The sequence below is a fragment of the Arthrobacter sp. ISL-28 genome (assembly GCF_018613875.1).
Classification (GTDB): domain Bacteria; phylum Actinomycetota; class Actinomycetes; order Actinomycetales; family Micrococcaceae; genus Arthrobacter.
Genome location: NZ_JAGGPJ010000014.1, coordinates 1 through 56,955 on the forward strand (window position 1 = coordinate 1; position 56,955 = coordinate 56,955).

Here is a 56,955-nt window from a genome sequence, read left to right on the forward strand (position 1 = left end):
CCCCTTGGCCTGTCCCACGGCGATCCTCCCTCAGAACCCGGCCCGCAAACCCGGGATCCTCCCTCAGAACCCGCCCGTGAACCCCGGGATCCTCCCTCAGAACCCGGCCCGCAAACCCGGGACCCTCCCTCACAACCTGCCACTCATGGTGCCGTGCGCGCGGAAGCTGGCTGCCGTCGTCGGACGTTATTGTTGGCGACTCCGGCGCCGGCGGGATATTGAAGATCGTCCGCTACGGGCGGAATTCGAGGGAAAACCCGCGAAATTCCGGTGATTTTGGTCAAAAAGTCGCGGAAACACGCGGAATTTGTCCCCCTCACGGGCGCAAGCTGGTAAGTTTTCGAACAGTGGCCTGCACGCATGCCGCATGCAGGCTCCAGAAATCAAAAGCGTCCAGGAGGACATAAATGGCTAAGAACCGTAGTGAACTTGTTGCAGAGGTTGCAGGCAAGGCCGGCACCAGCCAGGCAGCCGTCAACTCCGTGCTCGATGCACTGTTCGAGGTTTTCGAATCTTCCGTCGCCTCCGGCGAAAAGATCACCATCCCGGGCTGGCTCGCAGTTGAGCGCACCGACCGTGCAGCCCGCACTGGCCGCAACCCGCAGACCGGCGAGACCATCCAGATTGCAGCCGGCCACAGCGTGAAGCTGACAGCTGGTTCCAAGTTGAAGGCCGCTGTCTCCAACAAGAAGTAGTCTTTCCACGCAGCTTTGGCGGGGCGGCAACCAAAGGGTTGTCGCCCCGCCCGCTTTTAAGGCCCCCCTTTTAGGGCCTGGCCCCGCCCACGTTGAAGGGCCGCAAGGGCCGATTCGCCGCGCAGGCGGCGTTAGCGGACAATGGATAGGTGCCCTCTGCATTAGAATCCCGTACTCCACAGCCTGCCCCCCGTCCGGGAGCGCAGGCCCAGGCTGATGCCGCGCTCGGCATTGCCCGGCCGTGGCAGATCGCGGGATTGGCTGCACTTTTCCTCGGTCTTACGGCAGCCTTGCTGTTTTCAGGTGCGGCCATGGCCCCGGAGGTATCAGATCCCGGCGTCATGGTCCGCTGGGGCCTTCCCGTCAGCAAGGCAGTGCATAACGTCTCGCTGGCCACTGTGATCGGCGGGCTCATCTTTGCCGCGGGCATACTGCCGAAGACCCTGGACCGGCGCCGGACCAAGCAGGAGGACGCCCCTGAGCACCCGGCGTTCTCGCGTGCCCTGGCTATTGCGGCGGTTGCAGGGGTGGCCTGGACGCTGGCTTCGGTTGCCGTCCTTGTCCTCACCTATGCCGACGTGGCAGGGCAGCGCATTTCCGGCGACGCTGAGTTCACCAGGGCACTCGTTTACTTCATGACGGACATCCCTACCGGACGGGCCTGGCTTGCCGTGACAATCATCGCGGCCGTAGTCACTACCGCGGTGTTCGGAGTGCGGTCCCTGACAGGCTTGGCGCTGACCCTGGTGCTGGCACTGATCGGACTGGTTCCCACCGCACTGATCGGCCACTCTGCCAGCTCGAATGACCATGAGGGAGCCATCAGCTCCCTGGGCCTGCACCTGGTGGGTGTCAGCGTCTGGGTGGGCGGCATCGTTGTGCTGGCCCTGCTCTCCGGCCTCCTGACCGGCTCCCGCAGTCCGGCCGGCGGTGCCGGCGCTTCGCGGCCCGGCGGTCCGTCGGACATCACTGAACCAACGCTGCGGCGGTTCTCCTCGCTCGCCGGATTCGCTTTCCTGCTGGTCTTTGCCTCGGGCGTGGTGAACTCCACCGTCCGGGTAACCAGCTGGGCCGACCTGTTCGGCTCACCCTACGGCCAGCTGATCCTGGCGAAATCGGCCGCCACCATCGTGCTCGGCGGGATCGGGTACATGCACCGGCAGTGGGTGATCCCGCAGCTGGGCCGTAAGGGTTCTGTCATGTCGTCGCGCCGCGTGCTGTGGCAGCTGATTCTCATGGAACTCCTCATCATGGGAGCCACCTCCGGAATCGCAGTGGCACTCGGCCGCTCCGCGCCGCCCGAACCCACCACCTACGCCCCCAACGCTTCCCCCGCATTCATCCTGTCCGGCTACGAGCTGCCCCCGGAACTGACGCCGGAACGCTGGCTCACTGAATGGCGTCTGGACTGGATCTGGGTGGGCGTAGCCCTCTTCGGGCTCGTGTCCTACTTCCTAGGCCTGGCCAAGGTCCGCGCCCGCGGGGACAAATGGCCGTGGTTCCGGTCCGTCAATTGGGTCATCGGCCTGGTCGTGCTGACGTACATCACCTCCGGCCCGCCCGCCGTCTATGGACGAGTGTTGTTTTCCGCGCACATGGTGGACCACATGGCCCTGACCATGGTCGCCCCGCTCTTCCTGGTCCTGGGCGCGCCCGTGACCCTCGCCCTGCGGGCCCTCCCGGCCCGGAGCGATGGCTCCCGCGGCCTTCGCGAGTGGCTGCTGCTCTTCGTGCACTCAAAGTTCTCCCAGCTGGTGACACACCCGCTCTTCGCCGCAGCCAACTTCGCCGGCTCGATCGTGCTGTTCTACTACTCCGACGCCTTTGGCTTCGCCATGCGGGAACACGTGGGCCACGAGCTGATGATCCTGCACTTCGCACTGACCGGGTACATCTTCGTGCTCAGCATGATCGGCACGGATCCGCTTCCGCGGCGGGCCCCCTTCCCGCTGCGGCTCGTGCTGCTCCTGGCCACCATGGGCTTCCACGCCTTCTTCGGAGTTGCCATCATGGGCGGCACCAACCTGCTGGCGGCCGACTACTTCGGCAACCTCGGCCGGGAATGGGGTCCCTCGGCGCTCGTGGACCAGCAACTGGGCGGAGCGGTGGCCTGGGGCATCGGCGAAGTGCCCACGCTGCTGGTGGCAATCGGCGTTGCCATCATGTGGTCCCGGTCCGACGAACGGGAGACCCGCCGCACCGACCGGGCAGCGGACAGGAATAACGACGCCGATCTCACCGCTTACAACGATATGTTTGCCAAATTGGCTGAACGCGATGCCAGGCTGGCTGAACGCAACTCAAAGCTGGAAGGACGCTGATGAGCGAAACCGTACGCACCCACCACCGGGTCCGCGCCTCCGAACTGGTGGGCCGCAACTGGCTCAACACCGGCGGCAAATCCCTGGACCTGGAAGCCCTGCGCGGAAAGATCGTGCTCCTGGACTTCTGGACGTTCTGCTGCATCAACTGCCTGCATGTCCTGGATGAGCTGCGTCCTCTCGAGGAAAAGTACTCCGATGTCCTTGTGACCGTGGGCGTACACTCCCCGAAGTTCGAACACGAGGCCGATCCCGTGGCCCTCGCCGCAGCTGTGGAACGGTACGAAATCCACCACCCCGTCCTCGACGACCCCGAGCTGGAAACCTGGAAGGCCTACACAGCGCGCGCCTGGCCCACGCTCGTGGTCATCGACCCCGAGGGCTACATCGTGGCCCACCTTTCCGGAGAAGGCCACGCTGACGGCCTCGGCGTGCTCATCCCTGAGCTGATCGCCGAGCACGAAGCCCGGGGAACCCTCCATCGCGGCAGCGGCCCCTATGTCGCGCCGGAGCCGACGTCGGGGACCCTCCGGTTCCCGGGCAAGGCCCTGTACCTCCCGGCCGGGCGGGGAACCTCCGTTGGCGCGTCCGCCGGAAAGTCCGACGCCGGTGCTCCCGCCGGCTCAGGCGCCGGCACCTGGCTGGTCACCGATACGGGCCACCACCGGCTGCTGGAGCTCGGCACCGACTTCCACACCGTGCTCGGAACGTTCGGCACCGGCATCAAGGGGCACGCCGACGGCCCGGGAACAGCCGTGGACTCCCGTGAGCCGGTGGCGGAATTCAACGAACCACAGGGTCTCGTCCTCTTGCCGGAAGACGTGGCAGCAAAGACGGGCTACGACGTCGTCATCGCCGATTCCGTCAATCACCGCCTAAGGGGACTCTCGCTCGCGGACGGAACCGTCACCACGCTTGTCGGAAGCGGCGTGCAGCGCCTGCTGGAGACCGGCCCGGCCCGCGTGGACGAGGACGCTGCGGGCTTCACCGGACGCCTTACCGAGCACCCGCTCGAGGTATCCCTCAGCTCGCCGTGGGATGTTGTGTGGTCAGCCAAGCTGAATGCCGTCGTCATCGCCATGGCCGGCGTGCACCAGATCTTCAGCTTCGAACCGCTGTCCGGGGCCGTGTCCATCATCGCTGGCACCGGACTGGAGGGGCTCTTCGACGGACCCGCCCACGAGGCCTGGTTCGCCCAGCCGTCCGGCTTGGCCGAAGACGCGGACGGCAACATCTGGGTTGCGGACTCGGAAACCTCCGCCCTCCGGAAGCTGGTGATCGACGACGACGGGACGGTCACCGTTGAATCTGCCGTGGGCATTGGGCTCTTCGACTTCGGGTTCCGCGACGGCGAAGCTTCCGGGGCACGCCTGCAGCACCCGCTCGGAGTCACCGTGCTCCCGGACGGTTCCGTCGCCATCGCCGACACGTACAACGGTGCGGTGCGCCGCTATGACCCCGCCACCAAGACCGTGTCCACCCTGGCCCGCGGTCTCCTGGAGCCCTCCGACGTGATCGTTGACCACACCCAGACGGCGGGCTCGGAACCGCTGCTCGTGGTGGTTGAAGCGAACAAGCACCAGCTCGTGTATGTGCCCATCCCCAAGGAGGCACAGCAGGTGGATGAAGGCGCCGTGCAGACCCACCGGCCCAAGAGCCCTGTGGCTCCAGGCTTCCTGGAGCTGACAGTCCGCTTCGAGGCGCCCACCGGCCAGAAGCTCGACGACCGCTGGGGCGACCCCACCCAGCTGAAGATCTCCTCCACCCCGCACGAGCTGCTCGTGGCCGGCGGCGGAACCTCGGTTGGCCTGCTCCGCACGCTGGAGCTGGCCACGGACGTGCCCGAGGGCGTACTGCACATCACCGCCCGCGCCGCGGCCTGCGACGGCCCGGAAACCGAGGACGGTGAGATCCCGGACCACGCTGCATGCCACCTGTACCAGCAGGACTGGGGCATCCCGGTGGTGCTGCAGCCGGACGGCGACACCGAGCTCGTGCTGGACCTCCGCGGCATGGATTAAGCCTGCTGCCGCACCTGCCTGCTGAACTGGCCCGGTTTTCGACCCGCAGGGGTTGGGAGCCGGGCCAGTTTTGTTGAGGCTGGGTTCAAAACTGGGCCGGTTGGGCGCCGGCGAAGCAGCCCGTTTATCCACATAGTCCAACTACAGCCTGCCTGCAGGCCTGGGGAGCGGACATTGTGGGCCTATGGACCCAGCGGACATCATCAAATCAGCCGGAGGCGTCCTGCTGACCCGGGACGTGCTGGCCAGGGGCGCCGCCGAATCCGGTATTCGGGCGGCGGTCCGGTCCGGCGACGTGATCCGGGTGGAGCGAGGGCTGCTGGCCGTCAGCGGCGCCGACCCGGAGCTGGTGGCTGCCGGACGCTCGCGGGGCCTCCTTACCTGTGTGTCCGCGGCTCCGAGATTCGGGCTCTGGCAACTGCGTCCGGCCGCTCAGCCCCACTACTGGCACAGCAACGGCCGGAATGCGGTCCGGTGCATCAGCCACCGTCTTGCACTGACCCAGCAGCAACATCATGCGACCATGGCTGCTCTTCCGGATGTGCTGCTCCATGCCTTGTTGTGCCTGCCGCCCCTGGAATCGCTGGTCATGGTGGAATGCGCCTACAACCGGGGAGACATCGACCCGGCCTTCCTCCGGCGGCACTTGGCGGGAAACCGCTGCGGAAAGGCCCGTGACGTCCTGGCGAGAGTGGAACGGGGTGCTGATTCCCTGCTTGAGACCTTGGCCCGGGTAGTCTTCCGGGAGGCAGGCATCGCCACCGAAACACAGGTGTGGCTGGACGGAATCGGCCGCGTGGACTTCCTGCTTGAGGGATTTCTGATTGTTGAACTGGATGGAATCGCGTTTCACCTGGAGTCGCGGCAGTTCAAGAAGGACCGGAGGCGGGACAATTCCGCAACAGTCCGCGGGCTTCCCGTGCTGCGCTTCTTCTATGACGACGTCGTACACGCGCCCGAAGCCATGTTGGCCCAGGTGCAGGACGTGCTGGCCAGGGGGTCGCTCCGCTGGCCGCAGCCGGACCAGCCCAGTTTTGGATCTTCCAGCCGCTGACGTGGCCCTGATGCCGTGGACGAGGGTTCAAAACTGGGCCAGTCCGGCAGACAGACTAGAAGCTCAGGACCTAGAAGCTCAGGACTGGGGTGACCTTGATGGTGTCGCCGTCAATGTCCAGGCGGGTGGTGAAGCTGAAGTCGTGTTCGACGTCCAGAGCCGAGGAGCCGCCACTGAAGAGATCAATCTGCTGGGCGGTGATCCTGGCCTTGCCGTCCAGGGGCGCCACCACCCACTTGCCGTCGAACGGCTCAATGCTGATCTTCGGGTACTCGGTGATGCTCCACTTGATGGTGCCGTCCACCACGCGGTTGCTGGTGGCGTGATAGAAGGGGCAGTCGGGCTGCAGGCGCTGCTGTTTGACGGCCTCTGCGGCACACTTGTCCAGGAATTCCTTGACCCGGGCCGCCACGGCCCGGTTCAGCTCGTCCGTGGCCTGGGTCAGGAGATTCAGCGGGGCAGCCGGGACATCCCGCCCGGAGACGGTGGCGCGCGTGGGCGGCGCCGAGAAGTAATGGCCGTTCAGGGAGGCCTCGTACTCGCCGGGGTAGAACACGGCAAACGTGTTGCGGCCGCCGGGCATGTTCACCGGCACGCCGTTGAGGGTGGCCTCGCTCGAGTTCACGACGGTGACGTCCACTGTGGGCAGGGTGGCCGGGACAAAAGCCCACTTGTTGAAGAAGAGCCACTCGGTGCCGGCGCTCTCCAGCAGGAACTCGGTGTGGAGGCGGCTGCCGTCGATCGTGTAGTCCATGGGCACCATCACGCGCTTGCCGCCGCGCGGTTCGGCATCACCGATCTTCACGTTCGCAATGCGGGCGGCCGACGTCTGCAGCGCCGTGCCGTCGAGCATGGCGGCATCTGCGTCGGGCACCGAAGCCTGGAGCAGTCCCAGCGCACGTTCGCCCTCGCCCTTCTGCAGGGCGTCCAAATATTCGCGCACCGGCTGCTGCGGGCTGGCCACGGAATGGTTCACCAGATTCACCGCAACAATGGCTCCGGCGACGGCAAGCATCAGGCCCAGCAACCATCCGGCCGCCGTCCTTACCAAGGCTTGACTCATCTGCACGCCCCTTACGTTACCTGCAAGTTATGTAAACGCAGGAGTAACAGAGGACACACGTGACGCTGGACGGCGTCAGGAAAACGTCCGACGGCGGGGCGTCGCCACCGCTGGCGGCGCCCGAGGAGCTAACGTCGCCGCCGGGATGAGGTGCCGAAAACGCCCCTCAGAAGTTCCCTCCCCAGTTGGGTTCCCATCGACCGGACCATGCTTTTCAGGCCGCCGCCGAGGGCGCCCGTGATGTCCTCCATCATGCCTCCGGCCTGGGGAGCCGAATGCGGGGCGGGCGCCCGCCTGGGCTCCCGCTCGGGCGCCCGCTCCGGCCCGGGGGCGGGTCGGCTGCTGGGGCGTCCGAGGATGTCCTCCTCAATGCGGCGGGCGTCCGCATCCACCGCGGCGGGATCCAGGCTGCCGGGGACAAACACCCCGGTGGACGGCACCGGCGGCTGCCCTGGCGCTGCCGGGCCGGTCGGAGCGGTGGCCTTCCCGGAGAGTTTCTCGTACGCCGAGACGCTGTCAACGGCGGTCCCGTACTTGGCCAGCAGTGCCGAACCGGCAACCGTGCTCTTGATGAGCTCGTCCGTGCTGGGGCCCATGACGGATTCCGGCGCGCGCAGGCGGGTCAAGGCCACGGGTGTGGGCGCGCCCTTCTCATTCATGACCGTGATGACGGCCTCCCCGATTCCGGCGGAAGTAAGGGTCTCCTCGAGGTCGTAGTCGCTCACCGGGAAGGTGGACACCGTCGCCTTGAGTGCTTTGGCATCCTCCGGCGTGAAGGCCCGGAGCGCATGCTGGACACGGTTGGCCAGCTGGCCGAGCACGTCCGCTGGAACGTCCTTGGGCGTCTGCGTTACAAAGAAGATGCCGACGCCCTTGGAACGGATCAGCCGGACGGTCGTGATGATGGCCTCAAGGAACGCCTTGGACGCGTCGTTGAACAGGAGGTGGGCCTCATCAAAGAAGAACACGAGCTTGGGCTTGTCCAGGTCCCCCGCCTCGGGCAGTTCCTCGAACAGGTCTGCCAGGAGCCACATCAGGAAGGTGGAGAACACCCTGGGCTTGGTCTGCAGGGTGGGCAGTTCGAGGCAGGTGATGACGCCTCGGCCGTCCGGTGACGTCCGGAGAAGCTCGGCCGTGTCGAACTCGGGCTCACCGAAGAAGCGCTCCATCCCCTGCGCCTCCAGTGTCACCAGCTCCCGGAGAATGACGCCGGCCGTCGCCTTGGACAGGCCGCCCAGTTCCTGCAGGGTGTCCTTGCCCTCGTCGGAGGTGAGGTACTGGATGACGGAACGGAGGTCCTTGAGGTCGACCAGTTCGAGGTTGTGCTTGTCCGCGAAGTGGAAGACAAGCTGGAGGCTGGACTCCTGCGTGTCGTTGAGTTCCATGATGCGCGACAGCAGGATGGGCCCGAAGGATGTGATGGTGGCCCGGACGGGGATCCCGTTGCCGTCTCCGCCGAGGGCAAGGAACTCCACCGGAAACGTCCTGCCAGCCCACTGCTGGCCGATGCTCTCGGTCCGTGCGGCCAGCTTTTCACTCCCCGTGGCAGCCGTGGCGAGGCCGGACAGGTCGCCCTTGAGGTCGGCCAGGAAAACGGGCACTCCAGCGGTGGACAGCTGCTCGGCCATCATGTGCAGCGTGACAGTCTTGCCGGTGCCGGTGGCGCCGGCCACAAGCCCGTGCCGGTTCATCATGGACAGGGGCAGCCGGACCGGAGCGTCTTTGTGGAGTTCGCCGTCGACGATGGCGGCCCCCAGCTCGATGGTGGCGCCCTCAAGCGCATAGCCCTTTTGGATCGTGGCGACTTTATCTGCTGTGGATTTGTTGGCCATGCCGCTAGCTTAGCCGCGGGTATCCGGATCTTTCCTGACGGCCAGGAATTTGATGGTTTCGGGACGGCGGCCGGGTCGAGCTGCAGCTATACCTAGGTCCGGAATGCGGTGTCCGGCGGGAAATGAACTGATTCAATTCACCCAGCCTCAGTGAGAAATCGAGTACTGCCTCGATAAAACAGGTAGGAAAATATGCAAAGTCGAGTGGAATCCACTGGTGTTTTTCTACGAAGGCGCAAATAGTATCGGGACCATAAATGCGGCCAAGGACGGTCGTATTTCCAATTTCGCACCCGGGGGTCCCCATGCAGCAAGAGTCAACCACGTCCGTTGTCGCCCGACGACTGGCTGCCGCCGTCGTCCTCCCCGGCATCCTGACCAGCACACTGGTACTGGTGCCGGCGGCCCAAGCGGCCGACAGTTCCACTGCCAGCATTTGCACCGGGGTGGTGAACCAGCTCGGGCACCGCGGCACAGTGCAGGAAAGCCTGCTCAAGGCGGCCGCCCGCAAGAACGCGGTCCTCATCAAATCCCTGGAGGAGGAACGTGCGACGCTGGAGACAACGGCGAACAAGCTGACGGTGGAGATTGCCGCTGCGGACAAAGCGATTGCCGACCTTGAGGCTGAGGAACGAAAGCTGACAACGGATTTGGGTTCGGCAACAACCGAAATGTCCGGGCTTTTCGCCGCCCAGACTACCGCGGCACAGTCTGTCGCGGACACAGAGAAGGCACTTGCCGGACTCCAGGCAGAGAAAACCAGCACCGAAGCGCAACTCGCACCCCTGCAAGAGGAACTCGCCATTGCCGAGGCCGCTGCTGGGCTGCTGAAAGAGCAGAAAGTGGACCTCGACGCCCAGATTGCAGCCAAGACTGGCCAGATCAGCGCAGCGGAGGATGACCTCGTGGCGCTCCGCGCTGCAGCCGGGGCCGCCGCGGACGCCCTCGCCGGAAAGAACGCCGAAATCCTGAAGGCACAGGGCGAGCTAACGAATCTCTCGGGGATCGCCGACGGTGCAGCGGCGGCCGCGGCTGAGGCTGCGCAGGTGGTCAGCGACGCCGAGGCTGAGCTCCAGCGGCTCGAGGGCCTCGGGGAAGCAGCGCAGACGGCACTGGCGGACCAGCAGACGAGGGTCGCGGAGGCAAAAGCCGCCCTCGCGAGCCTTCAATCGACGGCCGAAACGGCAGCGGGTGCTGTTGCCGCAAAGAATGCAGAGATCAGCGCCGCGCAGGTGGAACTCGCGGCACTGCAGGCTGCCGCCACCCAGGCTGCGGACGCCTTGGCTGCCAAGAACGCCGCGATCTCTCAGGCCCAGACGGAGCTGACTGCACTGCAGGCCAACGCCGCAACGGCCGCCTCGGCTCTCGCGGCCAACAGCAACCAGCTTGCGGCGGCCAACGCTGAGATCACGACCCTCCAGGACCAGATTGCGACGAAGAATGCCTTGATCACGGCCAAGCAGGCTGAACTCACCAAAGCACAGGGCGAGCTCAGCACGCTGCAGGCCACCAAGGCGGCCCTTGAGTCGGAGATCGCCACGCTTACGGCCCAGATCGACGCGATCAACGGCAACTCGAAAGCCAAGAAGGACCTGATAGCAGCGCGGGAGACCAAGCAGGGCCTGCTGAACAGTGTGAACACCCAGATCACCACAAAGAATGCCCAGATCTCCGGCTACCAAGGTGACCTGACAACACTCCAGAACTCGGTCAACTCCCTCAACACCCAGCTCCTCGCCAAGCAGCAGGAAAGCAGCGCACTGCAGCAGCAGGCAGCGCCGCTGCAGGCCACCCTGACCTCAGCGAACGCTGCCGTCGCCACCAAAGAAGGCGAGATCGCAACCTTGAAGGCGCAGATCCCGTCGCTCCAGGCCGCGGTGAATGACGCCGATGCTGCTGTTGCCGCCCAACAGGGTGAACTCAGCGTCCTGCAGGGGCAGCTCCCGGCGCTCCAAGGCGCCGCGGCCTCGGCCGCCGCGGACGTCTCCGCGCAGGAAAAGGTAGTGGCGGACCTGGAAGCTGCACTTCCGGGGCTGACCCTGGGTGTGGCCGACGCCGAGGCGGCTATAGCGGAACAGAGGACTGTGCTCGGCGGTCTGCAGGCGAAGCTGACGGAAGCCAACAACGCCGTTGCCGCCGCCAATGCCGCCGTCGAGGCCAAGAACACCGAGATCAGCGGTCTGCAGGGCGAGCTGCCGGCCCTTCAGTCCACCCTGGACGGCGCCAATGCGTCGGTCTCCATCAAACAGGGTGAGATACAGAAGCTGAACACCGAACTGGACAGTCTCGCCGGCCAGCTCTCGGTCCTCAATTCGCAGATCGCCGCCAAGGAAGCCGAGGTTCTAAGTCTGCAGAACCAAGTTGCTCCTCTTTTGGACCAGCTGAACAGGATCAACGGCGAGATCAGCGCCACGGAAACTCAGCTCAAGACCCTGCAGGCGCAGCTCGTGGCTCTGGACCAGCAGTTCACGACTGCCTCGAATGAGCTCAACGTCCTGCAGGCGAAGAAGGGTGTGAAACAGGCCGATGTCGCAGCCAAAAAGACAGTGCTTAAGTCCCTTCAGGACCAGCTCGCCGACGTCCAGAGCAAGATCGCGCTCATTGATGGACAGATCGTGCTGGGCGGCTGTGTAGTCAAATAGTGAGGGTGCTGAGCAGGAGGGGGTCACCGGAAACGGTGGCCCCCTTGCTCCGTGTCCGGCGCCACGGCGCAATCCAGAAATATCCCGACCGCCGTCGTCGTTGTTGCCAGTGCCTGTCCCGCTACCGGAACGGGCCGCCGCAACGCCCCGCTACGAAAGGCCGGCTCCACCTTGACTGTTCCCCTCTCCATCCTTGACCTGGCGACCATCGGCAAGGGACAGACGGCGGCGGAGAGCTTCGCCGGGAGCGTGGCCATGGCGCAGAGCGCCGAGAGACTCGGCTACCGGAGGGTCTGGTACGCCGAGCACCACAACATGTCCTCCATCGCGTCCTCTGCCACGAGTGTCCTCATCGCGCATGTGGCCGCCCACACCGAGACCATCCGGCTGGGGGCGGGCGGAGTCATGCTGCCCAACCACTCGCCGCTGACCATTGCCGAGCAGTTCGGCACCCTGGAAACGCTGCACCCGGGACGCATCGACCTGGGGCTCGGCCGCGCGCCCGGCAGTGACCAGAACACCATGCGGGCCCTGCGCCGCGACCCCCATTCGGCGGACACCTTCCCGCAGGATGTCCTGGAACTGCAGGGCTACCTGAGCGGCCCCAGCCGCATCGAGGGCGTCGAAGCGACACCGGGCAAGGGGACAGACGTGCCGCTGTACATCCTGGGATCGTCCCTGTTCGGGGCGCGGCTCGCCGCCCAGCTGGGCCTGCCCTACGCCTTCGCCTCCCACTTCGCGCCGAACGCGCTCCAGGACGCGGTAGCCGTCTACCGCCGGGAATTCAGGCCGTCCGGGCAGCTGGCGGCCCCGCATGTCATCGCCGGCGTCAACGTGATCGCCGCTGATTCCGCACCAGACGCGCAGGCAATCTTCCGGGACACCCTCCGGGCCAGGGTCTCGCTGTTTTTCGGCGGCGGGCGCGAGTTCACCGACGACGAAGCTGACATGATCCTGGACTCCCCGCAGGGCCAGCACGTCTCGCAGATGATGAAGTACTCGGCCATTGGGACACCGGACGTGGTGCTGGAGTACCTGGACGGATTTGCCAGGCACGCCGATGCGGACGAACTCATCGTCGCGCACCAGAGCACGGGGACCGCCACGAGGCTGCGTTCACTGGAGCTGCTGGCGGAAGCAGCCGGCCTCGCCCGGGTCTAAGGCGGCGGAACGGTCCGGTGCCGAACCAAGGCGCCGCCAAAATTACCACGGAGCCGAACTAAGACACCGCCGAACCAAGCCGCCGCCGAAGTTACACGGCGGCAATGACCGGGATATTCAGCGGAAACCGGCGCAGCGGAGACTGAGGACATCAGATACCGCTTGGGGATGATCCGAAGGATTTTCGCATGCCAACTCCGCTCAACCAGACGGTGGCCGATTCCGCACTGCTGACGAAATCCCTGCCGCTGGGCCTGCTGAGGTCCTTCGTTCAGTCGGACGCTGCCGACGACGGACTCACCCCGCAACTGCTCGGCGAACTGAAAATCCTGGCCCGCACTCCGGGGCTGCTGGTGGCCTGCAACTACGGCGGAACCCTCTGCGACGCGGAGGGCATTTCCACCGAAACACTGCCCCTCGGCGGCGCGGCGATTGCCCTCCGGGCCTTGGCCGCGCTGCCCAATACACATGCGGCCGTCATCTCCGGCCGGTCGCTCCGGGACCTCGCCGCCGTGTCGCGGCTTCCCGCCGAGGTGCACCTCGTGGGGTCCCACGGGGCCGAGTTCGACATGGGGTTCGCCCACGGGCTGTCCCTGGCCACTGAATCCGTCCTGCAGCAGGCCAACCAGGCGCTGCTCGAATCCATCGGCGCCTACAAGGGCGTCAGCATCGAGCGGAAGCCGGTGGCGGTCGCCGTGCACACCCGGCCCGCCGCTCCGGCCGTGGCGGCCAAGGCCAGCAAGAAGGCGGAGGAGATCGCCCGGGACCTCGGACTGTTCTTCATCGTGGACGGCTCGGTGCTGGACCTGTCGGTGGTGGAGCCCGCCAAGGCCGAGGCTCTGGAAAACCTGCGGGCCAGGCTTGCGGTGAGCGCGGCCCTGTATGCCGGCGACGCCATGAGCGATGAACTGGCCATGGCCACCCTCCGTGGCCCGGACATGGGGCTGTGGGTGGGGGATCTGCCGAGCCGTGCCAAACACAGACTGCGGGACCCGGAATCGTTCGCCCGGGTGCTGGCCATCCTCTTTGAGCTGCGGCGGGCCTGGCTGTTCGGTGAGGATGCTGTGGGCCTGGAACGGCATTCGATGATCGGCAACGGCTCCTCCACGGCACTGCTCACGCCGGACGCCAAGATCTGCTGGATGAGCCACCCCCTGCCGGACTCCGGTTCACTCTTTGCGCATATTCTGGGCGGGGATGCCGCTGGCCACTTCTCGGTCGAGCCGGTCAAGGCCTCGCAGGTGCTGGGCCAGCGCTACGTGGACAGCACCATGATTGTGGAAACCCGGTGGGCGGACGTCACGGTGACCGACTACCTCGAGCCGGCCCCGGAAGGAATCACCAGCCTGGTCCGGGTGCTGTCCGGAACCGGTGCGGCGCGGGTCGTCTTCGCGCCCCGGCCGGACTATGCCAACGCTCCGTTCAGCATGGAGGCACGCGGCGGCGAGCTGCACGTTGTCGGGACGTCCGACCCCATCGTCCTGCTGGCTCCCGGCGTCAGCTTTTCCATCACCTCTGACGGGCGACACGCCACCGCCACGGCCGAGATCAATCTGCAGCACGGGCCGGTGGTGCTGAACCTCCGCTGCGGTGACACCGAGGCGCAGCGTCCGGACGGGACCGACGAAACGGTCCGCCGCTCCGCGGTCGCGCATCATTCCCTCCGCTGGGTGCAGGACCTGAAGCTGCCGTCAGTGAAACCGTCGCTGGTGCGCCGCTCGGCGCTGGTGCTGCGGGCTCTGGTCCACGAGCCCACCGGTGCAGTGCTCGCCGCCCCCACGACCTCCCTGCCGGAAGGGATCGGCGGCACCCGGAACTGGGACTACCGCTACTGCTGGCTCCGTGACGGTTCCATGACCGTCAACGCGCTGGTGGACCTGGGATCGACGGCGGAGGCTGAGGGCTTCCTCACCTGGCTGGGCAGGATCCTGGCCAATGCCCCCGGCCCGGAATGGCTGCATCCGCTCTACTCGGTCACGGGCGCGCCGCTGTCCACGGAAGCCATCATCGAGAGCCTGCCTGGCTATGCCGGCTCGAGGCCGGTGCGGATCGGGAACGCCGCGGACCACCAGGTCCAGCTGGACGTGTTCGGGCCCATCGCGGAGCTCATCCATAGCCTCAGCGAGATACGGGGTTCGCTGGCCGATTCCCACTGGGAGCTGATGGTGCAGATGACCCGCGCCGTGCTGGCCCGGTGGCATGAGCCGGACCATGGCATCTGGGAAGCCCGCCGGGCGCCCCGGCACCACGTGTACACGAAGGTCATGTGCTGGGTGACGCTGGACCGGGCCCTCCGCACGGCAGCCCGCCACAGCCGCGAGCCTGAACCTTCGTGGGCTCCCATGGCCGCCACCATCCGCGACGAGGTCCTCCGCGAAGGCTGGGACACCACAGCGGCTTCCTACACGGTGGCATACGACAGCCCGGATCTTGACGCGGCCGTCCTGCACATCGGCCTGTCGGGCATGCTCGATGTCACCGACCAGCGCTTCCTGGACACTGTCACCGCCGTGGAGCGGGAGCTGCGCGTCGGTCCCACCGTTTTCCGGTACAGGTACGACGACGGCCTGCCGGGCCTGGAGGGCGGCTTCCACATCTGCACGACCTGGCTTATTGAGGCGTACGTGGCGGTGGGCCGCATTGCGGAGGCCTGGGACCTGTTCGACCAGCTGGTCACCCTGTTCGGCCCCACCGGCCTCCTGCCCGAGGAATACGATCCCGGTACCGAGAGGCATCTGGGCAACCACCCCCAGGCCTACTCCCACCTCGGTTTCATCCGCTGTGCCCGCCTCCTGGACCGGCACCAGCGGGGTTAGCCGGCGCGGGACGCGGAGAAGATGGCCGGCGCGGCACCTTCCCCGGTGACGGGGTCTGGGAGGTCCTGCGCACGACCGGCGTGAACTTGAAGCCGTGGCCCGCGAAACCCCGCACCGACCCACTACCGGGCCGATACGGTCCAGGATGAAGTTGTGGTCCGCGGCGGGCTGGAACGACCGATGGTCCGGGTCCACGACAGGCCCCACTCCGTGCCACCCGGCCTTGATGCCTTCGCCCGGCGCTCGCCGGCTTCCGCCGTCGGCAGGAACCCGGCCCGGAGCCCCGCACTGTTCAGGGCGGCATGCATGGCGCCCTGTTGCGGGTCCGGACCGTGGTTTACGACGCCGGTGCGCGCCAGCAGCTGCTCGCCGCTTTCGTCCTCCAGTTCACTCCAGAGCCGGAGTGTTTCCGCCAGCATCGCGACGTAGTCCGGCTCGGAGTAGGCGAGGCCGAGGTTCCGGGTCGTGCCGTGCGATGCCCCGATACCGTCCGGGCCCGAACTGTTCCAGCAGGGTCACGTCCCGGCCGCGCCGGGCCAGCGCCATGCAGCAGCGGAGCCCATGGCCCCGCCTCCGATGACAACAGTGTCCAAAGTGTTGTTGTTCATGAGTCCTTCAAAATTGGGCATAGAGCCGCTCACGTCAGCAGCAGGGCCACGCCGATCATGGCCGGCACGGCCACCACGGTGGTGATCAGCACCGTGTCCTTTGCGGTGGTGAGGCCGGTCTTGTAGCGGGTGGCCGCCACGAAAACGTTCTGGGCCGTGGGCAGGGCGGACGTCACCACGACGGCGAAGAGCGCCTGGCCCTCCATGCCCAAGGCGAAGCGGGCGAAAACGAAGGCGATCGAGGGGTGGACGATGAGTTTGAAAACGCTCGCCAGCAAGACGTCCGCGCGGCGGCCTGTGGTGGATTGAAGGGGCTTGGAGCCGTTGAGGCTCATTCCGAACGCCATCAACATGGCGGGAATGGCGGCGCCGCCAATCAGATGAATGGGTTCCATGACGAGGGAAGGTACCTGCCAGCCCGTTCCGGCCACGAGGAGGCCGAGGCCTGAGCCCACAATCATCGGGTTCTTCAGGATCAGGACCACAAACCGGAGCGGCGTGGTGCGGTGCGCGCTCGTGGTCGCATCGAGGGCCATCAGGAGAACCGGGGTGAAGAACGCGAGCTGGAAGATCAGCAGCGGCGCAACGTAACTCGCGTCCCCCAGGACATACACGGAAATGGGGATGCCCAGATTCGCGGAATTGGCCAGCGAAGCGCTCATGCAGGACACCAGCGATTCGGGCATGCTGCGTTTCAGCAGGAACCTGACGATGATGAAGAAAAGGGCGGCCGTGGCTATGGCGCCAACCCCCGCCACCAGCAGCGGCGCGGCGAAAATATCATGGAGGCGGGCTTTGCTCAGGGTTTCAAAGAGCAGCGCAGGGCTGGCCACGAAGAAGGTCAGCCCGCTGAGGACCTGGCGTGCGTTGTCCCCAAGAATGCCCCGCCTGCCCACGAACATGCCCACGAGAATGATGGACCAGACAACAAAAAAGCCCGCAAGAACGCCTAGCATCCGGCTGTCGCTGACGGCTCGGAAGTGCAGGGGGCGGGGTCCACGACCCCAGCCTAATCAGATTTATTCGGCAAAGGATGAGCTTGTGGCAGGGATCTCGTTATTCGGGCAGCCGCAGGCGCACGCCTAGCTGCACGTGGCGTTGTTCAGGGCGAACGGCGGCCGCATCAGTCCAGGGGTCAGCCCTTCGGCGGGGTCGTTGCCCAGCTGGATGATCCTGTTGCCCTTGTCCACGTGGACTACCTTGGGCTCATAGGCCCTGGCTTCCTCTGTGGTCATCTCGGCATAGGTGATCAGGATGACGATGTCGTTTTCCTGAACGAGGTGGGCGGCGGGGCCGTTGATCCCGATCACGCCTGAACCGCGCTCGCCGGCGATGGTGTAGGTCTCCAGGCGGGCGCCATTGGTGACGTCCACGATGGCAACGAGCTCGCCGGGCAGAATGTCGGCAGCGTCCAGCAGGTCCAGGTCTACGGTGACGGACCCGACGTAGTGCAGGTCCGCGTGCGTGACAGTGGCCCGGTGGATCTTGGACTTAAACATTGTTCGGTTCATAACCTGAACAGTCTAACGCCGGCTCAGCGATGTGGCTGTGAGCCAGGGAACACTACGGCGACACTTCCATCTCGTGGTCTTTGGCGGCCGCGATCGAGGCTGCGGTGGCGGCCAGGATTTCGCGGGCCGCGAGGATCGCCGGGCGCTGGGCACTTGAGCGGCGCACCGACGTGAAGACCGTCCTGCGCGGTTGCCCGGGCAGTTCCATCAGTTCGGCTGTGGTGCCGCGGCCGGTCCACACCAGGTCCGGCATCAAAGCCACGGCGTTTCCCGACTCGATCAGCCGGATCTGCGCCTGAAGGTCGGCCGTTTCGAAGCGGACATCGGGTTCGAACCCGGCGCTCCTGCACGCCTGCTCCGCCCAATGGCGAGAGGCTGCGCCCCGTGGTTCCATCACCCAGGGCAGCTCTGCCGTGTCGGCGAGGGACGTGACAGCCGGCCGGTCCTCCGACGCCGGAGGAACCGCGAGCCGGATGGCATCACCCGTCAGCCGGACACGGTCCAGCTCGGGATAGCGCGGTGCGGCGTGGCCCGGGTACTGCTCTGCGATCACCAGGTCGAAGTCCCTGGCCCAGGTTTCGTGGAGCGCTGTTTCGGGCTCCCGCTGGATCATTTCGATCCTGACGTCCGGGTAGGTTTTTGCCATGCGGGTCAGGGTGTCCGGCATAAGGGCCAGCGCCGCGGACTGGAAGACGGCAATCCGGACCGTACCCGAGACCGTCGTGAGCGACGCGGCCAGGTCAGCCTCCGCCTGTTCCAGCGTCTCGAGCAGCTGCGCGGTGTGTGCCACGAGGACTTCAGCCTGGGGCGTGAGCTGCACCCTCCGGCCGGTTTTCCGCAGCAGTTCCACGCCCACTTCCTTCTCAAGGAGGGCCAGTTGCTGGGACACTGAGGAAGGACTGTACTGCAGGGCTGCGGCCACCTCTGCAAGGGTGCCCCTGATCTTCAGCTCGCGGAGCAGCCGCAGCCGCCGGACATCGAGCACAGCTGTCCCTTCGGTTAAAATAACCAATAATGTTCAGAAGTATTCACTTTATCTAATGCAAGCCTCCTTGCATACTGTTTTGAGTTACCCCCATCACATCTGCGTTTTTTGATGGGGCCGCATCTACGCAGGAGTCCCTGATGACCATACAAGACCCCACCCAGTCGATCATGAGGCGCAAGCCGATTGACGACATCGAAGTAGAGAACAAACACAGCGGGCTATTCAAGTCCCTCGGGCTGTGGCAGCTCACCGCCATCGGCGTCGGCGGCATTATCGGCGTCGGCATCTTTTCCCTTGCGGGCCTGGTGGCCGCCGGAAATGAGGACACGCCGGGCGTCGGACCGGCCGTACTGATTTCCTTCCTGATCGCCGGCCTCGCATCGGCCGCAGCGGCACTCTCTTACGCGGAGTTCGCCGGCATGATCCCGCGCGCCGGCTCTGCCTACACCTATGGCTACGTCGCCCTGGGCGAGGTGATTGGCTGGTTCATCGGCTGGGACTTGCTGCTTGAGTACATTGCCATTGTGGCGGTCGTGGCCATCGGCATCTCCGGCTACTTCGACGCGTTCCTGTCCGGGATCGGGATTCACATGCCGGTCTGGATGACGTCGACGCCGGATGAAGGCAAGGGGGGCATCGTGAACATTCCGGCGATCCTGGTCTGCCTCCTGGTCACCTGGATCCTGAGCCGCGGCACCAAGACCTTCGGCCGGTTCGAGCTGGTGGCCGTTGCCATCAAGGTGGTCCTGATCCTGTTCATCATCGGACTCGGCGTCTTCTACATCAACACTGAAAACTTCAACCCCTTCATGCCGGCCGGCTTCGGGCCCGTGCTGGCTGGCTCCGCCACAGTGTTCTTCGCCGTCTTCGGCTACGACGCCATGAGCACTGCCGCCGAGGAAGCCACCGACGGCAAGAAGCACATGCCCAAGGCCATCATCCTCTCGCTGATCATCGCCATGCTCCTGTACGTTGCGGCCACCCTGGTGCTCACGGGCATGCAGAACTACAGGGACATCGATCCCGCAGCCGGCTTCGCCTCTGCCTTCACCAGCGTCGGACTTCCGGTGATCGCGACGATCATCTCCGTGTTTGCCGTGCTCTCCATCCTGACCGTGATGCTGACCTTCCTGCTGGGTGTCACCCGTGTCTGGTTCTCCATGAGCCGCGACGGACTGCTGCCGGGCTGGTTCTCCAAGACGGACCGCCACGGCACGCCCCAGCGGGTCACCTGGATCGGCGGCATCGCCTCCGCGCTCCTCGCGGGCGTGTTCCCCATCAAGGCCGTTGCCGACCTGACCAACATCGGCATTCTCGCTGCCTTCGTGGTGGTCTGCTTCTCCGTCATCATTTTCCGCTACAAGAGGCCCGATGCGCCGCGAACCTTCCGGCTGCCGTGGATGCCCGTCATTCCAGCGTTCGGCGTTCTAGCCTCGGCGCTCCTGATGTTCCAGCTGCACTGGGAAACCTGGCTGCGCTTCGTCGTGTGGCTCATCATCGGCCTGGCCATCTACTTCGGATACGGCCGCAAGCACTCCCTGATGAACCCCAACAGCCCGCGCCACGAGGAAGCGGTCGAAATGCACCGCCCCGTGGGGTAGCGGCAACCCGCGTTCCATCCGGCTTCGGCAGGCCAACCGTCCATGGTTGAGCCTGCCGAAGCCTTTTAACCCCCGATTCCCAGCGTCTTTTCGTCCTGCCGGACAGCCGCAGGAATCAACGGTTTTTCTAACCTGTATCCCTCAGGATTGATCGCTTTATCTTATGTGAAATGGGGATCATACTGATGAATAAGAGGTCCCCATCCACGGAAAGAACGAGTACAGCCATGACCCACACTGCAACGGATCACCGCGTGAACGCAGGCAAGGACGCCGCTGCAACCGGCGCCGTCGCCACACTTTCCACCGCGTCCAGCATCGAAGAGGCGACGGCCCTGGCTGCGGAAACCACGGCACTGGTGCGCCGCTGGCTGACCGAGGCCGCCAAGGTTCCCGTGGACGCCTCCGCGGAGCAGCTCGCCGGTGTCCTCAAAGACCCGAACGGCCTCGAATTCACTGTCGGCTTCGTGGACGGCGTCGTCCGCCCCGAAGACGTGCATGTCGCCGCCCGCAACCTCGCAGCGCTGGCACCGAAGGTCCCTGCCTTCCTGCCCTGGCACATGCGCAGCGCCGTCCGCCTCGGCGGCACCGTGGCACCGGTCCTGCCGCAGGTGGTCATCCCGATCGCCCGTCGCGTCCTCCGCGAAATGGTGGGGCACCTCATTGTCGATGCCACCGACGCCAAGCTGGGCCCGGCCATCGCCAAGATCCGCAAGGACGGCATTAAACTTAACGTGAACCTGCTCGGGGAGGCAGTCCTCGGAGAACACGAGGCGAACCGCCGGCTCGAAGGCACCCACACGCTGCTGGCCCGCCCGGATGTGGACTACGTCTCCATCAAGGTCTCCTCCACGGTGGCGCCGCACTCAGCCTGGGCCTTCGACGAAGCCGTGGAGCACGTTGTCGAGAAGCTCACCCCGCTTTTCGCCAAAGCCGCATCGTTCCCCAAGCCCAAGTTCATCAACCTGGACATGGAGGAATACAAGGACCTGGACATGACCATCGCGGTCTTCACCAGGCTCCTGGACAAGCCCGAGTTCAAGAACCTCGAAGCCGGCATCGTGCTGCAGGCCTACCTCCCGGACGCGCTATCCGCCATGATCCGTCTGCAGGACTGGGCCGCTGCCCGCCGCGCCGACGGCGGCGCCGGCATCAAGGTCCGCGTCGTCAAGGGCGCCAACCTGCCCATGGAACAGGTGGAGTCCTCCCTCCATGACTGGCCACTGGCCACGTGGGGCACCAAGCAGGATTCCGACACCAACTACAAGCGCGTCATCAACTACTCGCTGCACCCGGACCGTATCCGCAACGTCCGCATCGGCGTGGCCGGCCACAACCTGTTTGACATCGCCTTCTCGTGGTTGCTGGCCAAGAAGCGCGGTGTGGAAGCCGGCATCGAGTTCGAGATGCTCCTGGGCATGGCACAGGGCCAGGCCGAAGCCGTGAAGAAGGATGTCGGCTCCCTGCTGCTGTACACCCCGGTGGTGCACCCGGCCGAGTTCGACGTTGCCATCGCCTACCTGATCCGCCGCCTCGAAGAGGGCGCCAGCCAGGAAAACTTCATGTCCGCGGTCTTTGAGCTTAGCGAGAACGAGGCGCTGTTCGACCGCGAGGAGGACCGCTTCCTGCGTTCCCTGGAGATGCTCGACGGCGAGGTTCCGCCGCCGAACCGCCAGCAGAACCGCAATCTTCTGGCTGAGCCCATGCCGCACGACCACTTCGTGAACACCCCGGATACCGATCCGTCGCTGCCCGCGAACCGTGACTGGGGCCGGGCCATCCTGGACCGCGTTCCGGCCTCGACCCTGGGCAACGCCTCCGTCGAGGGCGCCACCATCACCGACGCGGACACCCTCAACAAGGTGATCGAAACCGCCGTCGAAAAGGGCAAGGCCTGGGGAGAGCTCTCCGGCAATGAGCGCGCCGAGATCCTGCACCGCGCCGGTGACGTCCTCGAGGCCCGCCGCGCCGACCTTCTTGAGGTCATGGCCAGCGAGACCGGCAAGACCATCGACCAGGGCGATCCCGAGGTCAGTGAAGCGGTTGACTTCGCGCACTACTACGCCGAAGCCGCCCGCAAGCTGGACGACGTCGACGGCGCCACCTTTGTCCCGGCGAAGCTCACCCTGGTGACACCGCCGTGGAACTTCCCGGTGGCCATCCCCGCCGGTTCCACCCTCGCGGCGCTCGCCGCCGGCTCCGCCGTCGTGATCAAGCCCGCCAAGCAGGCCCGGCGCAGCGGCGCCGTCATGATCGAGGCGCTGTGGGAGGCCGGCGTGCCCCGCGACGTGCTGACCATGGTGCAGCTGGGCGAGCGTGAGCTCGGCCAGCAGCTGATCTCCCACCCCGCCGTTGACCGCGTGATCCTCACCGGCGGCTACGAGACGGCCGAACTGTTCCGCTCCTTCCGCAAGGACCTGCCGCTCCTGGCGGAAACCAGCGGCAAGAACGCCATCATTGTCACCCCCAGCGCGGACCTCGACCTGGCAGCCAAGGACGTGGCCTACTCCGCCTTCGGCCATGCCGGACAGAAGTGCTCCGCAGCCTCACTGGTGATCCTGGTGGGCTCAGTGGCAAAGTCGAAGCGGTTCCACAACCAGCTGATCGACGCCGTTACCTCCTTGAAGGTGGGCTACCCCGAAGACCCCACAAGCCAGATGGGCCCCATCATCGAGCCCGCCAACGGCAAGCTCCTCAACGCCCTCACCACCCTGGGCGAAGGCGAGAACTGGGCAGTTGAGCCGCGGAAGCTCGACGGCACCGGCCGCTTGTGGAGCCCGGGCGTCCGCTATGGCGTCAAGCGCGGATCCTACTTCCACCTGACCGAATTCTTCGGCCCGGTCCTGGGGGTCATGACGGCCGAGACCCTCGAGGACGCCATCGCCATCCAGAACGAAGTGGACTACGGCCTCACCGCAGGCCTGCACTCCCTGAACACCGAAGAGCTGGGCCTATGGCTGGACTCCATCCAGGCCGGAAACCTGTACGTGAACCGCGGCATCACGGGCGCGATCGTGCAGCGCCAGCCGTTCGGCGGCTGGAAGAAGTCGGCCGTCGGCGCCGGCACCAAGGCCGGCGGACCCAACTACCTCGTAGGCCTCGGGGACTGGACCAGCAAGGAAAGCACGCAGGGTTCAGGCGCGCGCATCACGCACCCGGGCGTGCGCCGTCTCATCAACGCGGTCCAGGGCGAGCTTGATGCGGCAGAGCTGGCGTCGCTGGAGCGCGCGCTGGGTTCGGACGCCCTCGCCTGGGCAGACGAATTCGGCACCGCCAAGGACGTCTCCGGGTTGAGCGCCGAGCGCAACATCTTCCGGTACCGCACCCTTCCGGTCACCGTCCGGCTGTCCGACGACGAACCCCTCCGTGCGTTCGTCCGCACGGTAGCCGCCGGCGTACTGGCCGGTTCGCAGCTGACCGTCTCCACCGGCGTCGCGCTTCCGGCGCAGCTCCGCGCGGTGCTGACCGGACTGGATATCCCTGTCACGGTCGAGGACGACGCCGCATGGTTGGCTTCCGCCGGCCGGCTCGCCTCCGCGGGCAAACTGTCCGGTGCGCGCATCCGCCTGATCGGCGGCTCCGCGGCTGCACTGGCCGAAGCGACCGGCGGCCGCCCGGATGTTGCTGTCTACCCGCACGAGGTCACCGAGGCAGGCCGTGTCGAACTGCTGCCCTTCCTGCACGAGCAGGCCGTCAGCATCACGGCGCACCGGTTCGGAACACCCAACCACCTGTCCGATCCAATAATCTAGCCGGGCATACGAAAGGGCGGGCACCATTGGTGCCCGCCCTTTTGGCGTTGGTAGGTTCTTCAGGGCATATGCACTTGAGGCCATATGCTCTTCAGGGCATGGACGCTTCAGTCCCCGCGCGTTTCAGCCCAGCATGAGCTTGATGTCAGCCCAGGTACCAGCCCGGGGGCGCCCAGGATGTCGGAACGCTGTGGGCGGAAAACTCTTCGCACCGGGTGCAGGTGTAGGCAACTTCGCCCATCGTCCTGACGGTGCCATCATGGCGGAATTTGGGCGGAACGAAAGACTCAAGGTAGATGAACTCGTCTGTTCCGCACTTGTCGCAGTTGGGCTTGCCTACGTACTCGGTGTCCACTGTCATGGAGTGGTGGGGGAAGTGGCGGTTTGCGGCTGTGGTCACGGTCTGCCTATCCCGAAGCGTGCCCGCGGCGTTGCTGGACACGTTTCGTCATCGAAAATGTGCCGTCAGCCTCTGCATGACCTCCAACAGTCAACAGCATAGGCGAGCTGCGAACCGTTATCAATCATTTTTATGCCCGTACCCGGTGCAGGTACGGCTCAAACCTGCTTCTTCAGGGTCCTCCCCATGATGGCCTGGGTCAGTGCGTCGATGACCTCGGCGTTCGCCAGCGGGTTTCGGATCAGGGTGAAATCGACGTCGCCCACGGGCGGCAGCTCGAAGCGGCGGGTGATGATTTTCAGGTCCTCCGGCACCAGGGATGAGGGCATGACTGCCACGCCGATTCCTGCGCGGACGGCCGCGAGCACCGCGCTGATCTGCTTGGTGGTGCAGGTGATGCGCCAGGTCCGGCCCGTGGATTCAAGGGCGTCGATGGCGAGCTTGCGGCTCAGGCTCGGCGAAGGATACGCGATGAGGGGTACCGGATCACCCGGTTCCAGCGTGGTTTGCTCCAGGCCCACCCAGGAAAAGGAGTCGTGCTGGACCACGGTGCCGTCCTTCGCCCCGGCCACCCACTTCACGAACACGAGGTCCAGTTGCCCCGAGTTGAGCCGCTTGTAGAGCTGGTCGCTTTGGCCGACTGTGAGCTCCAGGTTGATCTGCGGATAGATCTGCCGGAACTCCCTGAGGATGCGCGGCAGCCCGGTGATGGCGAGGTCGTCGGCCGTGCCGAACCGGAGGCGCCCGCGCATCGCTGACCCCGAGAAGTAGCGTGCTGCGGCGTCATGGGCCGAGAGGATGCTCCGGGCGAACCCGGCCATGGCGTCTCCGTTGTCCGTCAGCCGGACGTCCCGGGTGTCCCGCGTGATCAGCACGCGCTTGGCGGCCGTCTCGAGCTTGCGGACGTGCTGGCTGACTGTCGGCTGGGCCAGTCCCAGGCGGTCCGCGGCCTTTGTGAAGCTCAGCGTTTCGGCCACGGCGAGGAACGATCGGAGCTGGGCCGGTTCGAACATGCGGACTCCGTCCTCATTGCGTTCCGCAATGCTAGTTATACGAGCAATACCCTTCCACAATCTTCAGGGACAACCATAGCGTTAGAGGCATCCCCGCCAGCCCGCTCTCCTGAGGACTTCCTGTGACACCCCCACCGCCGTCAACGGCCACCGTCACCCAGCCCATCGCCGTCGTCAATGAACGCCTCCCGTGGCGCCACACGTTCATCTCCCTCCGCGTTCCCAACTTCCGGATCTTCGCCATCGGTCACTTCGTGGCGGTCGTTGCACTGTGGATGCAGCGGATTGCCCAGGACTGGTTGGTGCTGCAGCTCTCCGGTTCCGTCACCGCCGTCGGCATCACCGTGGCGCTGCAGTTCACACCGTCACTGGTGCTGGGCCCCTGGGGCGGGATGATCGCCGACCGGTTTGCGAAGCGCAGGATCCTGATCGTGTGCCAGTCCCTGGCGGCGGTGCTGGCAGCGGCCCTCGCCGTGCTCGCGCTCAGCGGCAGAATCGAGGTCTGGCACGTGTATGTCCTTGCATTCGTGCTAGGCCTGGTGACAGTGCTGGACCAGCCCGCCCGGCAGGTGTTCGTCCATGAGCTCGTGGGGCCACAGCATTTGCGCAACGCCATCAGCGTGAACTCGACGACGTTCCAGCTGGGCGGTCTGATCGGGCCGGCCCTCGCGGGCGTGCTGCTCACCGCCGTCGGCGCGGGCTGGGCCTTTGCTGCCAACGCGCTAGCGTGCTGCTCCACCGTGACCATGCTGCTGCTCCTGCGCCGGGACGAGCTGTTTGTCAGCCCGCCCGCGCCAAAGAGCAAGGGCATGGTCCGCGAAGGGCTGCGGTATGCGCTCAGCAAGCCCACCATTTACTGGCCGTGGCTGATGGCGGGCTTCATTGCCGTATTCGCTATGAGCCTGCCTGTGCTGCTGGCCGCCTTCGCGGACCGGGTGTACGGCATCGGTGCCGGCGGCTACGGGATGCTGAACGCCCTGGTTGCTTTGGGTGCGCTGGCAGGGGCGGTCGCCTCCACCCGGCGTCGGCGGCTCCGGCTGCGGTCCGTGGTCCTGGGTGCCGGAATGTATGGGCTCATGCTGTGCCTGTCAGCCTTCGCGCCGTCGCTTGCGTGGTTCGGGGCCGCCATGGTGCTGTCCGGATTCTGGTGCCTGATGTTCCTCACCGCATCCAACCAGCTCGTCCAGATCAGCTCGAACATGGCGATCAGGGGCCGCGTGATGAGCCTGTACATCATGGTGCTGATCGGCGGCCAGGCCATCGGCGGACCAATGATCGGAAGCATCGCAGAACACCTTGATCCGCAAACCGCCCTGCTGGTGGCAGGCGGGGTGCCGGCGCTCGCGGCGGCGACAGTCGCCGTCGTGCTGGCCCGCCGGGGTGAGCTGAAGCTCAAGGTGGATTTCCGGGACCGGCGGCGCCTGCTGCGGGTGGTCCAGCGGCCGGCCGGGTAACGGTTGGCTTGGGCGTTGGAAAATGGAGCGGCTGACGGGAATCGAACCCGCGTATCGAGCTTGGGAAGCTAGCGCTCTACCATTGAGCTACAGCCGCATGCACCGGATTTCGCCGGGGCAGAACCTAGCTTAGCGCAGTTGCCGGGCGGGGTTGCCCACCGGATCTCCGTGTCCCCGCCCTAGGTGGCAAACATCCGGTGGCAAACGTCCGGTGGGGAACGTCCGCGGTGGCAGAATGTCGCCCGTCTGGCATCCCGTAACTCTTCGGTAAAGACCCAATCCGCCTTCTCCGGGCTGACCGCGGCCATGGCTATCCTGAAGTCCGTTGGCTGCGGACCTTTCCACAGGAAGAGGGGAACCGGCTCTACGGACAGGCCCGACGTCGGAATAGGATCCTATGGCATTTGCGGAACACGAGGTGTACGTTCAGCGCGACGCCATGACCGTCTACTCGTTCCTGCTGGACGTACTGAACATCCCGTCGTGGCAGCCGAATATCCGCAGCACCAGCCTCAACTCGGGCGTCGCCGGGCGGCCAGGAGCCAGATACCAAGTGACAATGGTTGGCCCGCGGGGCCGTCCGGTCGCGGGGGATTTCGAGATCACGGAGGCGCGGCCCGGCGCTGAAATCCAGTTCCAGGTGGTTGCCGGCCCGTCACTGCCGCACGGCGGTTTCTATCTCAGCACGGAAGGCAGCGGAACCAGGGTGCGCTTTGCACTGGAAACCCCGCTGAAGGGTCTCCGGAGTTTCACCCGCCCCGCCGTCCAACGGAGGCTGCAGCAAGCAGTTGCGCACCTTGAGCGGCTCCCGGAAGTCATGGAAGGGCGTCCGACGGCGGACTAAGGCTTCGCCGCCGACGCTGCGGTTCCGTGAGGCTATCGAGATTTCGGACCGTCCGACCTGGTTGGTGTTGTCGGTACATCAATGGAAGGGTGCGGTGGCAGCAATGATATTTTGGTAGGCGTGCTGATCTCTGACCGCGACATTCGTGCCGAAATTGATTCCGAACGGATCGTCCTGTACCCGTACGACTCCGCGATGGTCCAGCCGTCCTCGGTGGATGTTCGGATTGACCGCTTTTTCCGGCTGTTCGACAACCACAAATATGCGCACATCGACCCCGCGGAAGAGCAGCCCGAGCTGACCCGTCTGGTGGAGGTGGAGGAGGGCGAACCTTTCATCCTGCACCCGGGCGAATTTGTGCTGGGCTCCACGTACGAAACCGTCACGCTGCCTGACGACATCGCCGCCCGCCTGGAGGGCAAGTCCTCCCTCGGCCGGCTGGGCCTGCTGACGCACTCCACCGCAGGCTTCATCGACCCCGGATTCTCCGGTCACGTCACGCTGGAGCTGTCCAACATGGCCACGCTCCCCATCAAGTTGTGGCCCGGCATGAAGATCGGCCAGCTCTGCTTCTTCCGGCTGACTTCTGCCGCCGAATTCCCGTACGGTTCCGGCGAGTACGGCAACCGCTACCAGGGCCAGCGCGGGCCTACGGCCAGCCGCAGCCACCTGAACTTCCACCGCACGGATATCTAGCGCCCTCTGTTTTCGCGGCCGCCTGCGCACCTGCGCCGAGGGGTGAGGTCTCGGCACTTGGACTCCGCTTAAGCGCCGAGCATCGGACACACTCCGCTGCGTCACTACTCCTCCCCACTGTGGATGACCGGAACTGACCTTCCGGATGTGCCCACAATGGCCCATGAGGAAGCCGCGGCCACCTAGCTCCGGCTTCCCCTTGGGCGGCTCAGCCTGCCCGAGCCCGCACTGAGCTATGTGATCGTTGACTCCACCGGCTGGAACTGGCCTGCCCGGACCTGGCCTTCCCGAACTTCAAGGTTGCAGTTAACTACGATGGCCGGCATCACCTGGAGCCCCGCGCGGCGGACCTTAGGCGGGGATGGCGTCAGGAGTTGCCGGCCGGGTGAATTTCTGCAGCACGGGCTCCACGTACCGGGCAGCAAGCGGGCCAAGGATCGCCATGAGCAGGACATAGGCCGTTGCAAGGGCGGCAAGTTCGGTGGACGCGGCCCCGGACGCCACAGCCAGGCCCGCGATGACGATCGAGAACTCGCCGCGGGCAATGAGTGCAGCTCCTGCGCGGAACCGGCCGCGCCGTGCAATGCCTGCCCGCTTGCCCGCCCACACCCCGGTGATCATCTTCGTGGCGGCGGTGACTGCGGCCAGGACGAGCGCCCAGCCGAGTACTGGGGGGATGGATGCCGGGTCCGTGTTGAGTCCGAAGGCCACGAAGAAGATGGCAGCGAACAGGTCGCGCAGCGGCTCAAGGATCCGGGTTGCGCTGTCGGCCGTCGCGCCTGAAATGGCGATGCCGAGCAGGAAGGCACCAACCGCAGCCGACACCTGCAACGCCGACGCCAAACCTGCAACCAGAAGCGCGGCGCCCAGCAGGTTGAGGAGGAAGACCTCGGAATTTTCACTGTGCACTGCCTGGGAGACGCGATGGCCGTGCCGTAGCGCCACCGCCAGCACCACTGTGACCACGGCCAGTGAAATGCCGACGGTCACCAACCCTTCGAGGAAGCTGATCCCTGCCAGCGTTGCGGTGAGAATCGGCAGGTACATGGCCATCGCCAGGTCCTCGAACACCAGGATCGAGAGAATCACCGGCGTTTCCCTGTTACCGATGCGGCCAAGGTCAGTGATGACCTTGGCCGCAATGCCGGAGGAAGAGATATAGGTGATTCCGCCCATCACCATTGCGCCTACTGGGCCCCATCCCAGCATCACGGCAAGGGCTGCTCCGGGAAGGAAGTTCAAGACAAGGTCCAGGACGCCGCCCTGCCAGGAGCGCCGCATCCCGATGACCAGCTCTGACGCCGAATATTCCAGTCCGAGCATTAACAGCAGCAGGATCACACCGATCTCGCCGGAGAGATGCGCGAAACTCTGCATGCCTTCAAGCTTCATCAGCCCGCCGGCGCCGAAGAACAGGCCCCCCACCAGGTACAACGGGATGGGCGACATGCCGATCCGCCCCGCGAGCCGGGCCAGGAGACCGAGGCAGAACACGACGGCCCCCAGTTCAACGAGGGTCAGTGCCAGCTCATTCATCGGCGTCAGCCGTTGCGCAGGATATCGGCCGCTGTATCAAGCCCTTCTTGCGTACCGACGGCGACGAGCAAATCGCCTGTGTGAAGAACGACGTCGGGCCCCGGCGAGGGGACCACTTCACCTTCACGCATGATCGCCACAATTGAAACGCCGCACCGGGTCCGAATGCATGCCTTGCCCATGGGCTGGTTTTGGAACGGTGAGTCCGCGGTGATCGAGAACTGCCTCGTCACGATCCCCGGGACCTCTTTGTGGGCTTCGGTGAGCTGCATGGCCAGGTGCTGGCCGCCCAACAGGTTGCCGAGCGTGGCGGCTTCATCACCGGTCAGAGGAATCGATGCCTGGCAAGTGTCCGGATCGTCCCAGGTGGAAACGAACAGTTCTGTCTGCCCTTCGCGCAGCTCCACTACGCCGATCCTCCGGCCGGAGGCCGTCATGAAGTCCTTGCGCCTGCCGAGGCCGGGGAGGTCCGTCTCTTCCACGTTCATAACATCAGCGTAGTCCGCGAAGGGACAGTTAAGGCCTCATTTTCGCTCCGAAACGGGGCCACAATTGTCCCTTGGCGCCAGGGCGGAGCCGGGTGGGGCGCCTCAGCCGTCCGCTTGAGGCTAGGAGGCGGGGACGACGGCGATCCTGGTTTCGCCGGGCGGCTTCACCGGGAGGAGGACCAGCAGCCCCGCGAGGAGCACTACCATGATCCCCAGGATGCCCCAGCGCTGCGCCTCCCCTTCAGCCACCAGAGGCGTGGCCACGGCGATGCACAGCGTGAACAGCGCCGGGGCGAGAAAGCTGACGGCCCGGCCGGTGGTTGCGTATAGACCGAACAGCTCACCGGATTCGCCCTGCGGGGCCAGGCGGGCAAGATAGGCGCGGGAAGAAGACTGGGCCGGCCCGACGAACAGGCACAGGAAGAGCCCGAAGACCCAGAACGTGGTGCTGCCCGCCCATGCGGCGCCGAAAAACACATAATCGCCGTTGCCCAGCACCAGGATCACGGTGCCGGCGATCAGCAGACCGACAAGGGAACCGATAATCACCGCCTTGGGGCCAACCCTGTCGTCCAGGAAGCCGCCGATGATGGCGCCCACGGCCGCCACGATGTTGCCGAAGATGGCGAAGAAGATCACCTGCGAGAGTTCGAAGCCGAAGGTGCCGGCGGCAATGATTCCGCCGAACGTGAAGACTGCGGCAAGCCCGTCGCGGAAGATGGCACTGGCCATCAGGAAGTAGATGGTGTGCGGGCTGGTCCGGTAAATCGCCTTGATCCTGCGCACCAGCAGCCGGTAGGACGCAACGATGCCTAGGCTCGCAGCGCGCTTGGGCCGGGGTAGTTCCGGGACAGCGAACATCACGGGCAGCGCGAAAATGAAAAACCACAGGGCCGAGAACACTGCCACCAGCCGGATATTGAGACTGTCCTGCGTGGAGGCGCCGAGCCACTCGAAGCGGGGCTGGACGAAGAGCTGGAGCACGACGAGCAGGGCCACGATCCCGCCGAGATACCCCATGCCCCAACCGAAGCCGCTGACCTTGCCGATATTCAGGGGCGTGGAGATCTGCGCCAGCATGGCGTTGTAGTTGACTCCGGCGAACTCGAAGAAGACATTCGCCAGCGCAATCAGCGAAACCCCCAGCAGCAGGAACTCCGGGCGGGGGAACACAAAAAAGCAGAGCGCCGTCAGGAGCGCGACGGCGGCAGTGTTCACTCCCAGCCACAGCTTGCGCCTGCCGCCCGTATCCGAGCGCTGGCCGGTGACCGGCGCCAGCAGCGCGATCGCCACTCCCGCGATGGCCAGCGCTCCACCCAGCACCGCCGAAGCCCGGTCTTCGCCGCCGAACGCATTGGAGGTGAGGTAGACCGTGAAAACAAACGTGGTCATGACGGCGTTAAATGCGGCTGATCCCCAGTCCCAGGCCGCCCAGGCAATGATCCGCCCCTTGTGCGAGACCTTGTTCCCGGCCTCGAGTTCGGACGACGGGTGCATGGCCTCGGGCGCGGCGGCGGAGTTCATAAGCCGATGCTATCCGCCCGCGGCGAACACGGACCGGAAACTCTCCAGATAGTGCCGCGGAATCTCGCGCTGACTGGCCGCCCGGCGGGAAAAGTGTCAGTGGCCCCTTGATAAACTGTCGGGACCGAACCCAACGAATGCCCCGCCTGCTCCAACTTTGATAATCGAATTCCTGACGTTGCGGAGATAACAGTGATCACAGTCCTCGCCGTGCACTTTGCGGTTGCTGCTGTGGCGCCGTTTATGTTCCGGAAGTTCGGCCGGAGTTCGTTCTACGCGCTGGCTGCAGTCCCTGCCGCTTCATTCGTTTGGCTGCTGTTTCAGCACGACGCGGTCTACGGCACGGCAGGCCGGCAGGGAGCAGGAGTTCCGGGACAGGGCTCGGCCAGCGAGGTTATCCCGTGGATCCCGGATCTCGGCATCGAGTTCGCCTTCCGCCTGGATGCCCTCGCCTGGGTCATGTCCCTGCTGGTGCTCGGCGTGGGCGCCCTGGTGCTCGTGTACTGCGCCCGGTACTTCAAAAACAAGGACGATTACCTCGGCGGCTTCGGCGCCCAGCTGCTGGCGTTCGCCGGGGCCATGTTCGGCCTGGTTACTGCCGATGACCTGCTGCTGCTGTTCATTTTTTGGGAACTCACCACGGTCCTGTCCTACCTACTCATCGGCTACGCCCGCACCCGCCTCGCTGCCCGGCGCTCCGCCCTGCAGGCGCTCATGGTCACCACCGCCGGCGGCCTGGCGATGCTCGTTGGCCTGATCATGCTCGGTTCCAGCGCGGGGACCTACCGGATTTCAGCCATCCTGGAACACGCGCCCGGGCTCGTCGCCGGGCCGACGGCGGGAGCCGTGGGAACCGCCGTCGTACTGATCCTCATTGGCGCGGTGACCAAATCCGCGCTGGTCCCCTTCCACTTCTGGCTTCCGGGGGCCATGGCCGCCCCCACGCCCGTGAGCGCGTATCTGCATGCCGCGGCGATGGTGAAGGCCGGCGTCTACATCGTGGCACGCCTGGCCCCGGGCTTCACCGAGACGGCGTATTGGCTGCCCATGGTGCTCGGTCTGGGCCTCGCAACCATGCTCGTTGGCGGCTACCGGGCCCTGCGCCAGACCGACATCAAGCTCATCCTCGCCTACGGCACTGTCAGCCAACTCGGATTCCTCACCATGGTGGTGGGCCTCGGCAAGCCCGACGCGGCACTCGCGGGCCTCGCCATGCTGCTGGCGCACGGACTCTTCAAGGCCACGCTGTTCCTGGTCGTCGGAATCATCGACCACCAGGCCGGCACCCGCGACATCCGCAAACTCTCCGGCGTCTTCCGATCGTCCCGTGCCCTCGCCGTAGTGGCAGGGATCGGCGCAGCCTCCATGGCGGGGGTTCCGCTGCTGGGCGGCTTTGTCGCCAAGGAATCGGTACTCGAAGCCTTCGTCCACTTCGCGGGGGAGCCCGGCCACGGACCATGGGGCGCGGTGGTCCTCGCGGGCGTCGTCCTCGGTTCCGTGCTGACCTTCGCCTACAGCGCCCGGTTCCTTTGGGGCGCCTTTGCGGTGAAGCCGGGGGTCGAGCGCACGCCGTTCAAGCCGATCACGCCGTCGTTCCTGGCGGCGCCTGCAGTCCTGAGTCTCCTCACGATCGTTTACGGCCTCTGGCCGGTGCCGGTGGACGGGTGGATCCAGCCCTACGCGTCCCTCTTCGCCGTGGGGCCGTTGGGTGACGGAACGTCCGACGCCGGCACTGATGCAGGTGCCGCGGGGCACCTAGCGCTGTGGCACGGTTTCACCCCGGCGCTCGGGCTGACGGGCGTCACTTTCGCGCTCGGCCTGGCCATGTTCTATTTCCGCGGAGCCGTGGACCGGGCCCAGAGCCTGGTTCCCGCCTGGATTGATGGCGACCGCGGCTACCGGCTGACCATCGGCGCCCTTGATGATGTCGCGGTATGGCTGACGGGCCGCACGCAGCGCGGTTCGCTGTACTTCTACCTGGCCGTGATCCTGACGGTCGCCTTCGTGCTTCCCCTGACTGCGTTGGCCTCCGCGCGCAAGCCGCTGCCCGAGGGGCTGTATTTCATTGATCCCAATTCGCCGCTGCAGATCGTGGCGGGCGCAGGGATCGTGATTGGTGCACTGGCCGCGGTCCGGGCCAACAAGCGCTTCCTGGCGGTGCTCATGGTTTCCGTGACCGGCTATGGCATTGCCCTGATGTTCGCCCTGCAGGGTGCCCCGGATCTCGCGCTGACCCAGATGCTGGTGGAAACCATCATCCTGGTGGCCTTCGTGCTGGCCATGCGCAGTCTTCCGGCCGAACTTCGGGACCGGACCGGCGGCAAGTACCGGGTGGTCCGCGTGATCATCGGGCTGGCCTTCGGGGCCACCATGGTCTTCGCGGCAATCCACGCCATGGGCGCACGCGTGGCCACGCCGGTATCCCTGGAGTTTCCCCAACTTGCCTACGAGGGCGGCGGCGGGATGAACATCGTCAACGTCACGCTGGTGGACATCCGCGTCTGGGACACCTTCGGCGAGATCGCGGTGCTCGCGCTCGCGGCCACCGGTGTCGCCAGCCTGATCTTCATCCGGGGCCGCGGCGACGGCATCCGGAGGTCGTCCACGGTCGCCGAAGGCACGGTGGGCCGGAGCAGGGGAGTCGACAGGTCGTCGCGCGACGGGGCTGCCCTGGCCCTGACCCGCAAATTCGCCGCGGCCAGCCGCGATGCGTGGCTGGTGGCCGGCCGCACGCTGGCACCGGAGCGTCGCTCCATCATCTTCGAGGTGGTCACGCGGCTGCTGTTCCACTCGATGATCATCTTTTCCCTGTACCTGCTGCTGGCCGGGCACAATCTTCCCGGCGGCGGGTTCGCGGGGGGACTCATGGCGGGCCTCGCCCTCACCCTCCGATATCTGGCTGGCGGCCGCTACGAACTCCGTGAAGCCACCCCCATCAGCGCGGGCACGTTGCTGGGCATCGGCCTGGCAACGGCCGCTGCATCCGGTGTTGCCCCTCTCTTGCTCGGCGGGCAGGTGTTCCAGAGCGCCATCATCGAGCTGTGGCTGCCCGTCTTCGGGGACATCAAATTCGTCACATCCACCATCTTCGACACCGGCGTGTACATCGTGGTCGTGGGGCTCGTGCTCGATGTGCTGCGTACCCTGGGGGCCGAGATCGACGAGCACTTCGAGGAGCAGCCCGCGCAGCCGGCAGGTGACAGCCAGTCCGGGGCCGAGTGGCCCGAGGAACTCCACGCCGCCGAGGAGTGGGAACCCGCAGGAATCCCGGCCGAAACGACCGGGAGGGGACAGGCATGAGCGTCAACCTCACGCTGTTGACAGTCATGGGCGCGCTCTACGCGTGCGGCATCTACCTCATTCTCGAACGCAGCCTCACAAGAGTGCTGCTGGGCCTGATGCTCCTCGCCAACGCCACCAACCTGCTGATTCTGGCCACCGGCGGCTATGCGGGTCTGGCCCCGTTCTTCAGCAAGGACACGGACCCCGCCGCCTACAACGATCCCTTGCCCCAGGCGCTGATCCTGACGTCGATCGTGATTTCCTTCGCCGTCACGGCCTTCATGCTCGGCATCATCTACCGGACTTGGGTGCTGGCCCGGCAGGATGAGATCCAGGACGACCTGGAAGACCGCCGCGTCGCGGCGACACCCAGCTTCGATGCTGAGGACGACGCCGTCATCCCCGTGGAAACGTCCGAGTTTCCGCTCACCATGCTCGGCGCCGACGGGGCTGGGGTGTCCGATTCCCCTATATCCGATGCGCCCGTCCCCGAGGCTCCTGTGCCCGCGGGCGGCCGCACCATCTCCGGCGAAGCCGCTGTGCGGGAAGAGAAGCCCGGCTCCGCAAATGTCGAAATCAGCCCGGAAGGAGGCGGAAAGTGAGCCTCGCAAGCCTGGCCCCGCTCGCCGTCGTTCTTCCCATCCTGGGTGCAGCCCTGACATTCATGCTGATCCGGCATTCGCGCGCGCAGCGGGCGGTCAGCATCGCGCTGCTCTCCCTCACCCTGCTGCTCGAGTGCCTGCTGCTGGCTTCCGTCTGGGACGGCGGCACGGAGGCCGTGAACATCGGCGGCTGGTTGCCGCCCTGGGGGATCGTGCTGGTGGTGGACCAGTTCTCGTGCCTGATGCTGGTGGTGTCCTCCGCGGTGAGCCTCGCCGTCCTCGTCTATGCCACCGGGCAGGGCATGGCCGACGGCGACCAGGACGCGCCCTTGTCGGTCTTCCACCCCACGTACCTGATCCTCGTGGCAGGTGTGTCCAACGCGTTCCTGTCCGGCGACCTGTTCAACCTTTACGTCGGCTTCGAGATCCTGCTGACTGCCAGCTACGTGCTGATGACCCTTGGCGGGACAGGTCCGCGTATCCGTGCCGGCGTCACCTACGTGGTGGTCTCGGTGGTCTCCTCTGTGCTGTTCCTGATCGCCATCGCCATGGTCTACGGCGCCACCGGAACCATCAACATGGCGGACCTGGCCATCAAGCTTGCCGAGCTGGACCAGGGCACCAGGACCCTCCTGCACGTCATGCTTCTCGTGGCCTTCGGCATCAAGGCCGCTGTGTTCCCACTGTCATTCTGGCTGCCTGACTCCTATCCCACCGCCCCGGCCCCCGTGACCGCGGTCTTCGCCGGCCTGCTGACCAAGGTCGGCGTCTATGCGATGGTGCGGACCGAAACCCTCCTCTTCCCGGGGGACAGCCTGAATACGCCCCTGATGGTGGCCGCCCTGCTGACGATGGTCGTGGGGATCCTCGGCGCGCTGGCCCAGAGTGACATCAAGCGTCTCCTGTCCTTCACCCTGGTCAGCCACATCGGCTACATGGTGTTCGGACTGGCCATGTCCTCCGCGGCTGGGCTCGCCGCTGCCGTGTTCTACGTGGCCCACCACATCACTATCCAGACCAGCCTCTTCCTGGTCACGGGCCTGATCGAGCGGCGCGGCGGAAGTTCGTCCGTGGACCGGCTGGCGGGGCTGGCCAAGCTGTCCCCCCTCCTTGCCCTGCTGTTTTTCGTCCCCGCGATGAACCTGGCAGGCATCCCGCCCTTCTCCGGCTTCCTCGGCAAGCTCGGCCTGATGCAGGCCGGCGTCCAGCTCGGCACGCCCCTGGCATACACGCTGGTCATTGGCGGCATGTTGACGAGCCTCCTGACCTTGCTGGCGGTAGCCCGGGTATGGAACCGTGCGTTCTGGCGGAAGCCCGAGGACGCCGAGCACCCCGACCCCGTCCTGCTCGCCCACGCCAAGGATTCGGCCACCGGGCACCGGGCAGGCAAGCGCAACGTCATCCTCCTGCCCCGGACAATGGTGGGCTCCACCCTGGGCCTCGTGGTGCTGGGCGTGGCGCTCACGGTTTTCGCCGGCCCGCTCTTTCAGGTGGCGGGGCAGTCCGCTGAAGCGATGCTGGAAAGGTCCGCGTACATCCAGGCTGTGCTGGGAGAGCATGCGCCGGTACCGAGCCTTGCCGTCAAGGACAGCGCCCTGAACGGCAGCGCCCTGAACGGCGGCGCCTTGAACGGCAGCGCCCTGAACGGCGGCCAAAAATGAGCCGGAAGCGCATCTCCCTGCGGCAGGAACTGCCACTGCTCGTGTGGCTCGTGATCGTCTGGGGTGCCCTCTGGCAGGATTTCAGTCCGGGCAATCTGCTGTTTGGCGCCTTGCTTGCGGCCGTGGTGGCCCGCCTGTTCTACCTGCCGCCCGTGGAGCTCAGCGGCCGCTTCAACATTCTCCGGGCCTTCCCGTTCGCCCTGCAGTTCCTGGGCCGGGTGGTGGCAGCCAGCTGCCAGGTCTTCTACCTGGCCGTGGCGCAGGGCCCCAAAGTGACCAACGCCGTCGTCGCCGTGCCGCTGCGGAGCCACTCGGATCTCATGGTGACCGCCACCGGGCACGTGATCTCCCTGATTCCGGGATCGCTTGTGGTGGAGGTGGACAGGTCCACCTCCACGCTCTACATCCATGGCCTGAACGTCCGGAACGCCGACGACGTGCTGAAGCTCCGCAAGGACGTCCGGGACACCGAGGCTGGGCTGATCCGGGTCATGGGAACCAAAGAGGAACTTGCCGCCCTGAACCAGGAGGTGGGCACATGATGGAGCTCGTCCTGACCTTCACCGCCGTGGTGCTGTCCCTCGCCGCCGCGGGTGCGATCGTGCGCATCGCCCGGGGCCCGTCACTGCTGGACCGTGTGTTGGCAGCCGACGTGTTGCTCGCCATCCTCGGCGCGGCGCTGTGCATTGACATGGCGGTGAACAGGCACCTGAACAACTTGATGCTGCTGGTTGCCGTGTCCGTCATCGGATTCATTGGGTCGGTGACGGTGGCGCGCTTCGTGGCGGACCGGCGGGAGCAGCTCAATGAGTCCTGATCCCAGCGCCGTGGATGCCGTCATCGATGCGGTGTCCGCCGTCTTCATGATCGTGGGAGCCGTGATGTCCCTGGCGGCTGCCATTGGCCTGCTGCGGTTCCCGGACCTGATGAGTCGCATGCACGCAGCCACCAAACCGCAGGTGCTCGGGCTGTTCCTGCTGCTCGTCGCAGTGGGGCTTCAGCTGCGCACGTGGTGGGTGTGGCCGGTGCTGCTCGTGGCCTGGATCTTCCAGCTGCTCACGGTGCCGGTGTCCGCACACATGGTGGGCCGCGCCGGCTACCGCACCAAGCACCTCCACAAGGAGCTGCTCAGCACTGACGAACTGGAAGCAGTGGTGCTGAAGGCCGCCGAGGCGGCCAAGGAACGGGATTGAGCTGATTGGGGAGTTCACCGACGACGCCCGTACTCCCGCGCCACAGAAGATTCTTTGCTCTGACTGTAACTCCTTGCCAGGTCCCGGAAACCTAGCTATCGAGCGGGCCATTCAGCCCGCCGTCACAGATATTGGGGGTACAGAAAATGAAATCCAATCGCGCCGGATTCTTCACGGCCGTCACAATGGCAGGTTTTACCGCCAGCCTGGTACTTGTCGGATGTGGGTCACAGCCAGGAACTGATCCTGCCGCCACTTCGAACGTGGCCGTGGATGACACGACCGAACTCACGCCGGCGCTAGCCTTCGCACCAGCTTCCGCTGCAGCACCAGTGGCCCCCGCCACCAGTGCGGCACCAGCGGCAGTGGTGCATGCCTCATCGGCGAAGACTGCGGCTCCCGCGCTGAAGACCTTCACATTCCCGGACGGACACATCTCCTTCGCTTATCCGGCAACGTGGACGGTGCGAACCGTGCTTCCACCTGCCGGCGTCCCCGGCATTGAGGCGGTCGTCGCTGACGATGCCGGCAACGATCTGCTCTCCCTGGGCAATGGTTTCACTGCCGGTTGTGCTGGTGGTCCCGTGTCGCGTCGAGTGTTCGATCAAGTGGCGGTTCCGGGAATGACTGCACCGGACGGCAGGGAGCCCGCTTTCGGGTTCGTCGTGGAATCCTATGGGAATGGCGAAAGCGATGCCTACTTCATGGGGCTGAGCGATCCGCGATCCTTGGAGCAAGGCAAGAGCGTCGCATCATGGTGCAATCTCGTGCCAACGGGCAATGGCGGCCTCAGCACCCGTGTTCTTTTCAACGACCCCGCGTTCCCGAACAGGGGAGCAGCTAAAGCATGGATGGCAACCGACCAATACGCCCAACTCAAAGCGCTGCTCGTGAGCCTGACCTACGTCTGACCCTCGCACCAGGATGAGACGCAATTAGCCCGGCCGACGGCGGCGGGACGGTCCGTGAGGCGCATTGACCGCCCGCGCCGTCGCTGCGTCGCACAATTGCTGCCGTCGTCGGCCGGCTACAAACCGCGTTCGCTTTGGCATTCAGCGCTTCGGGTTTTCGCAGCGCTGAGCCTGGCGGCGTTCCAGACTCCTGCGGACCTTGCCCTTGCGTGAGGGCTTTCCGTGATGGAACAGGTGCTCCACGAAGGACAGCACGATCTCGATTAACAGGAGGACGAAGTCAACGATCACGCGAATCCCGTCTACCGCCAGTTGCGGCGGCAAGCAACCGATCAAAGCTGGCGGTGGCGTTTTCAGGAGGGATTACGGTAAAGGCCGCAAGCCATTTCTCGGGGGCATTTTTCTCCAGCGTTACGGCCCGTTCCACATGCAGATGCAGCCCGGGCACGCCGTTGACGAGGAGCGATAGCTGTTCACCGCTCTTGACCAGCTGCCGAAAACGCCTGACCGAGAGTTGGCCCTTACGGGTGCCTGTCACTTCGACGATTGTGTCATTTACCGTCCTGGTTAGCCCCTGCATGAAAGTCCTCTGGCTTGAGACCACGGGAACCGTGAGAATTGCCGGGAGGATGACCGTGAACAACGCAATGGCACCGAAATTTCTGAGGAAGGGCATGAAAATCATCGAAATCAGGCACAGGATCAGACCCAACATGCTGAACAGGACAAACTTGATTAAGGGGTCTTCGCCTGGCTTCTTCGACCAGCGAACCAGGGTGACGGTGTTCCTGTGTGGCTGACCCTGCACAACATTTTCCATGGCTAGTGCCCCTTCACTTCCAGCAGCGCTTCAGCCAAGAAGACTGCCTCGCGTGCTTCCTTGAGATCGTTACGCAGACCCAGATCGGGAATGAGTGCGGCGGAACCGGCGGAACCGGCAAGTTCAGAAAAGGCCCGGCTCAGGTTTGCGCGGTCTTGCGACAGCATTCGGGACGAATTCAGTTTGACTCTGCTGACCTCAAGCTCCAGGAGCGACTTGTCGATTGCCTCGCGCCGTCGCTGCATGACCGATATCGTTTCCGCCACGCGCAGCGTCCGGTCACGGAACAGTGATTCCATCTTCACCGCCATATCGTGGAGCTCGCTGAGAGCCTTGTACGTCTGTGGCGTCCCCGAGTGCCCGGCTAGCTGCTCGCCGACGTGGACACGCCGTCGTTCCCATTTCCGCACGGCCGATTGATATGGCCCCAAGAGCAACGAGACGGCGGCTAACGCGTTATCCAGCGCCCCGGCCCGTATGCTCAGGCTCGCCGTGGCGGCATCCAATCTCCCGAGAAACGCCGTATAGCTGTCGTGGAGCGGAATGTTCTTGTTCTTAGTACCCATGTGTCACTCGCAGCCTGTCCCGCCGCCGACATGAGTGCCGGTTGCCGGAAGTCGGGCATCGATCGTCCGACTCCAGGCACGGATGGCGCATCCACGTTCGCTTGCCAGGGCGGGAGGGAGGAAGGAGGAGGTGGCCTGTTGTCTTCATGCTCGGCCTCCATGTCAGATGCCGTTCAGAATCGCGGGACTCCAACCGAAATGCGACCCGAACGCTCATGGCAAGAGAATAGAGGCTCCGAGCGAGTTGTCATAGGTACATTCCAAAAGTAAGAACGATGCCGGAAAAAGCCGTTGGACCATCCGCGCTGGCATGATTCCTGCTCCGCGAGATGCGTCAACCGCCCCGCCACAAGAAGAAGGCAAGCCGCGCACTAAGGGCGTTACGTCGAGCCTGGTCGGTGCCCGTGGGGCAGGGTGCGGTGCCCGCGGCATCCGGCGCTGATCATGCAGTGTTCCGGGCCTTCGACCTCAAGGCGGAGATGCTCTCTACGGTGATCCGGCCCCGGGCTTGCCGGATGATGCCTTGAGCCGCAAAGTCGGCCAGGGTCTTGCTGGTGGCCTCTCGGGTGGCTCCCAGCAGCCCCGCGATTTGTTCGTGCGTGAGTCGGATTGGCCGGTTCTGTCCGAATCTGCCGGTGGGTGCGGTACCGGCGAGGCTCAGCAGGGTGGAAGCAACGCGAGCTGTCAGGGGACGTAGGGCCAGATCGGTGAGGCGTTCTTCAAGCCTGGCGACCTGTTCGCCGAGGAGCCGGGAAATTCGGATGGCAATCCGGGGGTCGGAGAGCAGGAATCGTTCGACATCCTCGGCGCTGAGGAGGCAGATCGCCGAGTCCTCGATGGCCTCTGCGTAGTTGTCATACATGCGCTGGCCCACTAGCAGCATCTCGCCGAAGACGGCCCCCGGTTCAAGGATGGCCATGGTCAGCGCCTTGCCGTCCTCGGCGACCCTGAAGACACGCACCCTGCCGGTCTTGAGGATGAACAGAGCCGTGACAGGCTGCGACTGACTGAAGACCAGTTCTCCGCGGCGAAACATCCGGGCCGGGGCCATTCGGTCCATGGCCCGCATCTCTTCAGGGTCCAGGTCGGCAAACAGGTCCACCTCGTCCAGGCAGGTGAACGGGTCCTCCGGCGCAGCCGCGAAAGGGTCGGGCTCCCGCTGCCTCGGCGCCCAGGGCTGGAGGCCGCTCGCGGCGGCCTCCAGGTCTCGGCCGACGTCATCACTCATGCCCGGCCTTTCAGGACGCGCACGGCGACGACGGCGAGGATGGCCCCGTAGGCAAGATGGCCCAGCAAGGACAATCCGGCCATCACGTCGACCGTCAACATCGGCATGCCCAGGATTGCGGGCATGATGACAAGCGGTCCCAGGATCCACCAGAACGCACCATATGCAAGGCCCACCAGCGCGCCTTTGCCATAGGAGCTTAGGAGCCCGGCGAAATGTACCGTCAGGCCGAGACCGATCAGGACCGAGATGACCATGTGGACGCCGAAGCCGGCTCCGGCGGAATTCAAGCCGACCAAGGATGCAACCATGGGAAGCATGCCCATCATGGCCATGAGCAGCCCAAACACCAGGCCTCCGGCGATCCCGCCGGTGACTCCGGCTGCGGCGCGCCGGCCCAGATGCAGAGCGGAAATATGCGGGTGGCGCGCCACCGGAGATGTGGCGGACATTTGCATGACTCCTTTCGTGGAACAGATGCTGCCTACCCTCGCAATCTAGGCCCTGACACCAAGCGATTCTGTGAACAGGATCACACAATGTGGGAATAGCCGCGTCTGCCGGGATTGCCGATCGGGTGGTGACGAGTTTCAGGCGGATCGGCCTTTATCCAAGGACATGCACTAATCCTGAATACAGAATTGTCTGAATACATTGTCAGCTGTACTGTGACGGCATGGAAACGCTCACTCAGGCTCCCGTGCTTGCCCGCTTCGGTTACGCGGTCTCGGACCCTACGCGGGCCAGGATCCTTCTGGCCCTCTCCACCGCCCCGTCCTATCCCTCGGATCTGGCCGACTTCCTGGGAGTTTCCCGGCAGAGCATGTCCAACCACCTGACGTGCCTGCGCGGCTGCGGCCTGGTCGTTGCTGTCCCGACCGGGAGGCGGAGCCGGTATGAACTCGCGGACGCGCGGCTCGGCCACGCGATCAAGGACCTGATCGGTGTTGTCCTGGCAGTCGATCCGTCCTGCTGCGCGCCGGACGGGGAGTGCCTCGCATGATGGCGCTGCTGCACGCACCAAGCCCAGGGCGCCGTGCCGTGCTGAACCGCCGGATCCGGCTGTTCGCGGCGGCGACCATCACCTACAACATCATCGAGGCCGTTGTGGCCCTCTGGGCCGGCGGGGTCGCTGACTCTTCCGCGCTGATTGGCTTCGGGCTGGACTCGGTCATAGAGGTGACCTCTGCCCTGGCACTGTCCTGGCAGTTCTCCGTAAAAGACCCGGAGCGGCGTGAGCACTTGACCCTGCGCATCATCGCCATCTCGTTCTTCGCCCTCGCGGCATTCGTGGCGGTGGACGCCGTCCGGGCCCTTGTTGGCGCGGAAGAGGCCCAGCATTCGACCCCGGGCATCGTAATCGCAGCCCTGAGCCTGGCGGTCATGCCCCTCCTGTCGTGGGCGCAGCGCCGGGCAGGGCGGGAACTCGGGTCCAGGACAGCGGTGGCCGATTCCAGGCAGACATTGCTGTGCACTTACCTTTCGGCCGTCCTGCTGGTCGGCTTGGTCCTGAACAGCATCCTGGGCTGGTGGTGGGCCGACTCCGGAGCGGCCCTGGTCATCGCCGGTATCGCCATCCGGGAAGGCTTAAACGCCTGGCGCGGCGAAGCCTGCTGCGCCATCCCGCACACCGGTGCCGGCCACCTTGGAGAAGACGATGGCTGCTGCGCCCCCGCCGGATCCGCCGAAGGACCGGCCCGGAACGGAACTACCTTGGTCATCATGGCGCATACGGATCAGGCCGGTTCCTGCTGTGCCGGGTGCGAATCAGATGCCAAGCCCGCCCCAGTCACCGCAACCCGGGGAACGGAGCCAGCCGATCAGTGAACGGCGGGGAACGGTACGCGCCCCTCTTCTGTTTTCATCAGCGGTTTCCCGTAGTCAGGAACCGGTTTGCGGCTGCGGCCCTTGACTCCGGAGGGCCGGGGCATCAGTGCTCCCCCAGTTCCGCGGGGGGTGGGCCACGAGAGGCCGGGATGGAACGTCCTTGCCCGCTCCTTTGCCGTGGTTGGCCTTCCGGCGCCCCCGCTACTGACCGCGACACAGTGTCGCGGGCGGATTCCGTGTGACGGTCAGCTGGGTTCGGCCAGAAGCGGGAGGCGTCTCGCCTATTTCTTGTGGACGATGTAGATTGCGCCCGTCGTGACATCCTCTTCGAGCGCTTCGAGGGTCCGTCCGCGTGTTTCGGGGACCTGGCTGTAGATGAAGATCAGCGCCAGGATGCCGACGCCGCCGAACAGGAAGAAGGTCCCGGTAATGCCAACCGCCGCCACCAGCGACGGGAAGAACAAGCCGAGGAAGGCATTCGCGATCCACAGGCAGAAGATGGAGACGCCGATCGCGAAGCCGCGGATGTGCAGCGGGAAGATCGGAGAGCATCACCCACATGGCGATGTTCAGGAACGTCTGCATGGATCCAACGAAGGCAACCACCAGGAAGAGGATCACGAACGGCCGTGCCGGGTCGCCGACGGGCAGGGCGATCGAGGCGATACCGATGAGGAAGTGGCAGATCGTGGTCAGGATAAAGCCGGTAATAAGGGTCGTGCGGCGGTTGATGCGCTGCATGAGGGAGAGCCCGATGACTCCGCCGACGACGGGAATGACGCCGGGGGCGATGTTCGCGATGAGCGCGGCGCCAGAGTCGAAGCCCGCCTCGATGAGCGCGGACTGGCCGTAGTAGCTTCCCCGGAAGCCCCCGTTGTAGACCACTGCAGCAGCCCCAGCCGGACAGGTTCATCTGCTCTTCCTCTTCGGTGAGGTGCTTGACGTCGGCCATTTCGGCGGCGGCGCGCTCGGGCGAACCCGCGCCTTATCGTCCGAAAGTCCGCTGCCCGGCTGTAACAGTCCCCTTCACGCGTCAGGCGAAGCCGAAGACAGGCGGGAAGACCACGATCACGACGGCCGCCCAGGCACCGTAAACCGGCAGATACCGTGTCTGCCAGCGCTCGAGTTGGGCGAAGGGGCGCCGCCCACGCAGGAACCCGACGCTGAGCCAGGCCGCCCAGACCAGGTGCACCAGCAGCAGGAGGTTCAGGCCGAGCGCGGCAATCTTGTTGGGGCTGAAGCCGAACTCTGCGATGCGGGTCAGCATCGCAGTGAGCATCACGGTGTTGACCGCGAGGGCCGCGACGACGAGGACCAGCTGCAGGGCGTCGGGCAGGCCAGGTGGCGCAAGCGAGTCGCGGGCGGAAATCGAGTAGAGCAGCAGGCACAGGACGAGCACAAGGATCGCGTCCATGAGGATGAGCAGGTCACGGTCGACGTCGACGAGGCCGCCGGCTGCCGTGAAAACTGCCAGGAGGGTCAGTAGCATGGCGATCGTCAGGGGGGTGAACACTCGTGTGAGGACGGGGGCGATGTTCTCGACGACGTTCTGCTTGGCCTCGACGAGCCACGCGGCAACGACAAGTGCCCCGGGCATGGCAAACGGCAGGATCCAGTCGGCCAGGATGGGTTCGAGGTCGGCGCCGACGACCTGGAGGGCCGCGAACGTGAGCCCGATCAGGACGGCGCCGCCCAGCGCCAGGAGCGTGTAGTAGATCGCGAGCTCACCGGTGAACCTGGCGAAGTCCATCCGCCGGCTGTCGGACCGCCACCTTCCTCCGGCGTACGCCACCCCCGCCAGCAGCCACAGAACGACCGGGGCGTGCAGGGTGGCGAGCACCTCGGTGGAACCGCCGGAGACGAACGGGTAGACGTTGACCACGATCGCCAGTGCGGCGAATGGGACGAGCAGCGTCGCCGCCACATACGGCGTGAGCCGGCGCTTCCAGGCGAAGTAGGCGGCCAGGAACGGGAAGACGAGGAAGCTGAGGTTGCGCGCCTGCACTGAGCCGTCGTCGAGCCAGGCAAGACCGGCCTTGACCGCAACGCCGGCCCCGACGGCTAGCGCGAGGACGACCGCCAGCTCGCGCCACGGTGGCGCGCCGGCCTCCTCGGTGTCCTCCGGGACAAGCATGAGCTGCTTCCACAGCCGGTCGGAGTGCTCGCGGGCAAACTCTCGCGAGACGGCGTCGAGGTTGCCCAGGCGCTTGATCGCGACGAGGAAGGCCTCCTCGTCGTCGAGCCCGGTCGCCTGGCGGTCGGCGATCTGCTCGCGCAGGTGGTCCTCGAGTTCGTCGACGTCGGCGGCGGAGATCGCCTGGCGGCGCTGGACATACCCGCGCCACCGGTCGATCTGGGCCTCAAGCTCCGCGTGCGGGTCCATCATGCCCACCCCGCTGTCGGGGCGGGCGGCTGCTGCGCTGCCTGCCACACTTGGCGCAGGGCCTCGGCCACGACGGCCCACTGCTCCTGCCGGTCGGCGAGGACATCCCGGCCTGCCGGCGTGATTGCATAGTGCTTGCGCCGGCGCCCGGCCTCGGAGGTGCCCCACGATGACGACACGTAGCCGAGCCGCTCGAGCCGGTGCAGCAGCGGATAGAGCATGCCGTCGGTCCACTGCATGCCCCCGCCTGACAGTTCGCTCACGCGCTTGAGGATCGCGTAGCCGTACAGATCGCCTTCCGACAGGATCCCCAGCACGAGCGGGGTTGCCGAAGCGGCGACCAGGTCCTTATCGATGCGCATGGCGCCCTCCTATACCTAGAACTGTAAGGCATTGGACCATAGTAGTTCTAGGTATAGCAAGCGGCTTTGTCGGGGCCTGGTGCCGGAGCCGTGTGAGGGAGGATCTGAGGTTAGGGCGGGCCGGCCAGAAGGACGCCCAGGCCAAGAAACACGCCGAAAGTGGTTACACCGGTTGCTGCCCCCACAAGGGCCTGAGCCGACGTGTGCTGCCCCAGTGACGTTCTGCTGAAGACCATCAGAGGTGGAAGCAGCAGCAACCATAGGAACCCAGGTCCGAACACGGGTATCCACCAAAGGACTCCGAACGTCAGGACCGATACGTGTGCAGAAGCGTTCAGCCACAGCCGGGCGATGCTTAGCAGAAGGTTTCCAAGGGTAAGACTGGCCAGTGTTGCGAATACGGGGTAGGGGACCTGCAGCAGAACGACGGCGGCCGTCCCGCTGACGAACAGCAGGGTCACGACCGCCGTCCTCGAGCTGGGAGGAATTCCCAGGCGTCCGGCTATCCGTGGAAAGTCTTTATAGATAAGCCCGGGAAGGAGGACGGTGCCTAATGCGAGAGCGGCAGTACCGTAAAGACCCAGACCCGCTTTAAACCCTGCAGCAACAACGATGGCAAGAAGGACGCCGGTAGGCGACAGCAGTCTGGAAAGGCTGGCTGCCAGTCGTGCTTTCGGGGACGGGAGAACATGTTGGTGCAATGTTCTCCGACCGCCGGGGCTAGACGATGTCCTGGGTCTTGGCGAAGCGGGTGATGGCGCGCTGCGTGCCGCGGTTGGTCAGGACCTGGATGGTGGCGCTCACCGAAGCGGAGATGAGGGCGAAGGTGAGGGCCGAGCGAAGCGTCGTGGGAACGTCGTCCTTGCCGCCCTTCGGGGGCTTGCGGCCGGTGGTCTTTTCCCAGATGGCGTCCACGGCCTTGGTGCCGGCGAATCCGGCAAGCAGGCTAATGCCCGTGCCAAGCAGCTTGATGAAAAAACTCATTCCGAGACTCCTTGAGACTTGAATACAGGACTTCCCCTAGCCTAGCCGCATGGACCCGCGGATTTCCCGCAAGGCCTGCACCACCAGATCATGGTCGGCCTTCTGCGGCAGCCCCGAGACCGTCACCGTGGCCACCGCGCCGACGCCGCCCACATAAACGGGGAAGGAACCGCCGTGGGCGGCATATCTCGACTGGTCGAACCAGGCGTTGTCCTCGATCCGGCCCCCGCCGACCCGGCCGCGCAACCCCACGAGCAGCGACGGCTCCTCGTAGCGGGCCGCGGTCCGCTGCTTGGCCCTGACCCAGTGTTCGTTGTCCGGCGTCGCACCCTCCAAGGCAGCATGGAACAGCACCTGCTCGCCCTTGGTGATGTCGATGGCGATGGGCATGTTGCCATCCTTGCCGAGCTCCACCAGCAGGAGGCCAAGGTTGAGGGCGTCGTCCCTGGTAAACCGTGGAAACTGCAGTTCGACGATCTCCGCCTCGATCTGGGCGATCAGGGCCTCCAGCGCCCCCGCCGGCTGTTCCGCGGAGGAATCGGGATCAAAAGCGGTGCCGGAATCCTGTTGAGTCATGGCCCCAATGTACTCCGGCAGCCCGGCGTCCGAAGTCCAAGCAGCCGGAGTCCCCGCCCTGTCCCAGGTCATTCCTTGCACGCAGCAGGTCCCTCCAGGATTGTGACTGTACGCCCGGTCTTCCTGCGCCTTACCGGTGTAAACTGAATCAGCCCACACGGGCAGATTTATTACGACAGGGGAGCGCCGCCGTCGGGCATCACTGGCATTGCCAGCGGAACCGCGGTGGGCGCTGAGAGTGCGGACAGCCGCAGACCCTCGAACCTGATCCGGCTAGTACCGGCGCAAGGGAGTCGAGTTTCTCAAAGTGTCCGGCAGCAGGAAGTCCAACCGCCCGCAGCCGGGGAGCGCTTTCCCCTCCTGTTCCTCAGGAGGAAGATTATGACAACTGCAGCAATCAAGAAGACCGGCTACACCTGGCGCGTGGCCGACATCGTGGTGGCGGCACTGATCGCCGTCGCCGGCGGCGTGATCTTCTGGGCCTGGTCCCAGGGCGCCAACGTCATCTCCGCCCCCATCAACGCGGTCTACCCGCCGCTGACCGGCCTGTACGCCGGCGGCTGGATGATCCCCGCGGTGCTGGGCATGCTGGTGATCCGCAAGCCGGGCGCAGCGCTGTTCTGCGAAGCCGTGGCGGCCACCGGCGAACTGATCATGGGTTCCCAGTACGGCACCACGGTGCTGATCTCGGGTCTCCTGCAGGGCCTGGGCGCGGAGCTCGTGTTCGCCGCCTTCATGTACAAGAAGTTCAACCTGACCGCATCGCTGCTGGCGGGTGCGGGTGCCGGGCTCTTCTGCGGCCTGAACGACTCCTTTGCCCCGTGGGGCTGGAACATCGCCTACGCGGCCGGAGACAAGATGGCCTACATCATCTTCACCGCCATCTCGGGCGCCATCATCGCTGGCGCGCTGTCCTGGATTGCGACCCGCGGCCTGGCCAAGACCGGCGTGCTGAGCTCGTTCGCTTCCCGCAAGGCCGCCACGGAGCCCGTCTTCTCCTGATGCCCGCCCATCATCACGGCGGCGTCCGCCCCGCCGCGGTCACCGCCCGCGGCTGGGGCTGGCGCCACGCCGGACGGTCCAAGCCCGCGGTCAACGCCCTGGACCTGGACATCCACCCGGGGGAGCGGGTGCTGCTGCTGGGGCCATCCGGCGCCGGCAAATCCACCCTTCTCCATGCCCTCGCGGGGGTGCTGGGCGACAGCACCGCGGGCGACGGCGGCCCTGCGGACAGCGACGACGCGGACGAGAGCGGCAGCCTCCTGATCGACGGCGAAGCGCCGCGTGACCGGCGCGGCCGTGCCGGCCTCATGCAGCAGGACCCCGAAACGCAGGTGGTCCTCTCCCGCCTCGGCGACGACGTCGCGTTCGGTGCCGAAAACCTTTCGGTGCCCCGCGACGAAATCTGGACCCGCGTGCACGAGGCGCTGGACGACGTCGGGCTTGCGCACCTTCCGCTGGACCACCCGACGTCGGCCCTCTCCGGGGGCCAGAAACAGCGCCTCGCGCTGGCCGGAATCCTGGCGATGCGTCCCGGGCTTATCCTGCTGGACGAACCCACCGCCAACCTTGACCCGGCCGGGGTGCTGGAGGTCCGCGACTCAGTGGGCCGCTGCCTCGACAAGACCGGCGCCACGCTGGTGGTGGTGGAGCACCGGGTGTCGGTCTGGAAAGACCTCGTGGACCGGATCATCGTGCTGCAGCCGGGATCGGGCACGCAGCCCGCGGTGCTGATCGACGGCGCCCCGGACCAGGTCCTGGAACAGGCGCGCGAGATGCTCATCGCCGCCGGGGTCTGGGTGCCGGGCTACGTTCCGGCCACCAGGCGGCGTTCCCTTTTTGGCGGCCCTGACATCGAAAATTTGCCGGTCCGGCAGGAGCTTGCGCCCGGCCAGCTTCTGCTCGCCGCCGAGGGCCTCGCGGTGTCCCGCGAGCGTCCCCGCCGGCGCGGCTTCAAGTCCATTCCGCCGCTGCCCATCCAGCCGGACATCACGGCACAGGTCCGCGCCGGTGAAGCGCTGACCATCACCGGGCCCAACGGCTCGGGCAAATCCACATTCGCCCTGACTCTCGCCGGGCTGATCCCGCCTGTTGGCGGCAAGGTGTCCGCCACCGTTGAGCTGAGCCGCGGGGCAGGCATCGACCCCTACAAATGGAAGGCCGAGCAGCTGATCGCGAGGATCGGCACGGTGTTCCAGGAGCCCGAGCACCAGTTCGTCACCGGCAGGGTGCTGGACGAGCTCCAGTTCGGGCCGCGGCATCTGGGCCACGGCGAAGAACGCGTGGACGAGCTGCTGGAGCGGCTCCGCCTGACGGGCCTCGTGGACGCCAACCCGTATACCCTCTCTGGCGGGGAGAAACGCCGGCTCTCGGTCGCCACCGTCCTGGCGGCCCATCCCCAGGTCCTGGTCCTGGACGAACCGACGTTCGGCCAGGACGCCAACACCTGGGCGGAACTGGCCTCTTTCCTTTCCGAACTCCTCGACGCCGGCACTGCCGTGGTGTCCGTGACGCATGACCAGGAGTTCACCCACGTGCTGGGCGGGACCGAGCTCAGGCTGGATGCCCAGGGACTCAGTGCGCCCGGCGTCGGTCCAGCCGGCGTCGGTCCGTCCGGCGTGGACGCCCCGGAAGCGGCGACGCCATGAGGGCTGCCCTGACGATCTCCGGAAACCACGCCGTGCTGACCCGGGCCAACCCGCTGGCCAAATTCGGCGGCGTCTTCCTCATCACGCTCGTCCTCGCCCTGTCCATTGACTGGATGTCCGCCTCCGTGGCGCTGGCCTGCGAACTGCTGCTCTTCCCGCTCGCCGGCCTGACCTTCACGCTGCTCTGGCAGCGCGGCTGGCCACTAATTATCGCGGCCGCCGTGGGCGGCTGGAGCACCTCCATCCTGGCGCCCGACAGCGGAAAGATACTTCTCGACGTCGGCCTCTGGTCCATGAGCGAAGGTTCCCTTGAGCTGGGCCTGGGTTTCCTTCTCCGCGGCCTTGCGATTGCGCTGCCGGCGGTGCTGCTGATGAGCTGCACCGACCCCACCGACCTCGCCGACGCGCTGGCGCAGAAGGCCCGCCTGCCGCACCGCTTCGTGCTGGGAACGCTGGCGGCCATGCGGCTCGTCGGCCTCATGGCCGAGGAATGGCAGACCATCGGCATGGCCCGGAGGGCGCGCGGCGTCGGGTCCCGCGGCACCCCCTGGCAGCGGATGCGCGCCACCCTGGGGCAAAGCTTCGGACTGCTGGTCCAGGCCATCCGCCGCGCCACGCGCCTCGCCGTCACCATGGAGGCCCGCGGCTTCGGCGGCGCCAGCCGGACCTGGGCCCGTGAATCCACCTACAGCCGCCTGGACATCTGGGTGCTGCTCGGGGGAGCCGCCATTGCGGCCGGCGCCGTGATTGCCGCAGTGTGGGCCGGAACGTGGAACATGGTGTGGCTGGAAAGGTCCTAGGAACGGCGGTAGAACGCCAGTCCATCCCTAGATGCAGGAGTAGCCGTAGTCGGTGCCGTTCGCCACGAACTGGGTGAGGGTGACTTTGCCGCCGCCGGTGAGGGGCGGCAGCGAGCAGTTGCTCTTCGCCCCGTTCTCCGTGCTGGCTCCCGCCAGCCAGCTTGGCAGGTGGTAGAGGCTGCTGCCTTCGCTGACCGTGCCGACGATCTGCCACCACTGGAAGCTGGCGGAGTAGATGCCCACGTCCGCTTCGATGCTGTGGAAGAAATCCGTCATGCCTTCGAGCGCGGCCCTGTTTGCTTCTATATCCCTGGACCAGCTGTTGCCCGTTTCCACATCCAGCCACCACAGGTAGTCATCGGGTTCTTTGATGCCGCGGAAAAAGGCATCGTCGTACGCCTTGGCCCAGCCGTACATGTAGGCGCATGCCTTATCTTCCCCGTGGCTGCACGTGCCGTGGGGGTTGTCCACGACAACGCCGGCCGGGTACTCGTTGCTGCTGGGCCACCATGATCCTGCATGCCCGGGGTTGGCCGTATTTACGTAGAGGGCCACCAGCGGCTGCCCGGTCCCGCCGAGTGCGTCATCCGCCCAGTCCAACTGTTGCGCCAGGCAGGGGTTGGTGGTGTTGGCCAGCCCGCTGTTGACGCCGACGATGGCGAAGGCCGGGTCTTTGGGAAGCGACGTGTTGCATTGTGGCCACGACACGTCATTGCCGAGAGGCGTGGCGTCGCCGTCCGGGGGCATGTCGGAAGGCTGAGCCTGTGTGGATGGAGCCGCTGTCTGGGCAGGCGCAGACGGGGTTGACGCAGACGGCGCAGGCGCGGACGGGGCCGCTTGGGCAGACATGGACGGCGCCGGGGTCGCCGGCGCCGAGGGGGCCGGCTGACTGATGGCCGGCGGCGGTGCTGCTGTCGTGCCGCCGTCTGCGCGGGGCCCGGTAATGAGACCCAGGACAGCGGGGATCAGAAGCGACAGCGCCCAGGAAGTCTGCTGCCTGGACGGACGTCTCTTACTCGACGTTGCGACGCTGAAGATCGACAAGGCGGCCTCCGTTCCTGCTTAAATTGGCCGCGACCGGTAGCGTTAGCTTCCTCCTGCCCCTTGTCCCGGTCAAGGCTTTCCATTCGCTGGCGGGGCTGTTACGCACACCGGACCGTTACTGAAGACGCCGATTTAGGCCGCCAGTCGATGCTGTCAGGCATCGGCGTCAGGCGTGTCTTTTATCGCACGAGGCGGGTAAATCTGTCCCATATTCGGTCGCAGTTGGGGATACCCTTACCCCAATACCTCATTTGTGATATTTTTTATGTATGACTCAAGAGACTGTTGAACAGGTTGGCATGATGCTCCGCGACGCCCGCGGGCAGAAGGGCTGGACCCAGGAACAGCTCGCCGCCGAACTCGGAACCAGCCAAAGTGCGGTGGCCAGGATGGAGCAGGGCAAGCAGAATCTGAGCCTCAAAATGATCCAGCGTCTGGAGGCGATCTTCGGCCAGAGCATCGTCCAGCTCGGCAAGTCCCAGATGACCCACCTGAGGGTCGAAGGTGGCCGGACGCTCTCCGGATCCGTTGACGTGAACACCAGCAAGAATGCGGGCGTCGCGCTGCTGTGCGCCAGTCTTATCAACCGCGGCACTACCACCTTGCGCCGTCTGGCCCGCATCGAGGAGGTCAACCGGATCGTCGAGGTGCTCACGAGCATCGGCGTCGACTGCACGTGGCTCAATGACAACGATCTCCAGATCCGCCGCCCTGCCTCGCTGGACCTGGGGTCCATGGACGTCGAAGCCGCCCGCCGTACCCGCAGCGTGATCATGCTCCTCGGCCCGCTGCTGGACGAGGTCGCGGAATACCGGCTGCCATACGCAGGTGGCTGTGACCTTGGAACCCGCACTGTGGAGCCGCACATGCAGGCGCTGCGCCAGTTCGGGCTCTCGGTGGAGGCCACTGCGGGCTTCTACACGGTGCAGGCGCCGGCGTTGGACAGCTACGACCGTTCGTTCGTGCTCACCGAGCGTGGCGACACGGTCACTGAAAACGCCATCATGGCCGCCGCCCACCGGGGCGGCACCACGATCATCCGCAATGCCAGCCCCAACTACATGGTGCAGGACCTCTGCTTCTATCTGCAGCGGCTGGGAGTGGAGATCGACGGCGTCGGCACCACCACGCTGAAGATCACCGGCAAACCGTCCATCGACGTCGACATCGAGTACTTCCCCTCTGAGGACCCCATCGAGGCGATGAGCCTCATCACTGCCGGCATCGTGACCAACTCCGAGGTGACGATTCGCCGCGTGCCCATGGAGTTCATGGAAATCGAGCTGGCCATGCTGGAGCAGATGGGCCAGCGGCTCGAGGTCTCCGGAGAGTACATGGCCCGCAACGGCCGCACCCGGCTGGCCGACGTGACCACCAAGCCGTCTGAACTGCACGCGCCTGCGGACAAGATCCACCCGATGCCGTTCCCGGGCCTGAACATTGACAACCTGCCGTTCTTCGCCGTCATTGCGGGGAACGCCGAAGGCCAGACAATGATCCACGACTGGGTCTACGAAAACCGGGCCATCTACCTCACCGAACTGAACAAGCTCGGGGCTCACGTGCAGCTTTTGGATCCGCACCGGATCTACGTCAATGGCCCCACCCGCTGGCGCGCCGCGGAGATTGGCTGCCCGCCGGCCCTGCGCCCGGCCGCGTGCCTGCTGCTTGCCATGCTCGCGGCGCGGGGCGTGTCCGAACTGCGCAACATTTACGTTATCGAGCGAGGCTACGAGGACCTGGCTGAGCGGCTCAACACCATCGGCGCCAGGATCGAGTATTTCCAGGACTAAACAAAGCGCGAACGGGCACTTAAGCCCCGCCGTCGAGCGCGAACGTGCAGCTAATGCCCCCAAAGTCCTCATTTGAGGGCATTAGCTGCACGTTCGCGCTTCGTCATTTCCGGGACGTTTTCGCTGGTCTGACGGACAATGAAGGCATGCGGACGTTTGGGGTCGAAGAAGAACTGCTGATCGTGGACCCGAAGACCGGGGAGCCACTGGCGCTCGCCGATGCCCTGCTCGCTGGCCGGAAGCTCGCCGCCGATGACGCGCCGGCCAAGCCGCGCCTGCTTGAACCCCATGGCGAAACAGGGTTCGACGACGACGGGATGGGCCTGAGCTTCGAGCTCAAGCTCGAGCAGATCGAGACTCAGACCCGCCCGTGCCTGGATTACGACGAACTGCTTCGGCAGATCCGCGCCGGCCGGGCCATGGCCGATGCGGCGGCCCAGAAGCAGGGCGCCCGGGTGGCGGCGCTTGCCACGTCCCCGCTCGCCCTAGCCAGCCACACCACGCCGGATCCCCGCTACGCCCGCATGCTTGAGCGCTTTGGCCTGACGGCACAGGAGCAGCTGACCTGCGGCTTCCACGTCCACACATATATCGAATCCCAGGAGGAGGGCGTGGCGATCCTGGACCGCATCCGGGACAAGCTGGCAGTGCTGACGGCCATCAGCGCCAACTCGCCGTTCTGGAACGGGCTTGAAACCGGCTTTGAAAGCTATCGGACCCAGGCTTGGAACCGGTGGCCGACGGCGGGCCCCTCGGGCATCTTTGGCAGCCTCCCTGCCTACCGGCGTGTGGTGACCCGCCTGCTGGAGACCGGCGTGACCCTCGACGAGGGCATGATCTATTTCGACGCCCGGCTGTCCCGCAACCATCCCACCGTGGAAGTCAGGGTCGCCGACGTCTGCCTCCGCGCCGAGGACGCAGCGCTGCTCGCGGTCCTGGTCAGGGCCTTGGTGGAATCAGCCAGCAGGGAAGCGCTTGAGGGGGTCGAACCCGCGCCGGTCCCCAGCGTGCTGCTCAGGATGGCTTCATGGCAGGCGAGCAATTTCGGCCTGTGCGGGGAGCTGCTCGATTTCGGCAGCTTCCGCCCGGCGCCGGCCGCCGACGTCGTGGACTCCCTCGTGGATTACCTCGAGCCTGTGTTAGCGGAGCAGGGCGAACTGGAACTTGTGCGGTCGGGGATCGCGGCGATTTTCGAGCGCGGAACCGGGGCGCGGGAGCAGCGCAGCGTGCGGCAGACGGTCCTGGAGAAAGGCGCGCCCAACGACGGCGGGCTGGCTGCCGTCGTCGCGCACGCCGTGCGGGCCACACTCCGGGGGACGGTCGGCTATGCCGACGGCGACGCCGAGCACGTGCCGGAATTGTTGCGCGTCCGCCAGTCCTGACGCCCCCGTTCCGCACCGCGGATGGACCGCGGGAAGGCGTGGCGTGCATGTTTCCGATGGTCATTTCCCGGTAAACCGCAGGAAATATTGCTTCGTTAGGGTGGGACCACAGGATCCACTCGGGGAAGGCATGAACTATGCGTGTAGGTGTCATCCGGGCGTTGACGACGTCAGACCGGCGTCTGCTCAACTCCCACGGAAAACTGCTGCAGGAATCCTTCGGCTTCGAGGTGACGTCGCGGTGCATCCCCGGCCAGCCATCGGGCGTCTACAACCAGGAGTCCCTCCGGCTCGCGGTTCCGAAGGTTGTGGAATTGGCGCTGGAAATGGCCGGGGACCTTGACGCCCTGATTGTCAGCTGCGCAGCCGATCCCGGACTGGCCGAAGTGCGTGCGGTGGTGAATATTCCGGTGGTCGGCGCCGGCTCCGCGGCTGCGGCCGCTGCACTCACGTTCGGGGGCAGGGTGGGTGTGCTGGGGCTGAAGGACTCGGTGCCCGGGCCGATCTCCGACGCCCTCGGCGACCGGATGCTGCTGATCGACGGGCCCGAGAGTGTGGACACCCCCGAGGGATTCCTCATGCCTACAGGTATTTTCGACTCCCTCGCAGCGGCCCATATGCTGGTGGACGCGGGGGCAGACGTCATCGTTGAGGCAAGCACCGGGCTGACAAGCATCGGCATGGCGGACGTTTTGCGCCGTCGCCTGGGGATACCGGTCATCGACCCCGTCATGGCAGCCGGTTCCATGCTCACCTGTGCGGTGTCGGCCCGGGAGCTCCAGACAGTCTGAGGCTGTGCCACGAATCCGGCACGGCGCCCTTCGCCGCGGCTGGGCGGGCCTTGCCGCGGCGGACCCCGGCTAACCTAAGTAA

General features: G+C 65.7%; 49 protein-coding genes, 1 tRNA gene, 1 pseudogene and 1 riboswitch. Of the genes and pseudogenes, 27 read left to right on the forward strand and 24 right to left on the reverse strand.

Features of this window, described 5'->3' with window-relative positions; translation table 11 throughout:
* Positions 1-407: 407 nt before the first annotated feature.
* From J7E80_RS10765 to J7E80_RS10780, 4 genes are all read left to right on the forward strand, one after another.
* On the forward strand, positions 408-695 hold the full coding sequence (locus tag J7E80_RS10765; RefSeq protein ID WP_056625601.1) for an HU family DNA-binding protein: 288 nt from the start codon (positions 408-410) through the stop codon (positions 693-695).
* A 149-nt stretch (positions 696-844) separates the two neighbouring features.
* Positions 845-3,016 carry a cytochrome c oxidase assembly protein gene (locus J7E80_RS10770; protein ID WP_215051450.1) on the forward strand — a complete coding sequence of 724 codons (2,172 nt, stop codon included), beginning with the start codon at positions 845-847 and terminating at the stop codon, positions 3,014-3,016.
* Positions 3,016-5,037: an NHL domain-containing thioredoxin family protein gene (locus J7E80_RS10775; RefSeq protein ID WP_215051451.1), complete on the forward strand. Its 2,022-nt coding sequence runs from the start codon at positions 3,016-3,018 to the stop codon at positions 5,035-5,037. The genes J7E80_RS10770 and J7E80_RS10775 overlap by 1 nt, the downstream gene beginning before the upstream one ends.
* A gap of 184 nt (positions 5,038-5,221) precedes the next feature.
* The gene (locus J7E80_RS10780) at positions 5,222-6,091 is read left to right on the forward strand and encodes a type IV toxin-antitoxin system AbiEi family antitoxin domain-containing protein (protein WP_215051452.1); all 870 of its coding nucleotides are present in this window, start codon (positions 5,222-5,224) and stop codon (positions 6,089-6,091) included.
* 70 nt (positions 6,092-6,161) lie between these two features.
* Here the strand turns inward: J7E80_RS10780 and J7E80_RS10785 are convergent, their stop codons facing one another.
* Positions 6,162-7,154, reverse strand: a complete 993-nt coding sequence (locus J7E80_RS10785; protein ID WP_215051453.1) for a hypothetical protein — start codon at positions 7,152-7,154, stop codon at positions 6,162-6,164.
* Positions 7,155-7,282: 128 nt separating this feature from the next.
* The gene (locus J7E80_RS10790; protein ID WP_215051454.1) at positions 7,283-8,986 is read right to left on the reverse strand and encodes a helicase HerA-like domain-containing protein; all 1,704 of its coding nucleotides are present in this window, start codon (positions 8,984-8,986) and stop codon (positions 7,283-7,285) included.
* Positions 8,987-9,291: 305 nt separating this feature from the next.
* Here J7E80_RS10790 and J7E80_RS10795 point away from each other — a divergent pair, with 305 nt between their 5' ends.
* The 3 genes from J7E80_RS10795 to J7E80_RS10805 all read left to right on the forward strand — a co-directional run bounded on the left by J7E80_RS10795 (position 9,292) and on the right by J7E80_RS10805 (position 15,605).
* Positions 9,292-11,628 (forward strand): chromosome segregation ATPase, encoded by a 2,337-nt coding sequence (locus tag J7E80_RS10795; RefSeq protein WP_215051455.1) that lies wholly within the window; start codon positions 9,292-9,294, stop codon positions 11,626-11,628.
* 171 nt (positions 11,629-11,799) lie between these two features.
* Complete coding sequence (locus tag J7E80_RS10800) at positions 11,800-12,789, forward strand: LLM class flavin-dependent oxidoreductase (protein WP_215051456.1); 990 nt, start codon at positions 11,800-11,802, stop codon at positions 12,787-12,789.
* A gap of 188 nt (positions 12,790-12,977) precedes the next feature.
* Entirely contained in the window at positions 12,978-15,605 is a 2,628-nt protein-coding gene (locus J7E80_RS10805; RefSeq protein ID WP_215051457.1) for a trehalase-like domain-containing protein, read from the forward strand.
* A gap of 122 nt (positions 15,606-15,727) precedes the next feature.
* Here the strand turns inward: J7E80_RS10805 and J7E80_RS23795 are convergent, their stop codons facing one another.
* From J7E80_RS23795 to J7E80_RS10825, 4 genes are all read right to left on the reverse strand, one after another.
* A complete protein-coding gene (locus J7E80_RS23795; RefSeq protein WP_251036735.1) occupies positions 15,728-16,024 on the reverse strand; it encodes a hypothetical protein in 297 nt (98 codons plus the stop codon).
* Between the two features lie 218 nt (positions 16,025-16,242).
* Complete coding sequence (locus tag J7E80_RS10815; protein ID WP_215051458.1) at positions 16,243-17,169, reverse strand: AEC family transporter; 927 nt, start codon at positions 17,167-17,169, stop codon at positions 16,243-16,245.
* A 126-nt stretch (positions 17,170-17,295) separates the two neighbouring features.
* A complete protein-coding gene (gene panD / locus J7E80_RS10820) occupies positions 17,296-17,724 on the reverse strand; it encodes an aspartate 1-decarboxylase (protein WP_215051459.1) in 429 nt (142 codons plus the stop codon).
* A gap of 52 nt (positions 17,725-17,776) precedes the next feature.
* On the reverse strand, positions 17,777-18,709 hold the full coding sequence (locus J7E80_RS10825) for a LysR substrate-binding domain-containing protein (protein ID WP_215051664.1): 933 nt from the start codon (positions 18,707-18,709) through the stop codon (positions 17,777-17,779).
* A 140-nt stretch (positions 18,710-18,849) separates the two neighbouring features.
* Here J7E80_RS10825 and J7E80_RS10830 point away from each other — a divergent pair, with 140 nt between their 5' ends.
* Entirely contained in the window at positions 18,850-20,313 is a 1,464-nt protein-coding gene (locus J7E80_RS10830; protein WP_215051460.1) for an amino acid permease, read from the forward strand.
* Positions 20,314-20,540: 227 nt separating this feature from the next.
* The gene (locus J7E80_RS10835) at positions 20,541-24,065 is read left to right on the forward strand and encodes a bifunctional proline dehydrogenase/L-glutamate gamma-semialdehyde dehydrogenase (protein ID WP_215051461.1); all 3,525 of its coding nucleotides are present in this window, start codon (positions 20,541-20,543) and stop codon (positions 24,063-24,065) included.
* A 145-nt stretch (positions 24,066-24,210) separates the two neighbouring features.
* On the opposite strand, the gene J7E80_RS10840 is transcribed toward J7E80_RS10835, so the two are convergent.
* Both J7E80_RS10840 and J7E80_RS10845 read right to left on the reverse strand, forming a co-directional pair.
* Positions 24,211-24,465, reverse strand: coding sequence for a hypothetical protein (locus J7E80_RS10840; protein WP_311380802.1), 255 nt, complete (start codon positions 24,463-24,465; stop codon positions 24,211-24,213).
* 158 nt (positions 24,466-24,623) lie between these two features.
* Complete coding sequence (locus J7E80_RS10845) at positions 24,624-25,478, reverse strand: LysR family transcriptional regulator (protein ID WP_215051462.1); 855 nt, start codon at positions 25,476-25,478, stop codon at positions 24,624-24,626.
* A 122-nt stretch (positions 25,479-25,600) separates the two neighbouring features.
* Between J7E80_RS10845 and J7E80_RS10850 the strand changes: the two genes are divergently transcribed.
* Positions 25,601-26,932, forward strand: coding sequence for an MFS transporter (locus J7E80_RS10850; protein WP_215051463.1), 1,332 nt, complete (start codon positions 25,601-25,603; stop codon positions 26,930-26,932).
* A 23-nt stretch (positions 26,933-26,955) separates the two neighbouring features.
* Here J7E80_RS10850 and J7E80_RS10855 read toward each other — a convergent pair.
* Positions 26,956-27,029: transfer RNA gene (locus tag J7E80_RS10855), tRNA-Gly, on the reverse strand.
* 300 nt (positions 27,030-27,329) lie between these two features.
* Between J7E80_RS10855 and J7E80_RS10860 the strand changes: the two genes are divergently transcribed.
* Together J7E80_RS10860 and dcd are read left to right on the forward strand one after the other, a co-directional pair.
* Positions 27,330-27,776, forward strand: a complete 447-nt coding sequence (locus tag J7E80_RS10860) for an SRPBCC family protein (protein WP_215051464.1) — start codon at positions 27,330-27,332, stop codon at positions 27,774-27,776.
* A 120-nt stretch (positions 27,777-27,896) separates the two neighbouring features.
* Positions 27,897-28,472: a dCTP deaminase gene (gene dcd, locus J7E80_RS10865; protein WP_215051465.1), complete on the forward strand. Its 576-nt coding sequence runs from the start codon at positions 27,897-27,899 to the stop codon at positions 28,470-28,472.
* 351 nt (positions 28,473-28,823) lie between these two features.
* Here dcd and J7E80_RS10870 read toward each other — a convergent pair whose 3' ends face one another.
* The 3 genes from J7E80_RS10870 to J7E80_RS10880 form a co-directional block, all read right to left on the reverse strand.
* The gene (locus J7E80_RS10870) at positions 28,824-30,008 is read right to left on the reverse strand and encodes a cation:proton antiporter (protein ID WP_215051466.1); all 1,185 of its coding nucleotides are present in this window, start codon (positions 30,006-30,008) and stop codon (positions 28,824-28,826) included.
* 5 nt (positions 30,009-30,013) lie between these two features.
* Entirely contained in the window at positions 30,014-30,496 is a 483-nt protein-coding gene (locus tag J7E80_RS10875; RefSeq protein WP_215051467.1) for a cation:proton antiporter regulatory subunit, read from the reverse strand.
* 120 nt (positions 30,497-30,616) lie between these two features.
* Complete coding sequence (locus J7E80_RS10880) at positions 30,617-32,020, reverse strand: MFS transporter (protein ID WP_215051468.1); 1,404 nt, start codon at positions 32,018-32,020, stop codon at positions 30,617-30,619.
* A 192-nt stretch (positions 32,021-32,212) separates the two neighbouring features.
* Between J7E80_RS10880 and J7E80_RS10885 the strand changes: the two genes are divergently transcribed.
* From J7E80_RS10885 to J7E80_RS10915, 7 genes are all read left to right on the forward strand, one after another.
* The gene (locus J7E80_RS10885; protein ID WP_215051469.1) at positions 32,213-35,320 is read left to right on the forward strand and encodes a Na+/H+ antiporter subunit A; all 3,108 of its coding nucleotides are present in this window, start codon (positions 32,213-32,215) and stop codon (positions 35,318-35,320) included.
* Positions 35,317-35,904, forward strand: a complete 588-nt coding sequence (locus J7E80_RS10890) for a Na(+)/H(+) antiporter subunit C (RefSeq protein WP_215051470.1) — start codon at positions 35,317-35,319, stop codon at positions 35,902-35,904. The genes J7E80_RS10885 and J7E80_RS10890 overlap by 4 nt, the downstream gene beginning before the upstream one ends.
* Positions 35,901-37,565 (forward strand): Na+/H+ antiporter subunit D, encoded by a 1,665-nt coding sequence (locus J7E80_RS10895; protein WP_311380803.1) that lies wholly within the window; start codon positions 35,901-35,903, stop codon positions 37,563-37,565. The genes J7E80_RS10890 and J7E80_RS10895 overlap by 4 nt, the downstream gene beginning before the upstream one ends.
* A complete protein-coding gene (locus J7E80_RS10900; protein ID WP_215051471.1) occupies positions 37,562-38,107 on the forward strand; it encodes a Na+/H+ antiporter subunit E in 546 nt (181 codons plus the stop codon). The genes J7E80_RS10895 and J7E80_RS10900 overlap by 4 nt, the downstream gene beginning before the upstream one ends.
* Positions 38,104-38,382: a monovalent cation/H+ antiporter complex subunit F gene (locus J7E80_RS10905; RefSeq protein ID WP_215051472.1), complete on the forward strand. Its 279-nt coding sequence runs from the start codon at positions 38,104-38,106 to the stop codon at positions 38,380-38,382. Before J7E80_RS10900 ends, J7E80_RS10905 begins: the two co-directional genes overlap by 4 nt.
* Positions 38,372-38,758 (forward strand): monovalent cation/H(+) antiporter subunit G, encoded by a 387-nt coding sequence (gene mnhG, locus J7E80_RS10910; RefSeq protein ID WP_215051473.1) that lies wholly within the window; start codon positions 38,372-38,374, stop codon positions 38,756-38,758. Before J7E80_RS10905 ends, mnhG begins: the two co-directional genes overlap by 11 nt.
* A 146-nt stretch (positions 38,759-38,904) precedes the next feature.
* Positions 38,905-39,669 (forward strand): hypothetical protein, encoded by a 765-nt coding sequence (locus J7E80_RS10915; RefSeq protein WP_215051474.1) that lies wholly within the window; start codon positions 38,905-38,907, stop codon positions 39,667-39,669.
* 141 nt (positions 39,670-39,810) lie between these two features.
* On the opposite strand, the gene J7E80_RS10920 is transcribed toward J7E80_RS10915, so the two are convergent.
* The 5 genes from J7E80_RS10920 to J7E80_RS10940 all read right to left on the reverse strand — a co-directional run bounded on the left by J7E80_RS10920 (position 39,811) and on the right by J7E80_RS10940 (position 42,735).
* On the reverse strand, positions 39,811-39,960 hold the full coding sequence (locus J7E80_RS10920; RefSeq protein WP_215051475.1) for a hypothetical protein: 150 nt from the start codon (positions 39,958-39,960) through the stop codon (positions 39,811-39,813).
* Entirely contained in the window at positions 39,950-40,489 is a 540-nt protein-coding gene (locus J7E80_RS10925; RefSeq protein ID WP_215051476.1) for a hypothetical protein, read from the reverse strand. Before J7E80_RS10925 ends, J7E80_RS10920 begins: the two co-directional genes overlap by 11 nt.
* Positions 40,490-40,491: 2 nt before the next feature.
* Positions 40,492-41,055, reverse strand: coding sequence for a hypothetical protein (locus tag J7E80_RS10930; RefSeq protein WP_215051477.1), 564 nt, complete (start codon positions 41,053-41,055; stop codon positions 40,492-40,494).
* A 442-nt stretch (positions 41,056-41,497) separates the two neighbouring features.
* Entirely contained in the window at positions 41,498-42,283 is a 786-nt protein-coding gene (locus tag J7E80_RS10935) for a Crp/Fnr family transcriptional regulator (protein WP_215051478.1), read from the reverse strand.
* The gene (locus J7E80_RS10940) at positions 42,280-42,735 is read right to left on the reverse strand and encodes a hypothetical protein (protein WP_251036738.1); all 456 of its coding nucleotides are present in this window, start codon (positions 42,733-42,735) and stop codon (positions 42,280-42,282) included. The genes J7E80_RS10935 and J7E80_RS10940 overlap by 4 nt, the downstream gene beginning before the upstream one ends.
* 224 nt (positions 42,736-42,959) lie before the next feature.
* Between J7E80_RS10940 and J7E80_RS10945 the strand changes: the two genes are divergently transcribed.
* Together J7E80_RS10945 and J7E80_RS10950 are read left to right on the forward strand one after the other, a co-directional pair.
* Positions 42,960-43,286 carry a helix-turn-helix transcriptional regulator gene (locus J7E80_RS10945; protein ID WP_215051479.1) on the forward strand — a complete coding sequence of 109 codons (327 nt, stop codon included), beginning with the start codon at positions 42,960-42,962 and terminating at the stop codon, positions 43,284-43,286.
* Positions 43,283-44,110 (forward strand): cation diffusion facilitator family transporter, encoded by an 828-nt coding sequence (locus J7E80_RS10950; RefSeq protein WP_215051480.1) that lies wholly within the window; start codon positions 43,283-43,285, stop codon positions 44,108-44,110. The genes J7E80_RS10945 and J7E80_RS10950 overlap by 4 nt, the downstream gene beginning before the upstream one ends.
* Before the next feature lie 281 nt (positions 44,111-44,391).
* Here J7E80_RS10950 and J7E80_RS10955 read toward each other — a convergent pair.
* The 6 genes and pseudogenes from J7E80_RS10955 to J7E80_RS10980 form a co-directional block, all read right to left on the reverse strand.
* A pseudogene (locus tag J7E80_RS10955) lies at positions 44,392-44,995 on the reverse strand (MFS transporter).
* A 148-nt stretch (positions 44,996-45,143) separates the two neighbouring features.
* Positions 45,144-46,541 carry a permease prefix domain 1-containing protein gene (locus tag J7E80_RS10960; protein WP_311380804.1) on the reverse strand — a complete coding sequence of 466 codons (1,398 nt, stop codon included), beginning with the start codon at positions 46,539-46,541 and terminating at the stop codon, positions 45,144-45,146.
* Positions 46,493-46,855 (reverse strand): PadR family transcriptional regulator, encoded by a 363-nt coding sequence (locus tag J7E80_RS10965; RefSeq protein WP_215051481.1) that lies wholly within the window; start codon positions 46,853-46,855, stop codon positions 46,493-46,495. Before J7E80_RS10965 ends, J7E80_RS10960 begins: the two co-directional genes overlap by 49 nt.
* A 110-nt stretch (positions 46,856-46,965) precedes the next feature.
* Entirely contained in the window at positions 46,966-47,316 is a 351-nt protein-coding gene (locus J7E80_RS10970) for a hypothetical protein (protein WP_215051482.1), read from the reverse strand.
* Positions 47,317-47,575: 259 nt separating this feature from the next.
* Positions 47,576-47,839, reverse strand: a complete 264-nt coding sequence (locus tag J7E80_RS10975) for a DUF4235 domain-containing protein (RefSeq protein WP_215051483.1) — start codon at positions 47,837-47,839, stop codon at positions 47,576-47,578.
* A gap of 36 nt (positions 47,840-47,875) precedes the next feature.
* A complete protein-coding gene (locus J7E80_RS10980) occupies positions 47,876-48,415 on the reverse strand; it encodes a heme-degrading domain-containing protein (RefSeq protein WP_215051484.1) in 540 nt (179 codons plus the stop codon).
* Between the two features lie 167 nt (positions 48,416-48,582).
* Positions 48,583-48,724: riboswitch (TPP riboswitch) on the forward strand.
* 72 nt (positions 48,725-48,796) lie between these two features.
* On the opposite strand from J7E80_RS10980, the gene J7E80_RS10985 reads away from it, so the two are divergent.
* From J7E80_RS10985 to J7E80_RS10995, 3 genes are read left to right on the forward strand one after another with little or no spacing between them, the layout of a single operon-like run.
* Positions 48,797-49,417, forward strand: a complete 621-nt coding sequence (locus J7E80_RS10985) for an ECF transporter S component (RefSeq protein ID WP_215051485.1) — start codon at positions 48,797-48,799, stop codon at positions 49,415-49,417.
* Positions 49,417-51,063 carry an ABC transporter ATP-binding protein gene (locus tag J7E80_RS10990; RefSeq protein WP_215051486.1) on the forward strand — a complete coding sequence of 549 codons (1,647 nt, stop codon included), beginning with the start codon at positions 49,417-49,419 and terminating at the stop codon, positions 51,061-51,063. The genes J7E80_RS10985 and J7E80_RS10990 overlap by 1 nt, the downstream gene beginning before the upstream one ends.
* Positions 51,060-51,863 carry an energy-coupling factor transporter transmembrane protein EcfT gene (locus J7E80_RS10995; RefSeq protein ID WP_215051487.1) on the forward strand — a complete coding sequence of 268 codons (804 nt, stop codon included), beginning with the start codon at positions 51,060-51,062 and terminating at the stop codon, positions 51,861-51,863. Before J7E80_RS10990 ends, J7E80_RS10995 begins: the two co-directional genes overlap by 4 nt.
* A gap of 27 nt (positions 51,864-51,890) precedes the next feature.
* Here the strand turns inward: J7E80_RS10995 and J7E80_RS11000 are convergent, their stop codons facing one another.
* The gene (locus tag J7E80_RS11000) at positions 51,891-52,610 is read right to left on the reverse strand and encodes a hypothetical protein (RefSeq protein WP_251036739.1); all 720 of its coding nucleotides are present in this window, start codon (positions 52,608-52,610) and stop codon (positions 51,891-51,893) included.
* 566 nt (positions 52,611-53,176) lie between these two features.
* Here J7E80_RS11000 and J7E80_RS11005 point away from each other — a divergent pair.
* From J7E80_RS11005 to J7E80_RS11015, 3 genes are all read left to right on the forward strand, one after another.
* On the forward strand, positions 53,177-54,700 hold the full coding sequence (locus J7E80_RS11005; RefSeq protein WP_215051489.1) for a UDP-N-acetylglucosamine 1-carboxyvinyltransferase: 1,524 nt from the start codon (positions 53,177-53,179) through the stop codon (positions 54,698-54,700).
* A gap of 146 nt (positions 54,701-54,846) precedes the next feature.
* Positions 54,847-56,082 (forward strand): glutamate--cysteine ligase, encoded by a 1,236-nt coding sequence (locus J7E80_RS11010; RefSeq protein WP_215051490.1) that lies wholly within the window; start codon positions 54,847-54,849, stop codon positions 56,080-56,082.
* Between the two features lie 137 nt (positions 56,083-56,219).
* The gene (locus tag J7E80_RS11015; protein ID WP_215051491.1) at positions 56,220-56,873 is read left to right on the forward strand and encodes an aspartate/glutamate racemase family protein; all 654 of its coding nucleotides are present in this window, start codon (positions 56,220-56,222) and stop codon (positions 56,871-56,873) included.
* The last annotated feature ends 82 nt before the right edge of the window (positions 56,874-56,955 follow it).

Bases quoted from the DNA above. Each gene is read 5' to 3' on its own strand.
- J7E80_RS10815 (WP_215051458.1), bottom strand. From the start codon at position 17,169: ATGCTAGGCGTTCTTGCGGGCTTTTTTGTTGTCTGGTCCATCATTCTC.
- J7E80_RS10990 (WP_215051486.1), top strand. From the start codon at position 49,417: ATGCCCGCCCATCATCACGGCGGCGTCCGCCCCGCCGCGGTCACCGCC.
- J7E80_RS10870 (WP_215051466.1), bottom strand. From the start codon at position 30,008: ATGAATGAGCTGGCACTGACCCTCGTTGAACTGGGGGCCGTCGTGTTC.
- J7E80_RS10935 (WP_215051478.1), bottom strand. From the start codon at position 42,283: ATGAGTGATGACGTCGGCCGAGACCTGGAGGCCGCCGCGAGCGGCCTC.
- J7E80_RS10940 (WP_251036738.1), bottom strand. From the start codon at position 42,735: ATGTCCGCCACATCTCCGGTGGCGCGCCACCCGCATATTTCCGCTCTG.
- J7E80_RS10835 (WP_215051461.1), top strand. From the start codon at position 20,541: ATGACCCACACTGCAACGGATCACCGCGTGAACGCAGGCAAGGACGCC.
- J7E80_RS10945 (WP_215051479.1), top strand. From the start codon at position 42,960: ATGGAAACGCTCACTCAGGCTCCCGTGCTTGCCCGCTTCGGTTACGCG.
- mnhG (WP_215051473.1), top strand. From the start codon at position 38,372: ATGAGTCCTGATCCCAGCGCCGTGGATGCCGTCATCGATGCGGTGTCC.
- J7E80_RS10785 (WP_215051453.1), bottom strand. From the start codon at position 7,154: ATGAGTCAAGCCTTGGTAAGGACGGCGGCCGGATGGTTGCTGGGCCTG.
- panD (WP_215051459.1), bottom strand. From the start codon at position 17,724: ATGAACCGAACAATGTTTAAGTCCAAGATCCACCGGGCCACTGTCACG.
- J7E80_RS10975 (WP_215051483.1), bottom strand. From the start codon at position 47,839: ATGAGTTTTTTCATCAAGCTGCTTGGCACGGGCATTAGCCTGCTTGCC.
- J7E80_RS10915 (WP_215051474.1), top strand. From the start codon at position 38,905: ATGAAATCCAATCGCGCCGGATTCTTCACGGCCGTCACAATGGCAGGT.
- J7E80_RS10930 (WP_215051477.1), bottom strand. From the start codon at position 41,055: ATGGGTACTAAGAACAAGAACATTCCGCTCCACGACAGCTATACGGCG.
- J7E80_RS11010 (WP_215051490.1), top strand. From the start codon at position 54,847: ATGCGGACGTTTGGGGTCGAAGAAGAACTGCTGATCGTGGACCCGAAG.
- J7E80_RS11005 (WP_215051489.1), top strand. From the start codon at position 53,177: ATGACTCAAGAGACTGTTGAACAGGTTGGCATGATGCTCCGCGACGCC.
- J7E80_RS10980 (WP_215051484.1), bottom strand. From the start codon at position 48,415: ATGACTCAACAGGATTCCGGCACCGCTTTTGATCCCGATTCCTCCGCG.
- J7E80_RS10875 (WP_215051467.1), bottom strand. From the start codon at position 30,496: ATGAACGTGGAAGAGACGGACCTCCCCGGCCTCGGCAGGCGCAAGGAC.
- J7E80_RS10995 (WP_215051487.1), top strand. From the start codon at position 51,060: ATGAGGGCTGCCCTGACGATCTCCGGAAACCACGCCGTGCTGACCCGG.
- J7E80_RS10965 (WP_215051481.1), bottom strand. From the start codon at position 46,855: ATGCGCATCGATAAGGACCTGGTCGCCGCTTCGGCAACCCCGCTCGTG.
- J7E80_RS23795 (WP_251036735.1), bottom strand. From the start codon at position 16,024: ATGCTGGCGGAAACACTCCGGCTCTGGAGTGAACTGGAGGACGAAAGC.
- J7E80_RS10900 (WP_215051471.1), top strand. From the start codon at position 37,562: ATGAGCCGGAAGCGCATCTCCCTGCGGCAGGAACTGCCACTGCTCGTG.
- J7E80_RS10880 (WP_215051468.1), bottom strand. From the start codon at position 32,020: ATGAACTCCGCCGCCGCGCCCGAGGCCATGCACCCGTCGTCCGAACTC.
- J7E80_RS10790 (WP_215051454.1), bottom strand. From the start codon at position 8,986: ATGGCCAACAAATCCACAGCAGATAAAGTCGCCACGATCCAAAAGGGC.
- J7E80_RS10905 (WP_215051472.1), top strand. From the start codon at position 38,104: ATGATGGAGCTCGTCCTGACCTTCACCGCCGTGGTGCTGTCCCTCGCC.
- J7E80_RS10795 (WP_215051455.1), top strand. From the start codon at position 9,292: ATGCAGCAAGAGTCAACCACGTCCGTTGTCGCCCGACGACTGGCTGCC.
- J7E80_RS10775 (WP_215051451.1), top strand. From the start codon at position 3,016: ATGAGCGAAACCGTACGCACCCACCACCGGGTCCGCGCCTCCGAACTG.
- J7E80_RS11000 (WP_251036739.1), bottom strand. From the start codon at position 52,610: ATGCCCCCGGACGGCGACGCCACGCCTCTCGGCAATGACGTGTCGTGG.
- J7E80_RS10890 (WP_215051470.1), top strand. From the start codon at position 35,317: ATGAGCGTCAACCTCACGCTGTTGACAGTCATGGGCGCGCTCTACGCG.
- J7E80_RS11015 (WP_215051491.1), top strand. From the start codon at position 56,220: ATGCGTGTAGGTGTCATCCGGGCGTTGACGACGTCAGACCGGCGTCTG.
- J7E80_RS10985 (WP_215051485.1), top strand. From the start codon at position 48,797: ATGACAACTGCAGCAATCAAGAAGACCGGCTACACCTGGCGCGTGGCC.
- J7E80_RS10950 (WP_215051480.1), top strand. From the start codon at position 43,283: ATGATGGCGCTGCTGCACGCACCAAGCCCAGGGCGCCGTGCCGTGCTG.
- J7E80_RS10830 (WP_215051460.1), top strand. From the start codon at position 18,850: ATGACCATACAAGACCCCACCCAGTCGATCATGAGGCGCAAGCCGATT.
- J7E80_RS10765 (WP_056625601.1), top strand. From the start codon at position 408: ATGGCTAAGAACCGTAGTGAACTTGTTGCAGAGGTTGCAGGCAAGGCC.
- J7E80_RS10780 (WP_215051452.1), top strand. From the start codon at position 5,222: ATGGACCCAGCGGACATCATCAAATCAGCCGGAGGCGTCCTGCTGACC.
- J7E80_RS10925 (WP_215051476.1), bottom strand. From the start codon at position 40,489: ATGGAAAATGTTGTGCAGGGTCAGCCACACAGGAACACCGTCACCCTG.
- J7E80_RS10845 (WP_215051462.1), bottom strand. From the start codon at position 25,478: ATGTTCGAACCGGCCCAGCTCCGATCGTTCCTCGCCGTGGCCGAAACG.
- J7E80_RS10805 (WP_215051457.1), top strand. From the start codon at position 12,978: ATGCCAACTCCGCTCAACCAGACGGTGGCCGATTCCGCACTGCTGACG.
- J7E80_RS10860 (WP_215051464.1), top strand. From the start codon at position 27,330: ATGGCATTTGCGGAACACGAGGTGTACGTTCAGCGCGACGCCATGACC.